The 57671-nt window shown below is 38.0% G+C and carries 44 protein-coding genes and 2 tRNA genes (1 of these 46 only partly in view); 10 read left to right on the top strand and 36 right to left on the bottom strand.

Annotation, left to right across the window (positions count from 1 at the left end; all coding sequences use genetic code 11):
- From EA772_RS06835 to EA772_RS06780, 11 genes are all read right to left on the bottom strand, one after another.
- Positions 1-254: the start of an NADH-quinone oxidoreductase subunit B gene (locus EA772_RS06835; RefSeq protein ID WP_039472971.1), read on the bottom strand. 289 nt of this gene lie to the left of the window's left edge; only the first 254 of its 543 coding nucleotides appear in the window; the start codon lies at positions 252-254; its stop codon lies beyond the left edge, outside the window.
- Positions 255-402: 148 nt separating this feature from the next.
- Entirely contained in the window at positions 403-774 is a 372-nt protein-coding gene (locus EA772_RS06830; protein ID WP_010601907.1) for an NADH-quinone oxidoreductase subunit A, read from the bottom strand.
- Positions 775-857: 83 nt separating this feature from the next.
- Positions 858-2573: a hypothetical protein gene (locus EA772_RS06825; RefSeq protein ID WP_124912034.1), complete on the bottom strand. Its 1716-nt coding sequence runs from the start codon at positions 2571-2573 to the stop codon at positions 858-860.
- Positions 2574-2651: 78 nt separating this feature from the next.
- Positions 2652-3551: a PstS family phosphate ABC transporter substrate-binding protein gene (locus EA772_RS06820; protein ID WP_124912032.1), complete on the bottom strand. Its 900-nt coding sequence runs from the start codon at positions 3549-3551 to the stop codon at positions 2652-2654.
- A gap of 243 nt (positions 3552-3794) precedes the next feature.
- Positions 3795-4616: an energy transducer TonB gene (locus EA772_RS06810; protein WP_010601911.1), complete on the bottom strand. Its 822-nt coding sequence runs from the start codon at positions 4614-4616 to the stop codon at positions 3795-3797.
- Positions 4617-4634: 18 nt separating this feature from the next.
- Positions 4635-5141 carry a biopolymer transporter ExbD gene (locus EA772_RS06805; RefSeq protein ID WP_010601912.1) on the bottom strand — a complete coding sequence of 169 codons (507 nt, stop codon included), beginning with the start codon at positions 5139-5141 and terminating at the stop codon, positions 4635-4637.
- A 3-nt stretch (positions 5142-5144) separates the two neighbouring features.
- Entirely contained in the window at positions 5145-5759 is a 615-nt protein-coding gene (locus tag EA772_RS06800) for a biopolymer transporter ExbD (RefSeq protein ID WP_010601913.1), read from the bottom strand.
- A gap of 74 nt (positions 5760-5833) precedes the next feature.
- Complete coding sequence (locus tag EA772_RS06795; protein ID WP_010601914.1) at positions 5834-6664, bottom strand: MotA/TolQ/ExbB proton channel family protein; 831 nt, start codon at positions 6662-6664, stop codon at positions 5834-5836.
- Positions 6665-6961: 297 nt separating this feature from the next.
- Positions 6962-8557, bottom strand: coding sequence for a phosphoenolpyruvate carboxykinase (ATP) (gene pckA, locus EA772_RS06790; RefSeq protein ID WP_124912030.1), 1596 nt, complete (start codon positions 8555-8557; stop codon positions 6962-6964).
- A gap of 231 nt (positions 8558-8788) precedes the next feature.
- The gene (locus tag EA772_RS06785; RefSeq protein ID WP_124912028.1) at positions 8789-9139 is read right to left on the bottom strand and encodes a translation initiation factor; all 351 of its coding nucleotides are present in this window, start codon (positions 9137-9139) and stop codon (positions 8789-8791) included.
- A 36-nt stretch (positions 9140-9175) separates the two neighbouring features.
- The gene (locus EA772_RS06780; RefSeq protein WP_246834059.1) at positions 9176-10057 is read right to left on the bottom strand and encodes a diacylglycerol kinase family protein; all 882 of its coding nucleotides are present in this window, start codon (positions 10055-10057) and stop codon (positions 9176-9178) included.
- Positions 10058-10275: 218 nt separating this feature from the next.
- Between EA772_RS06780 and metK the strand changes: the two genes are divergently transcribed.
- Complete coding sequence (gene metK / locus EA772_RS06775; RefSeq protein ID WP_124912024.1) at positions 10276-11562, top strand: methionine adenosyltransferase; 1287 nt, start codon at positions 10276-10278, stop codon at positions 11560-11562.
- Positions 11563-11631: 69 nt separating this feature from the next.
- Here the strand turns inward: metK and EA772_RS06770 are convergent, their stop codons facing one another.
- Complete coding sequence (locus tag EA772_RS06770; RefSeq protein WP_124912022.1) at positions 11632-12162, bottom strand: biopolymer transporter ExbD; 531 nt, start codon at positions 12160-12162, stop codon at positions 11632-11634.
- 96 nt (positions 12163-12258) lie between these two features.
- Complete coding sequence (locus EA772_RS06765) at positions 12259-12792, bottom strand: superoxide dismutase family protein (RefSeq protein WP_124912020.1); 534 nt, start codon at positions 12790-12792, stop codon at positions 12259-12261.
- 114 nt (positions 12793-12906) lie between these two features.
- Between EA772_RS06765 and EA772_RS06760 the strand changes: the two genes are divergently transcribed.
- Positions 12907-13254, top strand: a complete 348-nt coding sequence (locus tag EA772_RS06760) for a hypothetical protein (RefSeq protein ID WP_010602098.1) — start codon at positions 12907-12909, stop codon at positions 13252-13254.
- A 116-nt stretch (positions 13255-13370) separates the two neighbouring features.
- A complete protein-coding gene (locus EA772_RS06755; protein WP_124912018.1) occupies positions 13371-14222 on the top strand; it encodes a DMT family transporter in 852 nt (283 codons plus the stop codon).
- 82 nt (positions 14223-14304) lie between these two features.
- Here the strand turns inward: EA772_RS06755 and EA772_RS06750 are convergent.
- The 4 genes from EA772_RS06750 to EA772_RS06735 form a co-directional block, all read right to left on the bottom strand.
- Positions 14305-14378, bottom strand: a tRNA-Asp gene (locus EA772_RS06750).
- Between the two features lie 227 nt (positions 14379-14605).
- A tRNA-Asp gene (locus EA772_RS06745) sits at positions 14606-14679 on the bottom strand.
- A 102-nt stretch (positions 14680-14781) separates the two neighbouring features.
- Positions 14782-15855, bottom strand: a complete 1074-nt coding sequence (prfA, locus tag EA772_RS06740; RefSeq protein ID WP_010599269.1) for a peptide chain release factor 1 — start codon at positions 15853-15855, stop codon at positions 14782-14784.
- A gap of 435 nt (positions 15856-16290) precedes the next feature.
- Positions 16291-17031: a UDP-2,3-diacylglucosamine diphosphatase gene (locus EA772_RS06735; protein WP_124912016.1), complete on the bottom strand. Its 741-nt coding sequence runs from the start codon at positions 17029-17031 to the stop codon at positions 16291-16293.
- Positions 17032-17179: 148 nt separating this feature from the next.
- On the opposite strand from EA772_RS06735, the gene EA772_RS06730 reads away from it, so the two are divergent.
- Positions 17180-19306, top strand: coding sequence for a prolyl oligopeptidase family protein (locus EA772_RS06730; protein WP_124912014.1), 2127 nt, complete (start codon positions 17180-17182; stop codon positions 19304-19306).
- A gap of 41 nt (positions 19307-19347) precedes the next feature.
- Here EA772_RS06730 and EA772_RS06725 read toward each other — a convergent pair whose 3' ends face one another.
- Positions 19348-20040, bottom strand: coding sequence for a hypothetical protein (locus EA772_RS06725; RefSeq protein ID WP_148093293.1), 693 nt, complete (start codon positions 20038-20040; stop codon positions 19348-19350).
- Between the two features lie 246 nt (positions 20041-20286).
- On the opposite strand from EA772_RS06725, the gene EA772_RS06720 reads away from it, so the two are divergent.
- Both EA772_RS06720 and EA772_RS06715 read left to right on the top strand, forming a co-directional pair.
- Entirely contained in the window at positions 20287-21297 is a 1011-nt protein-coding gene (locus EA772_RS06720) for an NAD(P)/FAD-dependent oxidoreductase (protein ID WP_124912010.1), read from the top strand.
- A gap of 90 nt (positions 21298-21387) precedes the next feature.
- Entirely contained in the window at positions 21388-21690 is a 303-nt protein-coding gene (locus EA772_RS06715) for a 2Fe-2S iron-sulfur cluster-binding protein (RefSeq protein WP_010599274.1), read from the top strand.
- A gap of 161 nt (positions 21691-21851) precedes the next feature.
- Here EA772_RS06715 and EA772_RS06710 read toward each other — a convergent pair whose 3' ends face one another.
- The 4 genes from EA772_RS06710 to EA772_RS06695 all read right to left on the bottom strand — a co-directional run bounded on the left by EA772_RS06710 (position 21852) and on the right by EA772_RS06695 (position 28897).
- Entirely contained in the window at positions 21852-24455 is a 2604-nt protein-coding gene (locus tag EA772_RS06710) for a glycoside hydrolase family 2 TIM barrel-domain containing protein (protein ID WP_124912008.1), read from the bottom strand.
- Positions 24456-24495: 40 nt separating this feature from the next.
- Positions 24496-26754 carry a GH92 family glycosyl hydrolase gene (locus EA772_RS06705; RefSeq protein ID WP_124912006.1) on the bottom strand — a complete coding sequence of 753 codons (2259 nt, stop codon included), beginning with the start codon at positions 26752-26754 and terminating at the stop codon, positions 24496-24498.
- 91 nt (positions 26755-26845) lie between these two features.
- Positions 26846-28537 carry a S41 family peptidase gene (locus EA772_RS06700; RefSeq protein ID WP_124912004.1) on the bottom strand — a complete coding sequence of 564 codons (1692 nt, stop codon included), beginning with the start codon at positions 28535-28537 and terminating at the stop codon, positions 26846-26848.
- Positions 28538-28681: 144 nt separating this feature from the next.
- Complete coding sequence (locus tag EA772_RS06695) at positions 28682-28897, bottom strand: hypothetical protein (RefSeq protein WP_010599278.1); 216 nt, start codon at positions 28895-28897, stop codon at positions 28682-28684.
- 171 nt (positions 28898-29068) lie between these two features.
- Between EA772_RS06695 and EA772_RS06690 the strand changes: the two genes are divergently transcribed.
- Positions 29069-29671: a porin family protein gene (locus EA772_RS06690; protein ID WP_116168663.1), complete on the top strand. Its 603-nt coding sequence runs from the start codon at positions 29069-29071 to the stop codon at positions 29669-29671.
- Positions 29672-29744: 73 nt separating this feature from the next.
- Here the strand turns inward: EA772_RS06690 and EA772_RS06685 are convergent, their stop codons facing one another.
- The 4 genes from EA772_RS06685 to EA772_RS06670 all read right to left on the bottom strand — a co-directional run bounded on the left by EA772_RS06685 (position 29745) and on the right by EA772_RS06670 (position 37874).
- Positions 29745-32369 (bottom strand): gliding motility-associated C-terminal domain-containing protein, encoded by a 2625-nt coding sequence (locus EA772_RS06685; RefSeq protein WP_124912002.1) that lies wholly within the window; start codon positions 32367-32369, stop codon positions 29745-29747.
- 65 nt (positions 32370-32434) lie between these two features.
- Entirely contained in the window at positions 32435-33220 is a 786-nt protein-coding gene (locus EA772_RS06680) for a DUF4397 domain-containing protein (protein ID WP_124912000.1), read from the bottom strand.
- 11 nt (positions 33221-33231) lie between these two features.
- Entirely contained in the window at positions 33232-34782 is a 1551-nt protein-coding gene (locus EA772_RS06675; RefSeq protein WP_124911998.1) for a SusD/RagB family nutrient-binding outer membrane lipoprotein, read from the bottom strand.
- A gap of 11 nt (positions 34783-34793) precedes the next feature.
- Positions 34794-37874: a SusC/RagA family TonB-linked outer membrane protein gene (locus tag EA772_RS06670; protein WP_210405081.1), complete on the bottom strand. Its 3081-nt coding sequence runs from the start codon at positions 37872-37874 to the stop codon at positions 34794-34796.
- Between the two features lie 237 nt (positions 37875-38111).
- Between EA772_RS06670 and EA772_RS06665 the strand changes: the two genes are divergently transcribed.
- Positions 38112-38858 (top strand): DeoR/GlpR family DNA-binding transcription regulator, encoded by a 747-nt coding sequence (locus tag EA772_RS06665; RefSeq protein ID WP_010599286.1) that lies wholly within the window; start codon positions 38112-38114, stop codon positions 38856-38858.
- A 42-nt stretch (positions 38859-38900) separates the two neighbouring features.
- On the opposite strand, the gene EA772_RS06660 is transcribed toward EA772_RS06665, so the two are convergent.
- The 3 genes from EA772_RS06660 to EA772_RS06650 form a co-directional block, all read right to left on the bottom strand.
- Entirely contained in the window at positions 38901-40196 is a 1296-nt protein-coding gene (locus EA772_RS06660; protein WP_210405080.1) for a RagB/SusD family nutrient uptake outer membrane protein, read from the bottom strand.
- A gap of 15 nt (positions 40197-40211) precedes the next feature.
- Positions 40212-43331, bottom strand: a complete 3120-nt coding sequence (locus EA772_RS06655) for a SusC/RagA family TonB-linked outer membrane protein (RefSeq protein WP_124911994.1) — start codon at positions 43329-43331, stop codon at positions 40212-40214.
- Between the two features lie 109 nt (positions 43332-43440).
- Positions 43441-44637 carry an anhydro-N-acetylmuramic acid kinase gene (locus tag EA772_RS06650; protein ID WP_124911992.1) on the bottom strand — a complete coding sequence of 399 codons (1197 nt, stop codon included), beginning with the start codon at positions 44635-44637 and terminating at the stop codon, positions 43441-43443.
- A gap of 146 nt (positions 44638-44783) precedes the next feature.
- Here EA772_RS06650 and nagB point away from each other — a divergent pair, with 146 nt between their 5' ends.
- Positions 44784-46709, top strand: coding sequence for a glucosamine-6-phosphate deaminase (gene nagB / locus EA772_RS06645; protein WP_124911990.1), 1926 nt, complete (start codon positions 44784-44786; stop codon positions 46707-46709).
- A gap of 65 nt (positions 46710-46774) precedes the next feature.
- Here the strand turns inward: nagB and EA772_RS06640 are convergent, their stop codons facing one another.
- From EA772_RS06640 to EA772_RS06630, 3 genes are all read right to left on the bottom strand, one after another.
- Positions 46775-47791: a LacI family DNA-binding transcriptional regulator gene (locus EA772_RS06640; RefSeq protein ID WP_124911988.1), complete on the bottom strand. Its 1017-nt coding sequence runs from the start codon at positions 47789-47791 to the stop codon at positions 46775-46777.
- 57 nt (positions 47792-47848) lie between these two features.
- The gene (locus EA772_RS06635; protein WP_124911986.1) at positions 47849-49009 is read right to left on the bottom strand and encodes an acyltransferase family protein; all 1161 of its coding nucleotides are present in this window, start codon (positions 49007-49009) and stop codon (positions 47849-47851) included.
- A gap of 80 nt (positions 49010-49089) precedes the next feature.
- Complete coding sequence (locus EA772_RS06630) at positions 49090-50634, bottom strand: glycoside hydrolase family 10 protein (RefSeq protein WP_124911984.1); 1545 nt, start codon at positions 50632-50634, stop codon at positions 49090-49092.
- A 205-nt stretch (positions 50635-50839) separates the two neighbouring features.
- Here EA772_RS06630 and EA772_RS06625 point away from each other — a divergent pair, with 205 nt between their 5' ends.
- Complete coding sequence (locus EA772_RS06625) at positions 50840-51742, top strand: hypothetical protein (protein ID WP_116168674.1); 903 nt, start codon at positions 50840-50842, stop codon at positions 51740-51742.
- An 18-nt stretch (positions 51743-51760) separates the two neighbouring features.
- Here the strand turns inward: EA772_RS06625 and EA772_RS06620 are convergent, their stop codons facing one another.
- The 4 genes from EA772_RS06620 to EA772_RS06605 form a co-directional block, all read right to left on the bottom strand.
- Positions 51761-55489: a HAMP domain-containing sensor histidine kinase gene (locus EA772_RS06620; protein WP_124911982.1), complete on the bottom strand. Its 3729-nt coding sequence runs from the start codon at positions 55487-55489 to the stop codon at positions 51761-51763.
- 91 nt (positions 55490-55580) lie between these two features.
- Positions 55581-56462: an ACP S-malonyltransferase gene (fabD, locus tag EA772_RS06615; protein ID WP_010602520.1), complete on the bottom strand. Its 882-nt coding sequence runs from the start codon at positions 56460-56462 to the stop codon at positions 55581-55583.
- A gap of 85 nt (positions 56463-56547) precedes the next feature.
- A complete protein-coding gene (gene folE, locus EA772_RS06610; protein ID WP_116168676.1) occupies positions 56548-57183 on the bottom strand; it encodes a GTP cyclohydrolase I FolE in 636 nt (211 codons plus the stop codon).
- A gap of 15 nt (positions 57184-57198) precedes the next feature.
- Entirely contained in the window at positions 57199-57609 is a 411-nt protein-coding gene (locus EA772_RS06605; protein ID WP_010601668.1) for a 6-carboxytetrahydropterin synthase, read from the bottom strand.
- Positions 57610-57671 lie beyond the last annotated feature (62 nt).

Here is a 57671-nt window from a genome sequence, read left to right as displayed (position 1 = left end):
TTAGCGATGGTACCCATAACCATTAAAACATCAGCCTGACGGGGAGAAAAACTTAAGCGCTCTGCACCAAATCGACCTAAATCGTAGTGAGAACCCATGGTTGCCATAAACTCAATTCCACAACAAGATGTTGCAAATGGTAGCGGCCATAATGAATTTGAACGAGCCAAACCTATCACCTTATCCAACGAAGTGGCAAAGTACCCAGGCCCTTCTGTTCCTGGAGGCGCATCAACTATATTAATTTCACTCATGTTTATAAACAAAAAATGCTCATCCCTTTGCAGAATGAGCAACAAATTTACAATATTTTAAAGGCAATTAAACTAGCTTAACTCGATTTAGAACCTTTCTAAATAAATAAAACAGCTTAACTAAGTGTAGATGGTACACGCTACGCTTTTAGTTCCAATCTAAAACTTTTTTCTTGATTACATAAATGAAACCTAGCAACAATGTTCCCATAAAAATGAACATTTCAATCATTCCATCCATTTTAAGCGCTCTAAAGTTAACAGCCCATGGATACATGAAAATTACCTCGATATCAAATAGCACAAAAAGAATGGCTACAACGAAATATTTAATTGAAAATGGCTGACGGGCATTACCAACACTTTTAACACCAGCCTCGAAAACCTCAAGCTTATCACTTGTTTTACGTTTCGGCCCTAAAAAGTGTGTTGCAACCAAAGTGGTTACTACAAAACCTAAGGCAACAATTACTTGAAATATTATTGGTAAAAAATCTATTGAGGTACTTTGCGCTTGCATAATTTTAATTTTCTGATGCAAAAGTAAAAGAAAAAGGCAGAGTAACCAAACTCTGCCTTTTCTAAATTATTTAACTGTGATCACTATTTACCTTTTCCTTTTGGAGCTGGCGCTGATAATTCTTTTAATTTAGCTGCAGCGAAAGTTCCGGTTGGATAAACTGCTACACTTTTATCAAAATATTCTTTAGCCTTTGCCTTATCAGTATTGAAATAATATCCACCTAAATTATCATATGCTTCAGATAACTTTTTAGCGTTTGGTGTTACCAATTCAGGTTTTGCTGTTACTTTTTCAATAAATGTTTCGAAGTGAGGAACCATCAAACCTTTTGGTGCTTTCTCATCGTCAAGCAAGCTGTTTACACGAGCTCTGTATAGGTAAGCATCTGTAGTTTCTGGAGCAAGCTGAGCTACCTTTGCGATAGCAGAATCTGCTTTCACCAAAAGATCTTTCGAAGGATTTTTCTTAGCTGAATACTGTGTTGCATAATCAAAGTAATAAGCTAATCCATCATAAAAGTAACTGTATAAAACACCTTTTGCATTTGGATTTGCTGCAATTACTTTATCGTAGATTTTTGCTGATTGAGCATATTTCTTAGCGTCAAAGTAGGTTTTAGCAACCTCTGCTAAAGCATCAGTATTAGTTGAATCTTTTTCAACAGCTTTAGTTATATTGGTTAAAGCTAAACTATCTTGTCCTGATTTTAATTGCGCTTTACCTAAATATAAATAATCTAATGCAATAATTCTATTTGGATCTTTTTCTTTAGCAAAGAACTCGTTCATGCTTGATAGCGCTACCGGATAGTTTTTATTTTCATAAGCAGCCCAGCCTTTCATTCTAGACACTACTGCATTTTTTGGATCATTTGCAGGCGCTTGAATACTTGATGCTACTTGCTCTAAGCTTGGATAATCTTTAGCGTAGAATAAAAATTGAGCGTAGCGTAATTGAGATTCTAACGACTTGTCAGTCAAATCCATATATTTTTTATAGTTCTCAATTGCTTTTTTCGCTTTTGCCTGGTCGGTACCAAAACTACTCCATTGTAAATAAAGCTCGCCTAGCTCACGATAAGCCGGACCGTAGTTTGCATCAGCAGCAATTACGTCTAGCAACTCTTTTTCACCTTCAGCAAAAGCTCTAGATTCTTTGTACATTTTACCAATTTGCGTTTTTGCTCTGCGATTGTTTGGATCAACATCATTTACACGCATATATGGGCCTAATGCTTCAGAATTTTTTTTCTGTAATGCATAAGCATCTCCTAAAGCTAAAAATACTTCTGCGTCTTTATCTTTAGAATCTAATTCATCAGCTTTATTAATATTGGCTAAAGCATTAGTGAAATCTGGTTTCGAAACATCATCACTTGGTTTATCTTGAGCTAAATATGCCTTACCGATTTCCAGATAAGTTTTGTAATTCTTTTTATCCATCTCGATAGCCTTATCGAAATTAGTTTTTGCTGAAGTTGGATTGTTAGACAACATATCAGCCTCACCTAAACCAATTAAGTTAAGATTATTTTTAGCATCAGCAGCTATACCGCGGGTGAACACAGCACGAGCTGAATCGATATAACCCGTTTTTAAATAAACCAAACCAAGATTATAAAAATTATCGCCATTTGAAGCTTGTGAGCTTACCAATGATTTAAGCATTGATGATGCTTTTTGATACTGTTCAGCGTCAATGGCTTTTTTCGCGTCATTTAAATTTTGAGCAAAAACTGCAGAACCCATCAACACCAAACCTACATTTAAGGTTATTGCTTTCTTTGAAATTTTCATCGGATATTCTGTTTTTTTTTAATTAAAATGAAGTGTCTTTTAGATTACTTCGTGGTTCAATTTATAATTTGTTATTTATTACTCTTTTGTCAGGTTAATTTGCCTTGGCATCAACTTGTGTGGACCTAGTCCAGATTTAAGTACAATCAATTGCCCTCGCTGACTCCTTAACCATGTTGCAAATCCTGTGCCTAAACCGTCTCTACCCTCGCAATCAATAATATTTACGTTTCTTAAGAACGGATAGACTCCATTGATTAAATTATCTTGAGTCGGAAGATAAAATTTATCATCGCCAACTTTACCTTTCAAGTTTTTTACGCCTAGCATTTTAACCTTCGAGAGGTATTCAACTAGTTTTGTATTTCTGTCAGAAACCCAATCTACGCCCAAAATACCAATAAAATTTTTATCTTCTGCTATAAATTTAATAACTTCTGAACTCGAATTTTTTGAATAAACACCTTGAGCTGGGAACTGACTGATATTTGCCAATTGCTTAAGATATTGGAAAGTACTTGAATAAGCGTTATCAAAAACCAATTTCTTTCCTGAGTTTTTCCCTTGTAATATATCGATAACTTCTTTAACGGTAATCGTGCTATCAATATTGTCTTTATTGGTAATTAATGCAATTCCATCAACAGCAAAACGGGTTGAGTTTATTCTGATTCCTCTTTGCGTATAATATTTTTCTTCTGCTTTAGTTAAAAGGCGTGGCATTATAATCACACGAACGCTATCATTTAAAAATGCAGGTGTAATTTTTTCTTCAGGCTTAACTGTAGTTTCAAACTTTGCTTTAGGATAATCCAGACTAAAGATATCTATCTGCTCCTGAACAATGGGGCTTACGCTTTCATCGATCAAAATCTTCAGAGTACCGCTCGTACGTGTTTCTTCTACTTTACCGGATTTCTCTTTTCTTTTGCAAGCAACAAAGGCGATTAGAATGAATATATAAAGAAAGTTTCTCATTATAAGTTTTTAGTCTCGCCTTCCAAGACTGAGTAATCTGATGAAAGCATAAAAAATTAAAAAGATTCCGATTGCAATGCGGCCCCATGCCGGAATGAAATTAAACCTGGAAGCTAATGGTGCCCAGAAGATGAATGCAAGACCCATTGCCACATAAAGCACAAACATGACTAGGCCTAAAATGAGCAAAAACCGCTGTTTAGGCGATTTTTGCTTAAAAATATCAAAATTTAACATTTACGATTAGTTCAATGTAAAGTTAACGTTGATGTTATATTTTACCCTTACTGGCTTACCATTTTGGATACCTGGGTTCCAACGTGGACTAGCCTTCAATACACGGATTGCTTCTTCATCAGTTCCGCTACCCAAACCGCGGGTAACCTGGATATCTGTTAATTTACCGTCCTTTTCAACAACGAAAGATAAAAATACTTTACCCTGAACGTTATTTTCCTGTGCCATTGGCGGGTATTTAATTGCTCCACCTAGATACTTGTAGAACTTTGCAATACCACCTGGGTATTCAGGTTGCTTTTCAATACTAACGAAGTCATAAACTTTGTTATCATCTACAGCAACAACTGCTTCTTGCTTAGGCCCTTCGCCAACCGGCTCTGCAATTCTGATATCAGCAGTTGGATCACCTTTGATATCACGCTGACCTGGATCAGCTTCTTTCAGCTTTTCAACGGTTGGTGGCTCCTCATCACGTACCTGCTCATCTGGCTTTACGATTGGAGGCGGCATTTTTACCTGGTCCACTTTTGGTGGCGGTGGCTCCACTGGTGGTGGAGGTGGTGTTTCTGGATTAACTGGGGGCGGTGGAGCGATCACAACCTCTTTTGCCTTTTCTACTACTTCTTCTGTATCCATTGATCCTTTAATAAGGCCATAGATTTTAGGAGCAAAGAAAAATGCAAGAAAGACGATCGAACCAATAATTAATGCCCGAGAGGTATTGGCCCCGTTGGTTTTACGCAACTGGTAGGCACCGTAGTTTTTGTTTTTACCTTCAAAAACCACTTCAATCCACTGTCTTCTTAATATATCTAACTTTGACATGGTTACTGATTTAACATTTTATAAAATACCTTGTGATTTCATTGATTCCTTTTCGCTATCAAGGATATTGTCATCATCAATCTGACGAACTTTAACCTTTAATATCTCCAATTCATCCATAATATCAACAAAGTTTTTGAAGTTAGAACCGCTTGTTGGCTTCACCAACACCACGAACTCGCCCTTCACACCAGATGCATCTGCAACTTTTCTATTTTCGATGATCGATTTTTCAACTTGTGATAAATTTTCATAAGTTGGAGCTGTTGCACCAGCTTCTCCCATGTACCATGCTACCTTATCGTTTTTACCTAATAAAATAGTCATCGTTTTAGAAGCTTTCAGTTCCAATCTATTGTCTTTATTGTTATCATCCTTATCTGGCTTCACAATATCCATTGCCTGAGGCGTTGAAATTGATGTAGTTAAGATAAAGAATGTTACCAAAAGGAACATTAAATCTACCATCGGCGTCATATCGACTCTTGGCGTGGCTTTCTTCCCGCCTGTGTTTAATTCTGCCATTTCTTATTTTCTTCTAGCTTCTGCATTAGTAACCAATAAAAATTTGTTTACTTTTTGCTTCTGCAATACATCAATAATTTTTTTCACTACCGGATATTCTTCTTTTGAATCTCCTTTAATACTTACACGCATTGGCTGTGAATTAACCTCAGCTGTAGCGGTACGAGCTTGTAAAACCCATGAGTTCAACTGATTGTCAGTAGAATCGGTAGGAATTCCAGTTTGAACTCCTGGTTTCATACGCTCACCTCCATCTAATGCTAAGAACGATTTTAAGCCTGAAACAGGAACACCAAACGAAGCCACTAATGAGAATTTTTTAACTTCCTCTGGCGTAAAGCTGATGTTATACTGCTGTCCGATTAACTCTAAGGTTCTAGCCTTTACTTTCTGGCCTGCCACTTCGAAAAAAACTTTACCCTGACCAATGGTTAAAATTGCATTGTTTTCTACCGGCACCTTAAATTCATACGTTGATGAAGGAGTAGATACCGCCAGAGGCTCAGGTTGTTTCGCCGTAGCAGTTAATATGAAGAACGTCAGTAACAGTGCAGCTACGTCGCACATGGCGGTCATATCTGTTACGGTACTGGTTCTTTTAACTTTAATTCTAGGCATAATATTTTAACTTTTTAATAATGATGATCTTTTTTCCGGTTTTCCATAAAGCCGGTAAAAATATTTTCAAAATATTATTTATGCGAACTAGCGTAAGTTTGAACGATGCTGAATCCAGCCTCATCAATTGCGTAAGTTAACTTGTCGATTTTAGAAGTTAACACGTTATACATGATAATTGCTAAAGTAGATACACCGATACCAGTCATCGTGTTGATCAAGGCCTCAGAGATACCTACTGCTAATGCTGATTGATCTGGAGCACCAGAGTTTGCTAAACCGGCGAATGCACGGATCATACCTGTTACTGTACCTAATAAACCGATCAAAGTACCGATTGATACTAATGTTGCAATGATTGTTAAATTTTGCTCTAACATTGGCATTTCTAAAGCAGTAGCTTCTTCAACTTCTTTTTGAATGGCAACGATTGATTGCTCTACGTCTAAGTTAGTATCAGCTTCAACTTCGCTATATTTTTTCAAACCAGATTTGATTACGTTAGCAACAGATCCTTGTTGTTTGTCACACTCCGCTTTAGCAGCTTCGATGTTACCAGCGTTTAATAAACCTTTTACTTTAATGATAAAAGTATCTAAGCTTGATTTACCACTTGCTTTACCAATAACGATTAAACGCTCAATAGAGAATACAATTGTAGTTAATAACAACCCGATCAAAATCGCAACAATTGGACCTCCTTTGTAAGCTGTACCTGGATAGTTGTTTGGTAATGGTAAATTTTCGTTGTTGTTGTCGATAAAGTTTGCTGGATCTCCTAATACAAATCTCCAAATGATAAAGCCGATTACAATACAAATAGGAATTACTAATGTTGCAAAAACATTTGAAGCACTTGAAGAGCTCTCTTTTTTAACAGTTGTTGGTTTTGGTGCGTTTGCCATTTTTTTTAATTTTTAGTTTTAGTTCTTGTTTTTAATTTTTAGCTGTTTTTACTTTTGTACTACACACAACGATTGTTATCTGATTTTGTTGCGAAAAACAAATTTATAAATTGATTTTAAATTACAAATTAATAAATCAATAAACAATCAAATCGTTACTTAAGATTTAGTTTACGGTAACCATAAAGGGTGTATAACAAAAGAATTGCCTCAGCAGGAGGCAATTCTTTCACAATAAAAACTAAAAAAAAATCTAATTGCAAATTTTTTGCTCAAAAAATGCATTTTAAACCTGATTTAACACAATTTTAACTCTTCTTGGTGTATTTTTGACACTTTCGGTTGTTCGAATTGTTTAAAGTTTTCTGCAAAGGCATTGGCTAACTCATACGCCTTAATAAAATACTCTTCCTGGTTGCTCCATGTTTTTGAAGGGTCTAGAATTTCATCCGGTACGTTAGGGCAATGTAAAGGAATCATTAACTTAAATACATGGTGCATTTTATAGTGATTATGATCTAAATCGCCATTTAAAGCTGCAGTAATCATGGCTCTGGTATAACTCAATTTCATGCGTTTTCCAACACCATAGGGGCCTCCGCTCCAACCGGTATTTACCAGCCAAACGTTAACCTGATGCACTTTCATCTTTTCACCTAATAATTCTGCGTATTTGGAGGGATGCAATGGCAAGAAGGCTTTTCCAAAACAAGCCGAAAAGGTGAGTTGTGGTTCAGTGATGCCCGCCTCGGTACCCGCAACTTTGGCTGTATAGCCACTCATGAAATGAAACATGGCCTGTTCTACATTTAATTTCGAAATTGGAGGAAGTACGCCAAAAGCATCAGCAGTTAAAAAGAAAATATTTTTCGGAACTGAAGCTACAGAAGGTATTATGGCATTATCAATATACTCTAACGGATAAGCAACTCTTGTATTTTCTGTCTTTTGAATATTGGAGTAATCTACATCTTTAGTTCCTTTATGAAAGTTGATATTCTCCAAAAGTGCACCAAATTTAATTGCTTTATGTATTTGTGGTTCTTTTTCTGCCGTTAGATCAACACATTTTGCATAACATCCTCCTTCAAAATTAAAAACTGAATCTTTTCCCCAGCCATGCTCATCATCACCAATTAAACTCCGGTTAGGGTCTGCTGATAATGTTGTTTTGCCCGTTCCTGACAAACCAAAAAATATGGCTGTATCCCCGTCTTTACCAACATTGGCAGCGCAATGCATTGAAAGTGTATTTCTGTAAGTAGGTAGAATAAAGTTAAGCACAGAAAAAATTCCTTTCTTAATTTCGCCTGTATAACCTGTTCCACCAACTAAAATCATTTTTTTTGTGAAATTGAGGATCGAAAAGTTTTCCTGACGGGTACCGTCTATCAAAGGGTCTGCTAAAAAGCCAGGTGCAGCAATAATGGTCCATTCGGGCGTAGCACCCAGGCTATCGCTATCTTTTCGGATAAAAAGGTTATTGGCAAAAAGGTTTTGATAGGCGGTTTCAGTAACTACTCTTATCGAAATGGAATAGTCAGGATCTGCACAGGCAGTGGCATCACGAACATAAATTTTTTTATCCTTAAGATAGTTTGTCATCTTCGTAAATAACTGATCGAAATGGGCAGGACTTATTTTGATGTTCACATCGCCCCACCAAACGGTTCGCTCAGTTACTTCATCGTTAACGATAAATCTGTCTTTTGGAGAACGCCCTGTAAATTTACCAGTATCTACAGCTAAAGCGCCTGAAGATGCCAATGTGCCTTCTTTATTTAATAAGGCTTCATCAATTAACTCCATTGGAGACAATTGGTACATTACGGCATTGTTTTCACCCAGATTCAGATAGCCCAAATCTGGTACATGCAGTTTTTTTTTGCTCATAACAATAAGTTAGTTAGTAAAGCAAAGGTAAAGAGATCTAAACGAAAAAAACTAGCATTAAGACGTAATAATTTACATATTGTAGCAATTACACTAATATGTAAATTATTTATTTACAGATATTTACAAGGTTTTTTACAGGGTAAAAAAAATTAAAAAATTACACTAAGATAAAATCTGAATCATGGCGTAATGTGATATTATTAGCCATAACAGCATACCTCAATCTCATTAACCCCCAGCCTTTTTTACTTTGTAACCGTCTTTTTGAAGGATGCCCAATATTTTGTCTCTCACATCGCCCTGAATCATAATTTCTCCATCTTTAACTGATCCACCAACGCCACATTTCGTTTTTAGCATTTTACCCAGAATATCAAGGTCATCTTGTTTTCCTTTAAAACCTGTTATGAGTGTAACGGCTTTACCTCCCCTGTTTTTTTTATCGAGCATTACCCTTAGATCTTGCTGATTATTTGGGGGCGTTGTAGTATCATCAACCTCTTCATGATATTCAAATTCCGGATTTGTAGAATACATGATTCCACCCAAATCGCTAAGGCTGTTTTTCTTCGGCTTCATATTACAAAGTTATTGAGGTAAACTGAGGAAACGAAATTAAGGAACAATAACTTTAAGTGAAAGCGGACTGATATTGATTTCAATTTCTGCGCCCATTTGAAGGGGTTCACCGTCAACATGAACCGGACCAGCGTGTTCCCTCTGGATTTTTATATTTTTACCCCTTATGATTTCGATCATATCAGAGGTTTCTGCTGTGCCCTTTAACATGATGTAACTCAAAACGGGCAATTTCAAAATGGAAAACGGCTTAATAATACAAACATCGAGCAAACCATCTTTTACAGAAGCATTAGGTGAGATATAAACATCATTGCCATACTGCGAAGAGTTTGCAACACTAACTGCAAAAGCTTTTCTTTTATAGTCTATACCATCAATATGAATCAGATATTGCTCTGCTTTGTAATTGAAAACTTCCTGAAAACCCAATTTAACATAACCGGCCAACCCACGCTTTTTATCTTTTGAAAATGCGGAACTTAGATGCGCATCGAAACCCATACCAGCCAGGTTAAAAAAGCATTTGTTGTTAAATTCAGCAGTATCTATGCGGTCAACTTTGAAGGCATTGATCGCTAATATGGCGTGACGAAGGTTTTTAGGTATATTCAAAAATCTCGCCAATCCATTCCCAGAGCCAAGCGGTAACACACCCAATACAATGTTGTGCTTTAAAACTTTTGTAGCCACTTCATTGATGGTTCCATCGCCACCAGCCGCCACAATTACATCAAAGTTTTTTGATGCAGCCTCATCTGCTAATTCGGAAGCGTGCCCCACATATTCGGTGAAAACAAAATTGGCATTGAACTTTTCCTTATCTAAATATTTATCGATAAAATCGGGAATACGCAATTTACCCCTACCGCCTGAAATGGGGTTAATAATGAAGAGAATATTAGTCTTTGTGTGCAAAGTGTAAGAATGAAAGCACAAAATAATCTATAATTTTTGAAATAAAGAAAATATGCTAATTTTGCAAGCATTAAAAGTGGATTGATTTGCTATCCCGATCATCGGGACCGGATTGCAACCACTTAAAAAAATTGCTAATACCTCTTTCCATCAAATTAAAACCTGTTCAAAGGGTTTGGCAATGATTACCTTATTTATTTATCACTAATATTTAATAAATGTCGTATTTATTTACATCAGAATCTGTATCTGAAGGCCATCCAGATAAAATTGCCGATCAAATCTCGGATGCATTAATTGATAACTTTTTAGCTTTTGACGCAGACTCCAAAGTAGCTTGTGAAACTTTAGTAACCACCGGACAAGTAATTTTGGCTGGAGAAGTAAAGTCAAAAACTTACTTAGATGTTCAACAAATTGCTCGTGATGTAATCAAGAAAATTGGTTACACCAAAAGCGAATATATGTTTGAAGCAAATTCTTGTGGTATATTATCAGCCATTCATGAGCAATCTCAAGATATTAACCAAGGTGTAGATAAAAGTAATAAAGAGGAGCAAGGTGCCGGCGACCAGGGTATGATGTTTGGCTATGCAACAAACGAAACTGAAAATTATATGCCACTGGCGCTTGATTTATCTCATGCTTTGCTTAGAGAACTGGCTACTTTAAGAAGAGAGAATGCAGAAATCGGCTACTTACGTCCGGATGCAAAATCTCAGGTTACTCTGGAATATTCTGATGATAATCAGCCACAACGCATTGATGCAATTGTAATTTCAACGCAACACGATGATTTTATAAAGCCTGCATCTGATTCGAGAGCAGATAAAGACGCTGCAAATGATGAAATGTTAACCAAAATTAAAAGTGATTTAGTTTCAATTTTAATTCCAAGAGTTAAAGCAAAATACCCGCAGTATGCACATTTATTTAACGATGACATCACTTATCACATCAATCCAACTGGAGTATTTGTGATCGGTGGTCCGCATGGCGATACTGGTTTAACCGGAAGAAAAATTATTGTTGATACCTATGGCGGTAAAGGCGCACATGGTGGTGGCGCTTTTTCTGGTAAAGATCCAAGTAAGGTAGATAGAAGTGCTGCTTATGCAACACGTCATATTGCTAAAAACCTGGTTGCAGCTGGCTTATGCGATGAAGTTTTGGTCCAGGTTTCTTATGCAATTGGGGTTGCTAAACCAACATCAATTAATGTTGTAACTTATGGAACTTCGAAAGTAAATCTAACAGACGGCGAAATCAGTAAAAAAGTTGAATCAATTTTTGATATGCGCCCTTACTTCATCGAACAGAGATTAAAGTTAAGAAACCCAATTTATAGCGAAACTGCGGCTTATGGCCACATGGGCAGAACACCTGAAACTGTAAACAAAACTTTCAAAAACCCTTACGGTGAAGAAAAAACAGTTAGTGTTGAGCTGTTTACCTGGGAGAAACTGGATTATGTAGATCAGGTAAAATCTGCTTTCGGAATTTAATTTTTTCTATGTAAGTAAAAAGCTTCCTGATTATAAACAGGAAGCTTTTTTAGTTTGCGATTAAAACAGTTATAAACCTCTTGCCTTCATAAAATCTTTTTCTGATGATGAAATATTTTGATCATCAATACTATATGATTTTATGCCAGCAATTTTCATTTCATCAATTACATCCACAAAGTTTTGAAATTTAGCTGTTTCTGTTGGTTTGATAATTACGATCATGTATTTTGAAGGATTGTTTCCGTGTGCCTTTTCTACACGGATTTTATTAGCTGCGATTTCTGCTGGAAGATTTGTAATGGTAGTAGTCTGCATTTCGGCATCCTCAGTTGTACCCAGATAACATACCGCCTTATTATTCTTTCCAAGTAAAACCGTCATTGTTCTGGAGGCAGGGTAATTCATGGTACAATGATCACATTGATCGGGTTTGGCAATGTCTGCTGCATTTAAGGTACCAAGCGATGTGGTGAGCATGAAAAATGTGGTAAGCAAGAACATCAGATCAACCATTGCGGTTAAATCTACCCGAGGAGCGGTTTTGCTCATTCTTCCTTTTGTGGCCTTGCCACGCTGCGATTCATTTAAAGTTGCCATATGATTTAGGTTTTTTAATCATGATGAAAGCATTAAATAAATTGCATAAAAAAAGGCGATTAAAATTTAATCGCCTGACTTAATAGGTTAAAAAATCTATTTTACAGCTTCAATCACACCACAACCAACTCTCGGACCAGAATTTCCTGTAGGTTGTGTTTTATAGTCATCGGTACCTCCATGTACAATAATTCCTCTTCCAATTATATTTTTAACATCACCATCCTGTACACTCCATCGATCTGTAGTAATTGAAATTTTTGCTTCACCTTTGGAATCTAATTTAATATTACCGATATCACCGCTGTGGTATGCCCCAGAATCCCATTTGCCATGGTTTTCATTTGTTGGATTCCAATGGCCATGTGTATTTTCACCCATATCGCCACAGTCGCCATGTTCATGAAAATGAACTGCAACATTACTATCTGCTCTTGATGCAAATTTTAATTCGAGATCCATTTTAATTTTTCCATCACTTAATCCATAAAATGTAGCGGTTCCAACGCTTTTCGATTGATCCGCAGTTTCGGCCAAGTTTGCCGTAGCAAGTTTACTTTCCTTTTGACCACAAGCACTTAAAAATGCAACACTAGCAATAGCTAATCCTAAAAAATATTTTTTCATCATCTTAAATTTAGTTTAACAAGAAACACATTGACAATCATTTGGTTTGATTTTATAATCGCCACATTAAAACCATTTAAGAAACAGCTTGTTTAAATAGTATAAAATCATATAACTATGGAACAGCCAATTGCAATGAACACTTTGAGTCAAATTTTGGAGAAATTGAGGCTGAAAGGAAAAGATAATGAATTAAAGATGTCAGATCACGGCAAAATGCAAAGTAAATCTTTAGGCAACATTTACAAACCTGAAGATTTAACAATTGTAAAAACTTATAGATTTGAGGGTGATTCTGATCCTGCAGACAACTCGGTTCTTTACCTGGTAGAAGATAAAGATAAAAATATAGGATACATTCTGGATGCTTACGGCATTTATTCTGACAATCTAGGTTCGGGATTTGATGATTTTCTTAAAAAAATCCCAACTGAAAATAGGGATGAACAAGAGCTATTTTGCTAAGAAATCTTAAATACATTTAAAGAGGCCCGGGAAAATTCCGGGCCTCTTTTACTTTAATAATTTAGTAACATTTTCCCGCTTCAGAATATGTAGTTTTGTGATCATCTCCCAACTGCATGAAGATCAAAATAAACTTACCACCTGTTCCAGCCGTTTTATTATCTATTATAAGTGTGCAGTGTGGAGCCGCGATTGCAAAAGGTCTTTTCCCCGAAATAGGTGCTGCTGCTACCGCATCACTAAGAATAGGTTTATCTGCAATCATACTGTTGGCGGCCTTTCGCCCTAACTTAACCAAGCTTAATGCTAAGCAGTGGAAATATGTAATACTTTACGGCTTATCACTAGGCGCCATGAACATGGTTTTCTACATGGCAATCGAACGAATTCCGATCGGGCTTGGCGTAACACTGGAGTTTGTAGGCCCCCTGCTATTGGCCATCTTCAGTTCTAAAAAAGCGATTGATTTTATCTGGATAGTTTTGGCTGCAATAGGTATCGCCCTTATTGCACCCTGGACAAGCAATGGATTAAACCTGACGGGTGTTTTGCTGGCTTTGTTGGCCGGAGGTTTTTGGGCTGCTTATATCATTTTAGGTGGGAGAATATCTAAAATTATGAAGGGTGGTGAAGCAGTAGCTGTGGGTATGTTATTTGCTACGCTTCTGATTCTTCCCTTCGGGATCTTCAGCGGAGGATTAAATCAGTTGTCTCCGAAACTCTTAGGTTTAGGTGCATCGCTTGCCCTTTTATCAAGCGCCATCCCTTTTACTTTGGAAATAAATGCACTGAAACAACTTCCAGCCAGAACATTTAGCATCCTGATGAGTCTCGAACCTGCCATGGCTGCATTGGCTGCATTTGTATTTTTGCAAGAGTACTTATCATTAACCGAGTGCATTGCTGTTGCCTGTGTTGTAATTGCCTCAGCTGGCTCAGCAATAACAGCAAAGAGATCTAAGGTGTAGTCTTCAAGAAAGGGCAATATTTAAACCTATAGTTCCCGAAAAACAAAAAAGCCTTAACTTTTCTAAGTCAAGGCTTCGTTTGCGGAATGGACGGGACTCGAACCCGCGACCTCCTGCGTGACAGGCAGGCATTCTAACCAGCTGAACTACCACTCCCTTTGTTCCCTTTAAAGTTTGAACCTCTTTCCTCTTTCGAGGTTGCAAATATAGCCACTATATTTAGTTTATCCTTATCTAAAGCGAGTATTTCTTTTTCAAACACGTAACTACCTGAATACCATTTAAAATATTTTTTACTCGAAGGATTTGAATGATTAAGCACGATGACATCAATCGGTAGAAAACAAAAAAGCCTTAACTTCTACAAGTTAAGGCTTCGTTTGCGGAATGGACGGGACTCGAACCCGCGACCTCCTGCGTGACAGGCAGGCATTCTAACCAGCTGAACTACCACTCCTTTTGTTCACTTTAAAGTTTGAACCTCTTTCCTCTTTCGAGGTTGCAAATATAGAGACAATATCTTTATTTGCAAATTTTATTTTAAAATAATTGTAACCAATTAATTACCAGCGCCTTCTTGCATCTTCTCCGCATTTTCCGCAAACTGAAGTGCATCTATAATTTCCTGAATCTCTCCATCCATGATGGTTGGAAGATTATACATCGTTAATCCAATACGATGTTCGGTAACACGCCCTTGCGGATAATTGTAGGTTCTGATTTTTGCCGAACGATCTCCTGTAGACACCATTGTTTTACGTTTAGCAGCAATATCGCCATTTTTTTTCTGCAACTCAATATCGTATAACTTACTGCGCAACATTTCCATTGCAATTACACGGTTACCCAATTGCGAACGCTCTTGCTGACAAACCACTACTATTCCGGATGGTTTGTGGGTTAACTGTACTTTGGTTTCTACCTTATTTACGTTCTGTCCACCTGCACCACCAGACCGTGAAGTCTGCAATTCAATATCAGCTGGGTTGATATACAAATCAATCTCTTCAGCTTCTGGTAAAACCGCAACTGAAGCTGCCGAGGTATGTACACGACCCTGCGTTTCGGTATCAGGAACACGTTGAACACGGTGCACACCACTTTCATATTTCAACTGACCATAAACATCATCGCCGCTAACTTTCAAAATCACCTCTTTGTAACCACCAGCAGTTCCTTCCGTAACATCAACCGTTTCTACTCTCCAGCCTTTGGTTTCAAAATAGCGGGTATACATGCGGTATAAATCGCCTGCAAACAGAGCAGCCTCATCTCCACCTGTACCGCCACGGATTTCAAACACAGCGTTTTTAGCGTCTTCAGGATCTTTTGGAATTAACATTAAACGGATATTGCTTTCCATTTCTTCCTGTTGCTTCAGCAATAAATCCAGTTCTTCTTTTGCCATCTCACGCATTTCAGGATCTTTTTCAACCGCTAAAATTTCTTTGTTGGCGTCAATATTACTCATCACATTTTTGTAGATTTTATATTCGTCTACAATTTTGCCCAAGTCTTTATATTCTTTGTTTAAAGCCGCGAAACGCTTCATATCCTGAATTACATCCGGATTACTCAACGATTCTTCTACATCTTCCCAGCGCAGTTTTATAGCTTCTAATTTATCTAACATATTATTTTTTGTATTGAACTTCCCTGCATCCAGCGTTAGCTAAAATTTAAGGAAATGCGAAAATAAGGAAAAAAGCTGAATTTGTTTGAAACAGGCTTGTACAGATTAAAAGGTTTTGGAAATGAAAGGTGCTGAAATATGGCAGCCGACAGCCCCGCTAACGTTTCAAGTCCCGAAGAAAAATCGGGCGCTTTACACTTATATCGGGTTTAGGAACAAAGGTTAAATCCATGTTGAAACATTATAAGCATGGCAAACTAAAATAGCAGCAATAAACCGAGTGAATAAACGGGATTGAAATGGCAGCTCCCGATTTTTCATCGGGACTATAATGCAAAGCCCGACTTGCATTAACCTTGACCCCAGATTTGCTTTCCAAACGATCAACATACAAAGATGTCTACACTACAGGCGAGAGGACGACTTTCAAAAATTTTATTGAAAGTATTCCAACTTCAAATCAACTCCATCAAAAACACCATACGAATTGTAATTTAACCACTCACCGATGTTTACATAACGGCTTCCATTGCCCAAATCAATATCCAATGGCAAATGCCTGTGGCCAAAAATGAAGTAATCAAAATGCTGTTTTTGCAACTGCTCTTTGGCATAAATGGAGAGCCATTCTTTATCTTCCCCCAAAAAAACTTCTTTTTCGGTTTGCGCTGCCCTACTCCCCTGGCTCCATGCATTTGCAATGCCAATTCCGAAATTTGGATGCAAACGGGCAAATAACCACTGGCAAAGTTTACTTCTGAAAATCTTTCGTAAAAATTTGTACTTCGTATCCCCCGGCCCTAAACCATCGCCATGATGAAGGTAAAACCTCTTACCGTTTCGCTCAATTATCTTTTCATCGCTAATGATTTCCATCCCAATTTCTTGCGTAAAGTAATCGCGAACCCACATATCATGATTTCCTTTGAAGAAATAAATTTTGATTCCAGCATCGGCCATGGTGGCCAGTTTACCTTGCAAACGGATAAACCCTTTCGGAATTACTTTAGCATATTCAAACCAAAAATCGAAAATATCGCCCATTAAAAACAATTCGCTGCAAGTAGGCTCTATAAAATTTAACCAATTTACAATACGCTCTTCGCGGCCGCGACTTTCGTTGTAATTCGGCGTACCTAAGTGGAAATCAGAAGCGAAATAGATGTTTTTTGACATGTTCGGCTTCAAAGGTAGGGGAAAAAGTCCGAAGTCGGAAGTTAGAAGCCTGAAGTAAAATCAACAAAATTTTAATGGCTGCAAAATCAAATCAATGAAAAATTGAAACGGGGAAAAAACATATATTAGTAAACAAATCTTTATGAGCATGAAAAAACAAATTGCTTTAGGCTTATTTGCGATAAGTCTTTTTGCCTGTAATGAAGGTAAAAAACCAGCTGAAAAAATTACAATAATGAAATATCCGGAAACTAAAAAAGACAGCACGACAGATAACTATTTTGGCACCAGCATCGCTGATCCTTATCGCTGGCTGGAAAACGATACTTCGGCAGAAACCGCGGCCTGGGTAAATGCTGAAAATAAAGTAACGCAAAATTACCTATCGCAGATTCCTTACCGGGATGATATTAAGCGAAGATTAACCGAAATCTGGAACTATCCAAAAGACGGCACACCTTTTAAAGTTGGAGAATATTACTTTTTCACCAAAAATAATGGTTTGCAAAATCAAAGTGTATGGTTTATTAAAAAGGGTTTAAATGGCATTGAAGAAATTTTTCTTGATCCCAATAAGCTTACAGCAGATGGAACGGCTGCCGTTTCACTGATCGGTTTTTCTCATAACAAAAAGTACGTAGCTTACTCTGTTGCTCAGGCAGGCTCAGACTGGAGCAATATTTATGTGATGGATATCGCCACGAAAATGAAATTGGGTGACGAACTGAAATGGACAAAGTTTTCGGGTGCAGCCTGGAAAGGCGACGGTTTTTATTACAGCAAATTTGATGAACCTGCCAAAGGCATGGATTTATCAGCAGCGAATAAATTTCAAAAAATCTATTACCACAAACTGGGCGATCAACAAAAAGAAGATCAATTGATTTTCGAGGATAAAACGAATCCGAATCTTTATTTTGGCGCTGGTGTAACTGAAGACGAACGGTTTTTAATTATCTATGCAAGTGCCGGAACTTCAGGCAATGCGCTTCACTATCAGGATTTAAAGGAACCTGGCAGCAAAATTTCGTTTCTGGTGAAAGGATATGACCATAATCACAGTGTAATTGAAAACATTAACGACAAACTGCTAGTAAATACAGATTTGGGTGCAGAAAACAAAAAGGTAGTCCTGGTTGATCCTAAAAATGCCGATCCAGCCCAATGGCAAACCATTATACCAGAATCGCAACTCGCATTAGAAGGCGTTTCAACAGGTGGCGGCTATTTGTGGGCTTCCTATTTGAAAGATGCCAGCACCAATATCGTTCAATTTGACTTAACCGGAAAAAAACTTAGAGCAGTTAAATTACCTGCTTTAGGTACAGCTGATGGTTTTAGTGCTTTTAAAGAGGACAAAGAATTTTTCTACAGTTTTTCAAATTTCACCACTCCAGGAACAATTTATCGATACGATATTGCAAAAGCTGAATCTACACTTTACAAAAAATCTGAATTAAAATTTAATACCGACAATTACGAAACCAAGCAGGTATTTTATACTTCTAAGGATGGAACTAAGGTACCCATGTTTATTGTTCACAAAAAGGGAATAAAACTGGACGGCAACAATCCCGTATATTTATATGCATACGGTGGTTTTCAGGTAAGTCTAACACCAAGCTTTAGCTTATCGAGGATGTTATTTTTAGAAAAAGGTGGCATTTATGTACAGCCAAGTTTGCGTGGCGGCAGTGAATATGGAGAAGCCTGGCATAAAGGTGGAATGCTGAATAAAAAGCAAAATGTATTTGATGATTTTATCGCCGCTGCAGAATATTTAATTCAGGAGAAATATACTAACGCGTCAAAAATCGCTATCTCTGGTGGATCAAATGGTGGCTTGTTAGTGGGCGCATGCATGACGCAAAGACCAGAGCTTTTCAAAGTTGCTTTGCCTGCAGTTGGTGTCTTAGACATGTTGCGCTATCATAAATTTACAGTTGGTTGGGGATGGGCGGTAGAATACGGCACCAGTGATAAAAAAGAGGACTTTGATTACCTGATCAAATATTCGCCACTTCACAATATCAAAGCGGGTGTAAATTATCCTGCAACACTAATTACAACAGCAGATCATGATGACCGCGTGGTGCCGGCGCATTCTTTTAAGTTCGCGGCGACCTTGCAGGAAAAGTATAAAGGTGAAAATCCCATCTTAATCCGCATTGAGACGAAAGCTGGCCACGGCGCAGGAAAGCCAACTACTAAAATGATTGAAGAGGCAAGCGATGTTTGGAGTTTTGTATTTCAGAACTTAGGAATGAGCTGGTAAGAAACCGTTAATCTGATGAGCCACAAACCTCATCAGATTACTTATTGGTACTTATCGACAATGGTGCCTCTGGAAACCAATTTTGGGAAACCCGATATATAGGTTGTACCCAGGCACCCGGTTTTTAATTTTATCATTACTTTATCGTGAGGATTAATTTTTTTAAAACCAATATACCAATAGAAAAATCCTGAGGTTTCAATTGCACCTAACCTTGTGATGGTAACGTGAAATGTTCTCGTTTTGCCGGTACCCTTAATAAATCGGTGCGTAACCTCTGTTTCTAAATTATCAATTTTACGACTGTAAAACTTATTTACCAATAACAATATTACATCCGAAAGCCAAAATTTTGAGACATATATCAACATGAAGAGGAGAAATATACCACAGAGAATGGTCCTCAACAGGCTATCATCTGCAAAGATTCTGCGAAAGTTTAAAAAGTATATGACAACAACTGGCAATATCAGGAAATAATTGAGGTAGCTAACCCATCCACTAAATTTTGGATTACTTAACACGGCACTAACATTAAAAACGAAGATCGAAAATAAAGGCATCAGCAATATCCAATTCCACAGCTGAGCACCAAAATAAATGTATGCACCAAGCCCTAATGGCATAAATGCACTTGGAAGTTGCCATGTTTCGCCATAAATGATAAATATCGCGGCCCAAATCACAAATGCTAATCCCAAAATTGGCAAAAGAATACTTAGATCCATAATCATCTATTATTGTTTAAGGCTCTAAACATAGAAATTATTCACAAGCCAGACAACATTCATTGAACTCTATTAAATCCCTAGACAAATTATAGTTTGTTTAGCATTCTTAAAATTCATGATCTTTTGTTTTAAGGCCATTTAGAACACACAAAATACTGACTAAAAACACATTGCAAAATTATCTAGAATATTTCTAAATAGAGAAATTGATAAAAGTTTATTTTGTAACTTTGCAACAAATTTTTTTGAATGATCTCTACTGATATAGCCGTAATAGGCGCTGGTCCGGTTGGTTTGTTTGCCATTTTTGAAGCCGGTTTATTAAAAATGCGTTGCCACTTAATTGATTACCTTCCTCAGGTTGGTGGTCAGCTATCTGAAATTTACCCTAAGAAACCGATCTATGATATTCCTGGTTATCCATCGGTATTGGCGCAAGAACTTATTGATAATTTGATGGAACAGGCAAAACCTTTCCATCCAACCTTTACGCTAGGCGAACGTATCGAAGGGTTAGAAAAACGCGGCGAAGCTGATTTTGTACTTACAACAAACATGGGTACGGTAATTGAAGCCAAAGTGGTAGTAATTGCTGGTGGTTTGGGTTGTTTCGAACCTCGTAAACCTGCTGTGGAAAACCTTGAAAATTTCGAGAACGGAAAAGGTGTTAACTACATGATCCTTGATCCGGAGAAATACCGTGATCAAAAGATGGTTATTGCTGGTGGTGGCGACTCTGCTTTGGACTGGACCATTTATTTGGCAGATGTTTGTTCTGAGCTGACTTTAGTGCACAGAAGCGAAAGTTTCCGTGGTGCTCCTGATTCTGTTGCCAAAGTAATGGCACTGGCTGAAAGCGGAAAAATCAATCTTGTTTTAAACAGCAATTTACAGGCCGTTCATGGTAATGATAAATTAGAGCAGGTTGAAATTGTACAAAACCGTACAATGGAAAAAACGGTTGTAGCTGCAGATCATTTAATTCCTTTATTTGGGCTGAGCCCGAAATTAGGCCCAATTGAAGCCTGGAATTTAAACATCAGCAAAAGTGCTATCGAAGTAAATACTGACGATTACTCTACCAACATTCCGGGTATTTATGCAATTGGCGATATCAATACTTACACAAATAAATTGAAGTTAATTCTTTGTGGTTTTCACGAGGCGGCGTTAATGAGTCATAGCGCTTATTCTTACATGAATCCTGGAGTTAAATACACCATGAAGTACACAACAGTAAACGGCGTTTCAGAATTTTAAGCTTTGCGTTAATATTGTTTCAATAAAAAACTATTTTAGTTAAGTTTGCGCTTATAAGCGAGCAAAATGGAAAACAACATTACAATATATATGCAGGAACCGGATGGTTCTGTTACACCACATGAAGCCCCAACTGATATGGGACTAAGTTTGATGGAGTTTTTGAAAGCATCTGAGTATGATATATTAGCTACTTGCGGCGGAATGGCACTATGTGCTACTTGTTGCGTAGATGTTTTAGAAGGCGAAGAAAAGCTAAATGAAATGACCGATGATGAGTACGCCATGTTAGATACTTTGCCTGACTTATTGCCAAATTCTCGTTTGGCATGCCAGCTGCAGTTAAATAATAACATGGATGGTTTAAAAGTGAAACTTCACGGTGTAAGCTAAGCTGAAAATATAAAATATTAAAAAGGCGATACTGAAAACAGTGTCGCCTTTTTTTATCTCTTATTGGCCATTGCAAGGCGTGAAACAATTTTATGCTACACTAGTTTGCTTCATACCTTGCAATAACGAAACTGAGCGTGAGTGCCCTCGCAGCAAAAACACTATTGAATGTTTATCTTCTGACGCTCCACATTCCAACCATATACTTCAACAGCCAGGTTACTTTCTCCATCAGGAAATTCTACGGTAACAACTCTGGTTTCGCCAGGGAGCACACTTAAATAATTATCATCGTAGAAAGCCGGAAGGACTCGTTTTCCAGTTTCACGGTTAATTAACGCTATCCGGTTAAAAAATGCTACCGGATTACCGATAGAATTGCTCAAAGTTATGGCTATTTTATTTTTTGATGTTCGGTTTGCTGAAACCCTTAAATTTGCTGACTTGAGTTCCTGTAACCCTTTATAGCTTCCATTTTTATCGGCTAACCAATAAATGTTTTCACTCAAAACCTCCTGCTTTTCATTCAATAATTTTAAGGAAACAAACACGCCATCTTTCTGATCCATTTTCTTCAGGAAATCATTCAGTGGAAAAAACCGGCGAACCGATGATGCTCCAATAGAATTGAAAACCTGGGAGTAGAAATAATCCTTTCCAGCCATATCATATACTTTAGCCTGAACCATTAAATTATTACGATCTGTTAGGCCATTGTTAACCACTGTTACCATGCTGTCTAAGGGATTCATCATGATATGCAACGGCTCGCTTCCTTTCCTTAAGCCATATAAACAGGCGTTTGGATCTAAATAATAATCGTACATCTGCCCACGCAGCGCTGTCCATGGGTTTTGTGTTTTCCAGATAATTGAGCCGGTATACCAGTCCCACATTTTATTGGAAAAACCTTCCATTAACGCCCGGTATTGATCGTAATTTACCAACTGTGCCTTCATGGCAAAATCTTTGGCATCTTTAGCTTTCCCGTATGGATTAATGTATTGATCGTAGCCGATATATTTATGATAATCCCAAACGGAATCGGGTTTGCTTTTAAATTGTGGTGCAATCATGTTTTCCTTCGGAATAAAACGCTCCAGCGATTCATAATCGCCCACCCCGACAGAACCTACTTCAGAGTTATACGGAAAAGTTTTTACGGCCCAAAAACTTATCGGATCCTGAATACCATATGGTCCATCACCATTGCCGCCAATTGCATTGTACGACATTTCATCGCTATTGGAAAAATCAAAGAATTTTCTCGTACCATCTAACCGAGGCAGAATGTCGTTTTTAATGGGATTCAAAATATCTTCCGGAGGAGTAATCTCATTTCCACCACACCAAAAAGCTAATGAAGGATGGTTGCGAATCATTTTCACCTGATCTTCAATAGCCGTTAACACTAATGGATGATTATCAGGGTAGTTCCTTCTGGTCCATTGATCTTCTTTTTTCAATGGATCAACCCAACGGCCATTACAATCGCCGCTAAACCAAAAATCCTGAAAAACCAACAGGCCATATTTATCGCAGGCATTGTAAAACTCAGGGCGCTCTAAAATCGCACCACCCCAAATTCTAATCAGATTCAGATTCATATCTTTATGATACCTTACTTCAGCGTCATAACGGGCATCACTAAAACGTAACATCGCATCAGATATGATCCAGTTTCCACCTTTTATAAAAATCTTTTGCCCGTTTACATAAGCACCCATACTTTTAGTATGCTCATTCCATATGTTGTCAATCTGCCTGATTCCTACAGTTAAATTTTCCTGATCTAAAACCTGGTTGGCGCTGATAAACCGAATATTCACAGGATATAAGTCTTGCTTGCCGTAACCGCTTGGCCACCACAGTCTAGGGTTTTCCAGGGTTAAATCCGGAAACTTAATTTCTGATGATGCAGCGGAAACAGTAACATTTTTTTTAACCAGCTTACCGGCTATTTCATATTGTAAAATTCCTGAAATGGCTTTCCCTGTCGGATTTTCGACCTCTACAGATACTTTGATAGTTGCGGGCGCTTGTTTAACACCTGGCAATCTTTTTCCAGGAACCAAGGTGACAACATGAGGATTTTGAATATTGATACCTTTGGTTTTTTCAATGGTAACTTTATCCCAGATACCTGTATTGCGATCGCGGGTAGGTTGAATCCAATCCCAACCGGCAGTGTATTGTGTAGTCAAACCTTTTGCTATAGTTCCATCCCCACCCTGGCCGCCATTCGGGTTACCCGGAAAATCAGGAGGATAAACGATTACTGCCAGGCGATTTTTACCAGTTGAGGAAAGGAGTTTGGTAATATTGTACTTCGCCCTTAAGTGCATACCCTCATGGGTTTTCTGATTAACCTTTTTTCCGTTTAAGAAAATCTCAGCTTTGTAATTGATCCCCCGAAACTGTAACCAAACCTGGTCATTTCCAGCTGCACTTTCATTAAAATCCTTTACAAACCAATAGGTATAATGTTCTTTCCCGACATTGTAGATATCTGCAATTTTCTCATTGTTCATCCCATAAAAAGGATCAGGAACTTTTTTATTGTTTAGCAAAGTAGTTAAAACCGTTCCGGGAACAGTGGCAGGCATCCAGCCACTGGTATTAAAGCCTAAAGTTGAGATCTGAGATCCGCTGGCGCTGGCATCCTTCACATTTACACACAACCAACCTGAGTTTAGTTCATAACGCTGTTGCGAAAAGGCTTTCAGATTTAAAAGCAGCACACAAAACAAAAATATTTTTTTCATTGATTTTTAAAAGTTTGGTTTTAAAGGTTGCTATCAATTCCTATTTAGTAGAAACAGGTCGATCTGCCGGATTCACACCCCATGTTTTTGAAGGCTGATCGCCCATATAAATCTGCATTGTACCACCATCGGAAATGGTTTTATGCAAAATGAATCCTTTATTATATGGTTTGCCATTGATCGAAATTTTTTGAATGTACTTATTTGCAACGCTGTTTCCAATTACCCTGATATCGAACTTTTTATTTTCAGGCAAAGCAATCGTAGCTGAATTAACCAGAGGCGTCCCGAAGACATAAGCCCCGTTGGCAGGATTAACCGGGTAGAAGCCCATCGCCGTAAAAACATACCAGGCACTCATTTGACCCACATCCTCATTGCCACACAAACCATCAGGTTTAGCAGTGAAGAAATCATTATCAATCTTTCTGATTAAATCGGCCGTTTTCCAGGGTTGGCCGGCGTAGGCATAAAGATATGGAATATGATGACCTGGCTCATTTCCCTGAGCATAATTGCCAATCAATCCGGAAATATCAGGTGAGCTGTTTTCGCCTAAATCTGCAGGAACGATAAATAATGAATCCAGTTTATTCACAAATGGTTTATCGCCACCAAAAAGATTTATTAGGCCCTCCACATCCTGAGGAACGAGCCAGGTATATTGCCAGGCATTTCCTTCCGTATAATCATCTTCGCGATGTTTAGCTTTAACCGGACTAAACGGTGTACGCCATTTCCCATCAGCCATTTTACCACGCATAAACTGAACATCCTGATCAAAATATTCCCTGTACAGCTGTGCCCTTTTACTGAAGTATTGATAATCTTCAGTTTTATTCAACGCCTTTGCAAACATGGCGATACAGTAATCATCAATGGCATATTCCAGGGCTTTTGCTACTGATTCATTTACTTTTTCTGCCGGGATATACTTTAGTTGTTGAATATACCCTATGCCATCGGTTTTCTGCATGGCAGATTGTTTTACGGCTTGGTAAGCTAGATTAACATCATAACCACGATAACCTTTTAAATAAGCATCTACTACGACAGGTACGGCATGATAACCTACCATGGTGTTGGTTTCATTACCCATTAAATGCCATACCGGCAGCTTGCCTTGTTCTTTATAAATAGCCAACATCGTATTTACCACATCGTTTACGCGATCCTGATGGATGATGGTATATAATGGATTTGCTGCCCGATAGGTATCCCATAAAGAAAAGGTAGTATAATTAGTGAAGTTTGCTCCCCTGTAAACCTTTTTATCTGTACCCAGATAATCTTTATTCACATCATTAAATATTGACGGCGCAACCATAGTGTGATATAAAGCCGTATAAAATATTGTTTTGGTATTAACGCTTGCATCGATTTTAACCTTTGATAACTCCCGCTCCCATTTCGCATCCGCATTTTTTACTGTCGATGCGAAATCCCAACCCGGCAATTCAGTTTGAAGGTTAAGAATTGCATTTTCTATGCTAACGGGAGATAAAGCCACTTTGATTTGAAGCTTATTGTTATTGATTGATGAGAAATTGGCTATTGCCTTTAACTTTTTACCACTAATTTCTTTACCTTTTTTCAGCTGATCATCATCATAAATATCGAAACTGTTTATAGGTTGAGAAAACTTAATAACGAAATATAAACGCTGATCATTTGCCCAGCCTTTTGAATTTCTGTTGCCAACTACGGTCGTTGCGTCAACCTGCTTAAAAGACACATTGGTGGGCGCATCCCAGCCAATGCCTTCTACCAAATCAATCACAATGTGTGGCGTTGCCGATTTTTTTGGAAAGCTGTACTGATGAAAGCCAACCCGATCAGTTGTAGTGAGCTCAGCTCTGATTTTATATTTATCCAGCAAAACACTGTAGTACCCGGCCTTTGCAATTTCATTTTCGTGGGTGAATGTTGAAAGATAACCTTTTTCTTCAGCTCCCTTTTTACCCTTTTCTAAAACGGTTGCTCCGGTAACGGGCATAATTGAAATATCCCCTAAATCACCGATGCCCGTTCCGCTTAAATGTGTATGCGAAAACCCGGTGATGGTGTTGCTCACATAATTGTAACCACTGCACCAATCCCAGCCTTCCATTATATTATTAGGCCCCAGTTGCACCGCACCAAATGGAACATTGGCACCTACAAAAACATGCCCATGTTTAGCCGAACCAATTATAGGATCAACAAAAGAAGTTAGCTTAGCACTTTTCTGTGCCTGAACGTGAAGAGATAAAAAAAGTGAGGCGCAAAAAAAGAATGGTTTAAAGCTTTTTAATTTCATCGATATAATAGGAGATATGAATTTGTTAAATCGTTTTACCTGAGTAAATGATTTTGTTATTAAATATTATTTGGGTTGACTGAATTTAGGGTTAATCTATACTGGCGACTTCTTTAACAGGCTTACCGATTACTTTGTAGTTTCCATCGCCTTTTAAAATAGCTAACATTTGTGGTTGATTGGTAAAAAGCGACTTCGCAGCAGCTAGTTCTTTATCGTACTGAAAACTTTGCTCAATCCGACCTTTTTCAAAAAAATATCTGCTGATGATTTGCGTTTCCAATACACGTTTGATTTCTGATTTGTGTGTTGCTAAATCGTTCTTTTTTGAGGAGGTCAATTTATATTTCAAGTTCTCCAAATCCGCCTTTACCTCAGCAGATTTGTTTTCTTTTTCAGCTTCTGCCCGCAGGTCGGAAAGTAAGCGTTCTGTCCGGCTTTGATAGGTTAAATCTTTATCGGCCAAGGTATTTACAAAAGCTGTATAGTCTGCATCCGATATTTGAAAAACTTTAGCCGATTCCAGTTTTGGGTTTTTCTTCCAATAGGCATTGGCATAATTAAAAAACAAACTTTTATTTATCATCGTGATGGTTACCGGGCTTAACTTGGCCGCATTTACCACTACATCTGGGTAAACACCGTTACCACTATACACATTTCTACCTGCTTTGGTTTGGAACATTGCGATTGTTGAATCTGCGAAGCGCTCTGCAATTCCATTGGCATCTTTGTGAGCATAATCGAGCTTTTGAATGCATCTGCCTGATGGTGTATAGTATTTGGCTACCGTAACTTTTACCAGGCTATTATAGGGCAGATTAAAGGTTTGTTGTACTAAACCTTTGCCATAACTGCGCTGTCCGATAACAATTGCCCGGTCTAAATCCTGTAGTGATCCGGCAACAATTTCTGAAGCTGAAGCGGAATTTGCATTAACTAAAACCACCAGCGGAACAGAGGTAGAAACCGGCACAGCCATCGTTTTATAAGTAATGGTTTTTTCTGCATTTTTCCCTTTCTGAATTACCACCAACTGATCTTTATCTACAAAAAGGTTTACAATTTTAACGGCTTCCTGTAAAATGCCGCCACCATTATTCCTTAAATCCAAAACAATTCCTTTAGGATTTTCTTTGTTGATGCCCAGCAATGCGTCTTTTACCTCTTGCCCGGAATTTTCCAAAAATTTATCCAACTTGATATAGCCGATACCATCGCCGACCATACCGGAGTAAGAAACATTGGGTTGTTTAATTTCTTCGCGGTTTAATTTCTTAAGGATTTCCTTACCATCTCTAACTAAGGTTAAATCAACAACGGTTCCTTTTGGGCCGCGTAACAACTGACTGATCTGGCTTCTTTCTTTTCCCTTAACTTCAATACCATTTATCTTCAAAACCTGATCACCAGGTTTCACATCGCTTTTATTGGCCGGATAGCCTTCGCTCACATCGTTTATAAATAGTTGACCGTCTATTAACACGGTGGCAGCACCAATTCCACCATATTGCGTACTTACATATTTTAACTTATAGTCTTCTATTTCTGATTCAGGAACATATTCCGTGTAAGGATCGAGGCTCTCGAGCATGGCATCAATCCCGGTTTTCATTAGTTGTGGTGCATTGGTATCATCCACATAATTAATGTTAATCTCCTTGTATAGTGATGCGAAAATGTCGAGGTTTTTTGATACAAGAAATAAATCTTCTTTGAAAGAAAAAGAGATCACAGCCAGGCAAACACCTGCCGCTAAAACATAATATTTTAGTTTCTTCATACCTTTTTATTTATAATCCAGCACAGCCTGAACTGTTGGGATGATTATTTTCTATAAAGGTAAATGTACGAAAAGGTGCAAATATTAAAAGAAGATATTTGGCAGATAAGAGAATGTATATGTTACCGGGAGGGTGTTAGGCTTTTAAAGTCTGTTGCCTTTGGTATCGGCCAGAGCTTTCTGGATAGTAAATTCGATGTATGTACGATCGCGTTTTACCAAGCGCATTAAATCTTCAACCAATTGATCTTCTTTACCTGGAGTAAATTCCAAAGGCTCATTAGCCAAATCACGGTATTTCCTTAAGAACTTTGTTTTTACCTTAAATGCAGTTTCTGAAGTAAGTTGAAAATTAGCCATAGCAGATTTTATTTGAGGCAAAAGTAAAAAATATTTGCTCAGGTTATTACTTTTTTGTTTCGGGTGTTAAAAAAATAGAGTTTTAGGGAATATCTTTACACCATAATAGTGTTAAAACACCGTTATACAATCTAATTAAAACAAACACGCAAAAATTTAAAACTTTAAAACATGAAAAAAATCATCCTTTCTATTGTTTTCCTAACGATCGGTTGGGCGACATCTCAAGCGCAAACTTTTAACCTGGGGGTTAAGGCAGGTGTAAACTTATCTAAACTAAATGCCGATTTTGCCAGCGAAGAAAATCGTTTAGGTTACCAGGTTGGTGCCTGGGCCCGCATCGGCGGCGCTAGCTTCTATGTGCAGCCTGAGGCTTATATCGGAAGCAAAGGAAATAAGTTCATCAGCTTCACCAACAACAACAATACTGAAATAGCCGCGGAAGGAAAGGTGAAATTTACCACTTTAGATATTCCGGTTTTACTCGGAACCAAGTTTGGAGCCAATAATCTTAACTTCAGATTAATGGCCGGGCCAGTTGTTTCCTTCGTGTTAGATGAAAACTCCAGCTTTAGCAGTGCTTATGATCAGGCCACTGATTTTAAAAACTACAAAGACCAGGCATTCGGCATCCAGGCTGGAGCAGGTGTAGATGTTGGCGCAATCTCAGTTGATTTGCGTTATGAGGCTGGCCTTTCAAACATCAGCAAAAGTGAAAAATATACCCAAAAGCCTAACTTATTTCAGTTGAGTTTAGGATTTAAAATTTTATAAGAAATTCAGGCGCCAGAAATTAGTTTTTTGGCGCTTGATTTTGGTTACCAATGAGGTGAATATCTCACCGATGTTATCTGATGATAGTTAAACTGCCTGTCAGTTTTCCGCAATCAGATTTTAAATCGACCACATAATAATATACCCCTACACTAAGTGGTTTGCCTCTAAAAGTTCCATCGAATTCTTTTGTATATCCTTTGGAATAGAATATCTGATCACCAATTCTATTATAAACAAAAAATTCGGCTTCAGGATAATTTTCTGCTCCACTTAACCGCCAGGTATCATTAATTCCATCACCATTTGGCGTAATCGAATTCGGGATTTGAAGTATTTTGTTTTCAGGGCGATTAAGATCTATTAATTCTGTAATGATTTCACACCCATACTGATCTAAAACCCTTAATGAATATTTTCCCATCTTTGCTTTTAGATTGAGTTCATTGTAAATGATGTTGTTATCTGCATCAAGCCATTGAACGGCGTATGGAGCCGTATTGCCTATAATCTCTATTCCCGAGACGGTAACCAAATTGCCATCGCAGCTTACGAAAGACTGTAATTTAGTCAGATCGATTACCGGAACTACAGTTGCTTCGACAGTGAAAAGACCAACAACATTTTCGCAGCTTTGTCCATCAGAAGCTGTTAAAGTATAAGTTCCTGCAAATACACCGCTAAGTTTCTCGGTACGGCTGATTATTCTTCCTTCGGCATCCGTCCAGCTAAAAACTGTTGGGATTTCAGATTGATAAGTCTGAATGGTGACACTTCCATTGGCATTACCGCAGCTTGCCATAACAATTGAAACCGACTTTGCAGCATAACTTTTAGTCGTATTTTTTACCTCATAATTAGGTGATGTTATTTCGCAAGAACCACTCCCTGCCTTGAAATAATAATTACCTGCCGGAATATTTTCCAGATCACCACCATTTCCGACAACATTACCTTGCTGATTGTACCACGTTTTTGCCAGGTTGTTGGCCACACCAATATTTTTGATACTTCCATTTGAGGCACCACAAATTTCATCTGTAATTCTTTTATTAGCATCATCTATACCATTGCCAATTGAACCAACGGTATAAGAAGCAGAGGTAACATCACAAGCACCAAGCTGCCCGGCTTTCAAATAATAAGTTCCTGCCGGCACATTCTCCAAATCTTTCTGATTACCAACAATCTGGCCTGACGCATTATACCACTGATAAACACTTGCATTAAAAACATGTAAATTTTTAATACTACCAGTTGCTAAACCACAATAAGGATCAATAATTTGTTTGTCTGCATCATCAATTAGAGGTTTAGAAAAATTTGAGGTTGCGCCATTAGCATCGGTTCCCAGGCTTGTCAATTTTCCTGTAACAGTCCCGGTATATTTCCACGCTCCTGTAGCGTCGGTATTTACAGTAGCAAACCAAGTTTTACCCTGACAATCACTACAATCATCAGTGTAAAATAGTTCAACAATTGAATTTGGCGAATAGACCCCACTAACTACAGCTGGTGTGATGACATCGATTTTTGCAGAATTAAGTGTTTGATTTTTAAAAGTGATTGCAGCATTGCTGTTGCAATAAATACTATTTTTAAAAATAGATATTGGATAGGAATTTTCAATGAGGATTGCTGTTTTGTTATACGCGATAAAATTTTGATCAGTTACACTGGGACCGCCAATGAGGCCCTTTGTGTTTGAAAAATTAATATGAATGCCTAAAGTGTTAGAGAAGTTCTCTGTTCCGACTTTGCCTGTTCCAATTCGGTTACGGGCGATTACGAAACCATCATTAACGTAATCTACATGAATAGCTATCGATTGAACACCTATAATGTTATCGGTGATTAGCGGTGCGCTCGTTCCTCCATTTACGTACATTCCTTTTGCGGCTAGCGTAGGCTTCGGATTCAGATTTTTATCCAAACCAATGATGTTATTGGTAAGTTTATTCTGGCCTTCGGCACCACCAAGGGCAATCCCTGTTCGCGTATTTCCCGTAATTAAATTGCCCTCTTCTATTGTTTCACCACCGATAATGCCATTTTTCATAAAACTGATGTCAATACCTGTTTCATTCGGTGAAACTGTTAGTCCATTCTCTGCTAAGCCAAAAATGTTAGATGATATTTTAACGTTTTCTATAAAAAATTTCGGGATAACGAAGGGTGATAATACCCCGGCATAACAGTTTATAAAACAGTTAGGCTTATTTGGTGCGCCGATTACAATGTCTTTAGCATTATAAAGATAAATCCCACCTTTTTTATCTTCAATTGCACCTAATGGATCAGACTGAAAATTACTAAAAAGCAAACCATATACTTCAATATTATTTGCATTGTCCATTCTTAAGCCATTAAAATAAGTGGCAATAACTTTAGTTAAACTAATTTTGATATTTGGGTTACCGAGGGCGGAAAACGGTTGACTAGTTCCATCGATAATGATATTCGATGTGAGTATGGGCAGTTCTGTTTCTAAGGGGATGGTGACATCTGCTAAAGATGAGCCTGGTAAATTGAAATAAATATAATCTATGTCTGTGGTACCGTTAGTATTAGCTTTTTCTATGGCATCTCGGAGAGATCCGGCTCCAGCGTTTAAATTGTTTGTGACTGTAAATGTATCAGCATATAAAAATGCAGTATTGAAAAACAACAAACCAAGAAACAGAATGAGGTATCGCATGGCTTTGATAGTCAAAAAAAAAGACAAGGCTAAATAACCTTGTCTTTTCTAATATAATAACTTTTTTAATAAAAGGATGCGTAGAAATTTATCCCAAATGGAGTTGTGGTTGAACCGGCAACTCCTCTCAAGACAAATGTATAAGCTTGTCCTTTGGTGAGTGTTGCTGTAATCAAAGTTGGTGAAGTTTGCGTAGTAGTACCAGTATTGTTAAACTGATATATATTTGCTTGTCCAGGCAAAGGAATTTCTACAAACCCAGATGCGGAATTAAATGCAACATTTGGAATTATAATCTGTCCTGTAGTTCTCTGAACCATATCTATATTGGCCGTACCACCGTTATAAAGATTCACCAATCTTACAAAGATTTTAGTTGTATCTAAAGCTGGCTTAACTTCTTCTAACAGCAACGAACTAGTAATTTTCTTGTCTGCTGTGTTGTAAGAGCCTGTGGTAAACATTGTATAATATTTACCTCCTCCAGTAGTAATAGTTGAATTAAATACGTTTAAGCTTTTATCGGTGGCTGCTGAAGAAACAATTTTTGCATCAATTTTATTTGTTCCAGGTGTAATCGGTAAAAATTGACCCCCGATTAACGGAAATATGTTAAGATAACTGAAGCCCGTTTCTCCGGTTAGGGCGTTATATGCACCAGAAATTCTGGTATCATTCAAATAAAAGTTAATGCTTGGACTACCAGGAGTTACATTGATAAATCTCAGGAAAGAATAAGCAGGGTCACCAACATTGATCTTGGTATAAGGCGTACTTTCTACCAACTCCCCTTTTTTACAAGCGGCAAATGTGGTAGCAATAGCAATTAAAATATATAATGTCTTTTTCATAATAATATTAATTAAGGTTGAGAGAACCACATTTTGTAAGTATGATAGTCTGGCAAATCAGCGCCAATAACTTTTAATGCAGCTACGTTCCATAAATATTCAGAGTTGTAACGCGGGCGATAGCGTTGTGCCGGTTTACCACCATTATCTGGATAAAAACTAGGTGGAAAAAAGAAAACACCTAAATATGGGTTATTTCCCTTTACATCGCCAGCATTGTAATTGTATTTACGTAAATCACACCAGGTTTCTACGAAACCGTAGCCATATAATGCCAGATATTTTTGCAACATAATATCTCTTAAAGTTAGCGTAGCTGCACTTTGTTTTACCGCGGCACTAGTCATGTAAGCAGTTTTTTGTGCTGTTGTAATCGCTGTTCCAAGTCCACTTACAAAATCGATACTAGCTGAGATACCATTTAAATAAGCGGTATATGCCAGTGTTGGATTTTCGCCTCTAAAAGCTGCCTCAGCTTTAATAAATTGCATTTCAGCGTAAGTCATGACAGGAAACGTAGCGTTATCTCTAAACAAATATTTTCCTAAACCAGGGCCTGGATTGGCTGAAGCTAAAACACCCCAAGGATTTGGTATTTGGTTTCTTAGCGCTGCAGTTCCCGGATCAAGCGAACCTGGGTTTGTTCCTCTGTAGATACCATCTGCTGAAGGTGTAATCATATTTGTAATTCTTGGATCGATAACAGCCCCTTGAGTACCAGCAAAATAAGTTCCATCCAATAAACCTACAATCATTCTGGTTTGGCGATAAGCGGCTAAGTTTGCTCTTAAAGGCCCAAAGAAATTTCCATTTGCAGCTGTAGCACCCGTGTTCGGAACAAGAAAGTTATCTGCATTACTTGCTAATGCTTTATCTACATATTCGATCACTTTAGTTGGATTATAGCTGGCCTTATTGATTAAATTGTTTGCATTTCTTGCCAAAACACCATAGTTAAACTTAATCCATTTGGCATTATCTCCATTGTAAATTAAATCTGCACCAGCCATTTTAGCCACACTACCGGTTCCATCTGTACGGGAGAAATTGGCAATGGATTCATTTGCTAATCTTACTACTTCAGCATAAACATCTTCTTGTTTATCGTAATCGAAAATATAACGATTCGGCTCGTAGGCTTGCTTCAAAATAATTTCTCCATGATAATCGGTGGTAACTTGCCAGCTCCAAGCTTTTAACGCCTGAGCTAATCCTATGTAGTTATATTCCTGTTTTGCTTGAGAATCCTCAATAATTAGATTTAGGTTAGCTCCAAGACCATAATAATTGGTTCGCCAAATCTCACCCATTACATCACTGCCAGGCGACCAACCATGTGTTTCACCAACATTCACATTCCCCCCGAAATACTGAATTAAGCCACCTAAATACCTAGAATCAAACTGAATACCTCTTTCCATTTGTGCAAATAATGGAGGAGTTAAAGTTCTATTTTCTGGAACTTGAGGTGTTGCCGGATCTGTATTAACATCCAGATATTTCTTACAACCTGCAGATAAAAATACCGCTAATGCTGTGATTACTATATAAATTTTTTTCATCTCTCTAATAATTAAAAGCCTACTCTTAAACCAAAGTTATACCCTCTTGGTAAGCCAACAGAACCGAAATCAATCCCTGTTCCGCCTAAACCACCAGATGCCGCACTCAATCCATTCACTGCAGGATCAACACCTTTGTAGTTTGTAACTAACAATAAATCTGTTCCTGTAAAAAATACATTAGCACTTTTGAATACGGTACTTTTCGCAAATAAACTTTTTGGCAAGTTATAAGACAAGGTGATATCCTTTAATCTAATCCAGTTTACATCTTCTTGCAAGAAATCTCTGGTATTATAAAATGTACCATAATATGAAGTGGTAATGTAAGGTGTAACCAATATATTGTTAGCAGTTGGGTTCCCAGAATTTTCTAAACCATCTTTTAAAACACCTGTGATTACACGCGGTACTTCACGATCTAAAGTAAGTTTTGACATACCTCGGGCATACAGGTAAAATTCTGTAGCGTTATAGATATCACCACCTTTTCTCATGTCGAGCAAAAATGATAAGTTAAAGTTTTTGTAGGTAAAGCTGTTGGTCAAACCCACTGAAATGTCTGGAGCTCTATCTCCAATTGGAGTAAAGTTGGTCCCTTTTATAGGCATACCATTTTGAGGATTGATCAAAATATCGCCGGCATTGTTTCTTAGATAATCGATACCCGCAAAAGCAGAAATAGAAGATCCAACTGTATATTGTGCTCTAACATTATCATATAACCATGAATCAGAAACATAAAATACATCCTGATCAGCCGGCAATGCTAAAATATTACCTCTATCTCTAGCAAAATTGGCTGAAATATCCCAAGTGAAGTTGGCTGTTTTTATTGGATTACCTTTCACTAATAGTTCGAATCCACGTTTACGAATTTTTCCACTATTGATATATCCTAAAATTGCACCTGTGGCATAACTTAATCGTGGTGCTGTAATTTGTTTGTTCGATAATGTATTATAAACAGAAAAATCAAATGATAGACGGTTGTTAAATAAACCAAGCTCTAAACCTGCCTCAGCCATGGTGCTAAATTCCGCTTCCAAATCTGGATTTCCTGCAGTCACATCTGCTGCAAAACCACCACCCGTTGTAGTTTGAGCAACTAATTTGGTTTTAGTTACATACGCATTTCTAGCATCTTTTCCTGATTGACCATAAGAAGCTCTTAATTTACCAAATGATAACCAATTCAATTTTTTTAATGGAGCCAAATCAGAGAACACAAAACTTAATGAACTTGCCGGATAAAAGAAGCTATAGTTTTTGATTGGAAGTGTAGAAGAAAAATCTTGTCTCCCTGTTAATGTTAAATACAATAAATCATCATAACCAAGTTCAGCTACCGCCAATGCACCAACCTTTCTTTTCAACTCATCGGCAAAAGCCACACGCTGAGTGGTTGGATCAGTATTATTCATGCTGTAAAAATTTTGTTGATAAAACCTTGTCCCAAATTGAGCATTAGTCTGGTAAGAAGCATCAGTTAAATCTCCTCCTATACGAATAACAGGTTTAAATTTTCCAAAATCTTTTTTGATGGTTGCGATTAAAGTTGCATTATATAAACGCTCGTTGGTATTGTAAGTATTGATACCACCTCCAGAATATACGGTACCTGCAACATTTGATCCATATGACTGAGGATGATACGCAGATAAACCTTGCCCTGCATTGATATCAGCTCCTCCCCTTGCAGTAATACTTAACCATTTTGTTGGCACATAGTCCATTCCAAAGTTTGCCAGCATTCTATTACTTTTTTCCCAGTTTGGATTCTTTTCGACCGCCCAATATGGATTATCAAGTTCTGCACTTAAACTTCCAGTAATGGTTCTTCTATCTCCTGTACTGGTTAAGTAGTTCCTCATATCATCAACCAATGGCCAGGTTAAAGAACTTAACATCGGGCTACTTGCACCCTTGTAAGTTTTATTGGTTTTAGAGTTGATGAAATTAATTGATCCATTCATCTTCAACTTATCGCTAATGGTAGAAGTTACGCTTAATTTACCATTCAAGGTATTGAAATCAGTACCAGGAACAATACCCGTTTGGTTAGTATAACCTAACGAAGTTCTAACAGAAAGTTTTTCACTTCCACCCTCAATGGAGGCATTGTGCTTTTGTGTGAAACCTGTTTTGTAAAAGTTACCTACGTTATCGTAAATGGTCCTATTGCCTGGAATCTTCGCACCAAAGTAAGTTCTGGTACGAACTTCTTCATCAAAAAAGCCCCCTGCACCACCACCATAAACAGATTGAACATCAGGAAAACGATAAGCGTTTTCTACCCTGAATGAATTATTATAGGTAACCCGGGCAGTTCCTGACTTCGCTTTTTTAGTAGTGATAACCACAGCACCAGAGGCACCTTGTGTACCATAAAGTGCTGAAGCTTCTGGACCTTTCAAAATGGTAATGGTTTCTATTTCCTCTGGATTAATATCCATTGCTCTATTACCATAATCATTCTGGCGATTAAAAGTACCTTGACCCACAAGATTGTATTCACTAAAAGTACGGTTTGAAATCGGCAAACCATCAATTACAAATAAAGGTTGGTTATCACCATCAAGAGAAACTCCACCACGAATAATCATTGTTGATGATGCGCCTGGTGTTCCATTTGTAGGGGTAATTGTTGCGCCAGCAACTCTACCTTGTAGTGCATTTAAAAAATTATCACGCTGAGTTTGCGCCACCTCACCACCTTTAATCGTTTGTGTGGAGTAACCTAAAGATCGTGAAGACCTCTCAATACCCTGAGCAGTTACAATTACATCATCAAGATTACTTGCATCAGTAGCCATTACTACATTCATGGATGTATTGTTTCCAACTGTTTTCTCTTGTGTTCTAAAACCAATGTAGGTGAACTGAAGCACGTCTGTTTTTAGCGCTTTAACCGAGTAATTTCCATCGCCGTTAGTTTGTGCAACTACGGTAGTACCTTTTACTCGAATGGAAACACCTGGTATAGGTCCATCAGTTGATGTAACCTTACCGGTAACTGTTATTTGTTGCGCAAAGGCATGAGCCAGCAACAAAAACGTACCAAGAAAAATTAATAGTAGCTTTTTTTTCATAAACTGCCAATAAAGGATTAGTAAGAATTTGTTTAGTTGTAGTTAGTTTGTTGTTTTACCAAAACACGCATAATAACGCATTTCATTTAATATGAAGTAAATATGATAATTGTTTTTCATATTAAAAACAAATATGTGAACTATTTAATAGCATCCAGTGATATTTAATTGCACAAAAACGCATAAACACGCAAATTATTGAAAAGTATTTTTATTTTCGTGTAAACCAGACCTAAAATGCTTAAGAAAGAACGCCATGATTTTATTATGCGCCAAATCAATTTGCACAATCGTGTGCTCACTTCCGATTTGGTTCAGTTGTTAAATGTTTCAGAGGATACCATCAGGCGAGACCTCCAGGAGCTTGTGGATGAAGGAAAATTATTTAAAGTTCATGGCGGTGCACTGTCTAAATCTTATCATAGTTCGTTCGATGATAGCACCGTTTATGCCAGAGATAGCAAAATTGGTATTGCTAAAAAAGCTATTTCATTAATCAAAGATGGGATGGTTGTACTAACGGGCGGCGGAACGACAATTTTAGAATTTGTTAAACAGTTGCCTCAAAATATTGAAGCTACCTTTTTTACCATAAGCCCGCTGGTAGCAGTTGAATTGGCAAAGTATGACAACATTGAGGTTGTGCTCATCGGAGGGTTGTTCTCTAAAAATTCACAAGTAACTTACGGAGGACATGTGATTACACAATTATCGGAAATAAAGGCCGACTTATGTTTGATGGGAACAAGTGCCATACATCCTACAGATGGGCTTACGGATACTTACTGGGAAATTAACCAATTGAAAAAGGCAATGATTGCTTGTTCCAAAAAGACTGCGGTACTTTGCATCTCTGAAAAATTAGATATTTCTTTAAGATTAAAAGTTTGCCCCATAGAAAGCATTAGCTATTTAGTAACTGAACTAGATGAGCAGAATGATGCGCTTGCCAATTATCGGGTAAAACACCTTAATATTTTATAAAACGAACAGGGTTCCGGAATTTCGGAACCCTGTTCGTTTATTTTAAAAAGCAGGATCTGCAGGGGTATTTGTGTTATTGTCTCTCTCCTGAAAAGGATAAGGAAAGAAATTACGTTTTCGATCCGCTAGCGGCTGATTAAATCTTCTCATATCTTCGAGTTTCAAGCCCGACATAAAAAGTTCAATACTACGGTGTTTGTAAATTAAATCCAGCAGCTGTTGTTGCGTGTAAGTTCCAGTTAAGGCAGGCAAGTTCGCTCCTAGTCCGAAAGCATCAGTAGCTGCAGTTTTCGTTACCACTTTATTGAGTTCCGTTAAAGCACTTGATAAATTCGGTGTAGCCTGACGTGCATATGCTTCTGCTTTGATCAGGGTAATCTCTCCTGGTAAATAGACCGGAATTTGTGTAAAGGTACCTGCTCCAAAACCGTTAATGCGAACTGTAGTGTTTACAACTGTATAAAACGGAATTCGTTGATCGGCAGCATCAGGTACGTTTGTACCTGTTTGACCTAGGCTTAAATTTTTCGGTTGGATAACATTATTTGTTGAGGTAGCAATCTCAAAAATCGGGTTTAAGTTCAACGCATCATAAGTAAAGGCAGATCTCTTAGTCAAATCAACAGCGTTAGCTGCAGTTAATGCCAAGGTATAATTACCGGCAAATAAAGCATAACGTGCTTTCAAAGCATTTAAGGTATTTGGAATATCTATACCTGCCGGGATGTTTCCGCTAAAAGAACTGCTGATTGGATTCGCAGCAATTACCGCCAACGCATTGTCAATAGTGGCAATAGCTTTATTAAATCCATCAACCCTGCTTATAAAAGCAACATTCTGTCCGGTAGAAGCTGGAACTTTTTCCCAATACTCAGATAAATTCCCTAACGCCAAAGCTTTAAAAATACTGGCGTGTGCGATTAAACCAGCAGCATAATTTTTATCAGGCAGATTAACTGCATTGTTGATCACATTATCAGCATCGAAAATAATTTTATTCGACCCTGCCCAAACACTCAACAAAACCGAATTGGTCCCATCCACCTGAACACCTCCGGCAACCAGTCGTTCTTCATTTGTATTACCGGTGTTAATAGAGATCAATTCATTGGTTGTTAATCCATTCAAAGTAATTGAGGCATATAAAACTCCTGCTCTGGTAGTGGAAAAAGTTTTTTGCAACCCTACTGTAACGCCTGTTAATCCCTTAGCAGAGGTTAGTACATCATCAGCGGTTGCTGCATTGGGGTTTAAGTATTCTTTCTTACAAGCACTTGAAAAAGCAACAGTTGTAAGCAGAAATGCATAACCTATATATCTTGATTTTAAATTTTTCATAATAAGTTTTTTTATTTAGAACCTCGCTTGTAAACCTAATGAGTAAGTACGTGGAATCGGCACAGAACCGAAATCGATATTTCTTAAAATTGTAGATTGACCACCAGAATTCAACTCCGGATCGTAACCTTTGTAATTATCCCACGAAATCAGGTTTCTGCCACTTAAGTTAACGGTTAAGCTTTTAATAAATTTAACCTGGCCAATATTATAGCTTAAGGAAATTTCTCTTAGTTTAACAAATGATCCATCATCAATACGCCATTCTTCAACATTGTAAGCGCCAGCAACGTAACCTCTTGGTAATTGACCAGTTTGTTCCGCTTCTGCAACTTTTCCATTTCCTACACCCTGACGAGTTCTCCAATCGGCATTCCAAACATCACCACCTTGAACAGCATCCAATTGAATGTGTAGGCTTAATTTTTTATACGTAAAGTCGTTTACAAATGATCCTGTATAATCTGGATTTGGATCACCAATCACCTTACGCAGAACGGTTCCTGTAGGTTGGCCTCCAGCTCTTGAAGTTTCATAAGTTGTAGCTGATGTTTGAGTTCCCCTTTCTGTTTGCGGAATACCCTGAGCATTTAACAACAAACTTCCGTCAGGATTACGGGCGAAAAATGTTCCGTAGAATACGCCTACCGGATAACCATCTGTAATAGATACCGGTGCCCCTGCGTTAGTCGCAATTAACCTTTGCGCACCTGAACCCACAATTTTATTTCTGTTTCTGTTGAAAATCACTGTTGAAGTCCATGAGAAATCATCACTTTTCAATGGAACACCTGTTAGCATCAATTCGAAACCTTTATTTTTTAACTTACCTCCAATGTTATCCAGCAAACTTGAGTAACCAGTTGTTGGCGCAATTACCACGCCTAATAATAAATCTTTAACTGTTTTATCATAATAGCTAAAGGTTAAACCTAATCTGTTATTAAAAAACGACATATCTGTACCCACCTCAAGCTCTTGCTGACGCTCTGGTTTTACATTAGTATTTGCCAATGTAGTTAAAGATGTTAATGATGTTTTGCTATTTAACGCACTTGGCGAATACACATTAAAGCGATCGTAAGCGCCAATACCGGTTAAGTTACCTGATTGACCGTAAGCTGCTCTTAATTTAAACGCATTCCACCAGGAAGAAACACCAAAATCTTTCCAATAATCTGCAGATGAAAGTACATAACTCACATTTGCTTTTGGATAGTATTGTGTTCTGTTTGCCTCGCCAAACACAGTAGATTGATCGACTCTGATTGCTCCAGTCACGAATAAATGATCTTTATACTTAAAATTTTGTTGCAAATAAGCACCGCTGATTGAAAACTCTGAACGACTATCGCTATTTGGCAAAATGGTACTCGCACCATTTACCACCTGAACAAAAGGTGCTAAACCGCGTCCGTTAAGTAAGCTGAAAAGATCTTTTTGATACTGATAAGAACCGCCCAATTGTGTGGTTGAACTCAACAATTCTGTGATCTTTGTATCATAGGTAAAATTCAACTCGTTGTTAAATAAAGTAGTGGTTGCATTCGCTGCACTTGCATAACCGTTTAATGATGGGTCAAGTGTTGGTCCACCGCCATAAAAACCTGTACTTACGTTGTAAGCAAATGGTGGTATATACGTTGTTCCATTTTGGATCGAATTATCAACACCCATGGTGTAATCGATGGTCAAATTTTTAACCGGTGTTAATTTTAAACCTGTATTTGCGATAATGCGATTGGTAAACTGACGTTGCTTAATATCCTCGATTACAGAAACAGGATTAACACGACCACGTTCGCCTACAGCTTTTAGATTACCCAAAGCATCTCTTGCGAAAATATCATGGAAATTTCCGATAATGGTTACAGAGTTCATTGGTGAAAAGAATGAGTTACCATCTGGTTTTTCATTAGCATCACTATGTACATAATTAAAACCAGCAGTTAATTTTGCCCATTTGTTTATGGTTTGATCCAGGTTTGCCCTAAAATTCATTCTTCTGAAATCAGTATTTTTAATAATCCCCTGATTAGAGAAGTAACCGGCTGAAGTGTAAAATTTCGTATTATCATTCCCTCCAGAAACTGATACTGAATTATCTGTTCCAATACCGGTTCTAAAAATATAATCCTGATAATTATATCGGGTAACAGGCGTGGTAGTTGTTAACGTCGGCGTTAAAACATCTTGGGTAACTAAATCAACCGAGCCACCAAATTTTGTCGGCGATTGATTCACCTCAATTTGTTTACGCAGTTCACTTATGGTCAAACTCGTATTAAAACTTACCTGTGGCACGCCGGTTTTACCTCTTTTGGTAAAAATCTGAATTACACCGGCATTAGCTCTTGAGCCATAAATGGCCGCTGCAGCTGCACCATTTAAAACCTCAATTCGATCAATATCTGCAGGACTAATATCCACCATTCTGTTTTGGCCAATACTTCCCACAAAGTTTCCACCATCATAATTGGCTGAAGTATTAGTTACCCTGGTGGTAGAGTTATTTACAATTACGCCATCAATAATATACAAAGGTTCAGATGATGAATTTACCGAACTTACCCCTCTTAATCTTACTGAAATTCCACCTGCAGGATCTCCGGAGTTTTGGCTGATTTGTGCACCTGGCGTTTTCCCTTGAAGTGAGGCTAAAGCATTTCCACTTGGTGCCTTATTCAAATCATCTCCTTTTACAGTACTTACGTAACTACCTAATTGTTTTCTTGTAGTACCTTGCGAAGTTCCGGTTACGATCACTTCATCAAGTCCTACTGCATCAGCACTTAAGGTTGCACTCGATTGTACCTGATCACTTGTGCCTAATGTAATTGGTTGCGTTTTACTTTTATAACCCACAAACGAGAACTGAAGCTGATAATTGCCGGCGCTTAAATCAACAGAAAATGAATAGGCGCCGTTTGCATTTGTACTGGTTGCTAAGTTTGTATTTAAGATTTTAACCACAACGCCAGGAATCGGATCGTTGTTCGTGGCATCGGTAACTTTACCGCCAATGGTATAGCGCTTGGTTTGTGCCTGGGCCATCCCTGTAAATAAAAGCAGCAGAAATGGGATCATCAAAATTGCAAAAAATCTTGTTGACCATTTTAGGTAACTTTTTTCCATAAAATTTGGTTTTGTTAATTAATATTAGAATTTCAACAAATTTAGTAAAATACCCAACAAAGCAAATTTTAATTCGCAGCAAAGCACTTTACAAAATAATAACAAAGTATTAAGCCGGTAAACTTATTTTCCCCATGCAAACTGATGGCACACCTTGTCGGTTACCAAAATCAATGGGTTGTCCACACAGGGTTTCATTGGCTAAAACGGCAAATAAAACAGCTTCTTTCGCATCAGGGTTGATGGCTAAATCATCTGTAGTAAAGAAATTTGAATGTGGCAGGTTCTTTTTCAACAACTGTACCAGCAGCGGATTATGCATGCCGCCGCCGCTCATAAAAATTTGAGCTTTTGCCTTATCACCAAAACATTTTTTTATGGCCGCTGAAATGGTTTCTGCCGAAAAGTGGCAAAGCGTGGTCATTACATCAGCTGTGCTTATATTTTGAGTAGATGATTGGTTTTGAGCGCTTTTTAAATAATCCAGGTTAAAAAGCTCTGGTCCAGTGGTTTTTGGAAAAGCAATGTCAAAAAAATCGCATTTTAATAATTCATTCAGCAATGCCTCGTTCATATTTCCAGATTTTGCAACTGCTCCGTCTTTATCGTAAAACTGGTTATAATGCTGTTGCATAAACTGATCCATCAAAGTATTTCCTGGCCCCACATCAGTTGAAAAAATTTCGGATGCTTGAAGGTTTCCTGGCAGATAGGTAAAGTTTGCGATGCCCCCAATATTGAGCATTACCCGATCTTCATCCTTTTTAGAAAAGATTAAATAATCGCCATAAACCGCTAATGGAGCCCCCTCACCACCTGCGGCTAAATGTTTCTGCCTGAAATCAGACAAAGTTATAATTCCGGTTTTAACCGCAATATGATCGCCATCACCAATTTGCAATGTTCCATTTGGATAATCAATTAATTGATGAAGTGATTTTGGCGCATGGAAAATGGTTTGCCCATGGCTTGCAATAAAATCAATCTCCTCATTTTTATAGCCCCATTCCGCTAGAGCCTGGTTAATCAAATCGGCATGGATACTGGCAATGTGTTCATTCATCAGGCAAACCAACTCCAAATCAACCTGTTTTTTGGAAAAAATTGCTTTGATTTTAGCCCTGAAATCATCTGTATAACCCCCGGTTTTAAATTCCAGGATTTTAATGATGGTTTCGGCACCACTTCCGCTTACCGCACAAAGTGCTATATCTAAACCATCCATTGATGTTCCACTCATTAGCCCAATAATTAATCGCTGCTCCTTTTGAGCTTTAGTATAAAAATTTTGTATCTGGATATTCATAATTATTTGAAAAAATGATCAAACGTTTGTTTGCCGCTTCAGGTGAATTTTACATATATAATCGCAATAAAAGTAAATAACCTTTGATGAAATACGAGCATAACTCTCTATATTTACTGCTCCGTACATTAAAATCCATAAATAAAATGGCTAGATTAAATCTACTGGAGGAGACACGTTTCGAGAAACTCCCTGTGAGCGTGTTCGAAAATCCAAAAATTGCTTCCATTAATGTGGCGCATAGAATTGCCAACCTCATTAAATCAAAACAAGCAAACAACGCACCTGCAGTACTGGGCTTAGCAACAGGTGTTACCCCAATTGCAGTTTATGCCGAACTGGTAAGACTGCACAAAGAAGAGGGTTTAAGTTTCAAAAATGTGATTACTTTTAATTTGGATGAATATTATCCAATGCAGCCAACAGCAGCGCAAAGTTATGTTACGTTTATGAACGAAAACCTTTTCGATCACATTGATATCGATAAGAACAACGTTCACATTCCGGATGGAATGCTTCCTTTAGAGGATATTCCGGCTTTCTGTTTAGATTATGAGAAAAAAATAGGAGATCTTGGCGGCCTGGATATTCAAATTTTGGGTATTGGTCGTACAGGTCACATTGGCTTCAATGAGCCGGGCTCTGCACCAAATTCAGGAACACGTTTGGTTACGCTTGATGATTTAACCCGCCGTGATGCGGCCCGTGACTTCGGTGGAAAAGCTTTTGTACCAACCAAAGCCATCACGATGGGTATCGGTACCATCTTTAAAGCAAGGGAAATCATTTTGATGGCCTGGAGCCGTAAAAAAGCTTCTATCATCAAAAAAGCTGTGGAAGGCGAGATTTCAGGCGATGTTCCGGCAACTTACCTGCAACTTTCAGAACATGTTGAATTTATTTTAGATACCCCAGCCGCTGCAGAACTGACCCGTTTTGATACGCCCTGGCTGGTTAAAGATTGTATTTGGACCGATGACTTAATTCGCAAAGCAGTAATCTGGCTGGCAAACACGCTCAAAAAACCGATACTAAAATTAACGGAAGACGATTATAACAATAATGGTATGGCGCAACTGGCTACCGAAAAAGGTCCAGTTTATAACATCAATATTCATATCTTCAATAAATTACAACACACCATTACCGGCTGGCCGGGAGGAAAACCAAATGCTGATGATTCTCAGCGCCCTGAAAGAGCTGAACCTGCTAAAAAAAGGGTAATTATTTTCTCCCCACACCCGGATGATGATGTGATTTCGATGGGTGGTACATTCATCCGTCTGGTTGATCAAAAACATGATGTTCACGTAGCTTATCAAACCTCAGGCAACACTGCAGTTTGGGATGATGATGCATTACGCTTTGTAGAGTTCAATGTAGATTTCACGGAAAAGATGGGCATGGATAATGCTAACTTGAAGGACATATACGATAAAATGAGAACTTTTATTGAGCAGAAGAAACCTAATCAGGTAGATACGCCAGAGATTCAAACTGTCAAAGGTCTAATCAGAAAAGGAGAGGCAATTGCAGGAGCCCGCTATTGCGGCCTGGAAGATGATCATATTCACTTTCAAGCATTGCCATTTTACGAAAGTGGAAAAAACCAAAAAAATCCGGTTACTGATGCCGATATTGAACTGACCATGGAGCTTTTACAACAAGTAAAACCTGAACAGGTTTTTGCAGCTGGTGATTTTGAAGACCCGCATGGAACGCATATTGTTTGCTTTAACATCATACTGGCTGCTTTAACGCGTTTGCGTAAAACCGACGCATGGGCGCAGGATTGCTGGTTGTGGATGTACCGTGGTGCATGGCATGAATTTGAAACTCATGAAATCGAGATGGCTGTTCCAATTTCTCCTCAGGAATTAGAGCGCAAGAGGAATGCAATTTTCAAGCACCAGAGCCAGAAAGACAGGGCAGTATTTCCTGGCGATGATTCGAGAGAATTTTGGCAACGTGCTGAAGACCGTAACCGTGAAACAGCAAAAGCTTATGACGATTTAGGGTTAGCAGAATATGAAGCAATGGAAGCTTTCGTTCGGTGGAAATTCCAGGATTAAATCGTAACAATACAATCCCCGTCTTACAAAAAAGCGGGGATTTTTTTTTACACAAACTTAGCGCTCTAGATCTTTCTCGTTGACTGCCTTCCGATAACAGTTGGATTCAAAACAATGTGTTCAACGTCCTGGTAAAAGTTTTCCTGTTTAATCATATTTAAAAACATTTTTGCGCACTCCTTTCCCATTTGCGCCGGGTGTTGATCTATTGTAGACAAATTTGGTGTAATGTATTCTGAGAAAACTTCGTTAGCAAAACCAATCACACCAACTTCTGGCGGTGTTTTATCAGCTTCTTTCAGTTTGTTAATTACACCTAACGCTGTAAAATCATCACCTGCAACGATTGCGTCTGGCCGATTATCCATCTGAAGCAATTTCTCAGCCCCCAGTTCACCATCTACAACAGATAATCCCCCATAGATGATATGTTCTTCCAAAACCGGCAACTGACCATCAGCTAATGCCGCCTTGTATCCCTTCAACCGATTATTGAAGATTTTGATTTGATGAACGGTCGTAATAAAAGCAATCTTCTTATAGCCCATCTCCATTAAATGTTGTGTGGCTGCATATCCCGCTTCAAAGTCATTTAATGTGATTGTCGGAACATTCAATGCATCATGAATACGATCGAAAAGTATCAGTGGTTTGTTTTGATTAATGACTTCTTCAAAGTGATCAACATTAACGGTTTCCAACGACATTGAAGCAATAATTCCATCAACTTGTGCTTCGAGCAATGTTCTAACACCATTAATTTCATTATCAACTGATTCGTTTGACTGGTAAATAATTACGCGATACCCATATTCTTTTAAACCATCTTCGATACAATGAATAATGGAAGCAAAGAATTGAGCCTGTACACTTGGTACGATTACGCCAACGGTATGTGTTTTCCCTGATTTTAATGCCGAAGCAACTTTGTTTGGACTGTAGTTAAGCCTTTTCGCTGTTTCAGTTACCGCTTTTTTAGTTGCTTCGCTTATTGCAGGAAAACCGCTTAAAGCCCTTGATACCGTTGATACCGTAATATTAAGTGCTTGAGCAATATCGTATATGGTTGTCTTTTTATTCAATTATTAAAGTATTTAAGTACCCGTTTACCATATGAAACCGGCCAAGTAATGTAGGAATTATACTTTAATGATGATGTTCTTTTTATACATAATGTACAACAGCACATAAAAACCAAGCACATAAGTAATGGCCCAAACTAACGAAGCATTGACAGGTGAAAAATATGGCGTGTAAAATGTGGTATAAAACTTTTCTAATAATGCGGTTTTGGTACCATCCGTGTTATTGATTTTTATCAGATTTAAAACGCGGGGCATTAACCCGGCAAGAAAAAAAACAGTTATCGCATTTACCCCGTAAACAACAAATGGAGTCGTAATTTTTTTGTAGCCCTGTACATCTATCAGCCAAAAACAAAGTGCCAGTCCTACGGAAGCCAGTCCTCCTGCATATAGCACGTAAGAACTCGTCCAAAGTGATTTGTTTATAGGAAACTGAAGATCCCAAAGCAAGCCCAAAATAATCGCGGCAATTCCCGCCGTAAATAGCCAGGCTACTTTTGTTGCACTGTCTATATCTTTTCTTCTCATCCACACCCCTACCAATATCCCAAATAAACAGGTTCCAATTGCCGGAAGCGTACTTAAAACACCTTCAGGATCCCACGTTTTCGCAGATGCCCAGGTATGAGATTCTGTTAGGATCGCTCTATCTATCCATGCAGCCAGGTTGGTTTCCTTTTCCATATTGGCATAACCGATTCCAGGAACCGGAACGAAAGTCATTAATGCCCAATAAATTGCTAGAATTGACATAAATATTCTGAAAATTGCTTTGTTTGAAAACTTGAGAAAGATAATACTACTGATGATAAATACAATACCAATACGTTGCAAAACACCTAATAAGCGAACGGTTTGAAAAGCTTCGACTAAACTTTTACCATCGAAAATAACCCCCATAAGCTTTCCAAAAATAGCAAGGAAAAATCCCAGTAAATACAAAATAATTCCACGCTTTAATGCTTTAACAATGGTTTTACTGTGCATGGCCGGATCTGACTTGCTTGTGCTCATTGCAAAAGCAATTGACACGCCTACAATCCAAAGAAAAAATGGAAAAATTAGATCAGTTGGCGTGCAACCATTCCATTCGGCGTGTTCCAGTGGCGCATAAATATGTCCCCAACTGCCCGGGTTGTTGACCAAAATCATTGCAGCGACTGTTAATCCTCTAAAAAAATCAAGAGAGAGTAATCGTTGTTTAGGTTCGGTCATGATTGCTAGTTTGGTTGATCAAACTAAATTAAAGCTTTGTGTTTATAAAGCGAAATTAATCACGATAATTCTAAACCAACCTATTCTTTAGCCAACGGAATTTCTACACCAACAGGACCGCTAGGTTCGCTTTCGTTTTTCAACCGATCAAGGGCCGTAACCAGATAGCTATATCTTTTCCCTGCTTCAACGGTAGTATCTATAAATGACAGATAATCTTCGAAGCTGATTTTTAAGATATTTTTTGGATCAAGAGTAGATATCTTCTCCCCTTCTGCAAAACGGTAAATTACAAACCCTGAAGCTGTTTCACCGTCCTTCGCTTTTAATGGGTTTTGCCATTTCAAATGCACTCCGTCTTTTAATGCATCTACAGTTAAGGCCTGCGGCTCATTCGGTGGAACTTCATCTAACCAAGGCATTTGCGGAGGCAAAGCCTGATATTTATACAAATCATTTCTAAGCGAATCCGCAACCGATCTGGCTACAGTACTTAGTGATTTGGAACTAAAATACACACTTCCCTGAATGCGGTTACTCTCCCGGAGATAGCGTACTTGCCTTGGCACTTCAGATAAATTTTTCCAGGCGGCTTCTGCTCTTGAATTTACTAGGTAAGCACCCTGACCAATGTAAACATGCCTGCCATAACTATTATTGCTCCACCAATCTACCAGGGTTCCAAAAGGCGCAACTCTTCTGGTAAATGTAAAATATATCTGTGGGTTAATGTAATCTACCCAACCTTCTTTGACCCATTTACGGCTATCGGCAAAAAGTTCTGCGTAATTCGATAAACCACTTGTGGCAGATCCCTCCGGGTCTTCATATTTGTTCCGCCAGATACCAAATGGACTCACGCCAAACTTCACCCATTTTTTATAATGGTGAATACTGTCATCCAGCTGTTTGATCAGCATATCTACATTATTTCTGCGCCAATCTCTGATATCAGTAAAATTATTCGAGAACTTGTTAAAGGTAGCAGCATCATTAATGGTTTGTCCTTCAATTTTATACGGATAGAAATAATCATCGAAATGAATTCCATCCACATCATACCCCTTCACAACATCTAAAATTACCTGCACAATATATTCTCGTACATCAGGGATACCCGGATCAAACTGTTTTTTCCCGCCGTAGGTAAAAAACCAGTCCGGATGTTTCCGGAAAGCATGATCTTCATGTAAAATGCTACTGCTGCTCATACTTGCACGGTATGGATTAAACCAGGCATGCAGTTCCATCCCCCTGAAATGTGCTTCCTTAATAGCAAAAGCCAATGGATCATATCCCGCAGCTGGCGCCAAACCTTGCTTGCCCATTAACCATTGGCTCCATGGTTCTCTTGATTTGGCATAAAAAGCATCACCGGCTGGCCGAACCTGTAAAATGATGGCATTCATTCCCTGGGCTTTATGCCTTTCCATAATTCCAATCAGTTCCTGTTTCTGTTGATCAACAGTCAAACCCGGCCGGGATGGCCAATCAATATTGGTCACTGTAGCCACCCAAACGCCTCTAAACTCTCTTTTTGGTGCAATTTTTGTTAAAGGTTGTGCATTTAATATATATGGTATTACAATAAAGGATAAAAGTGCGTATAGGAAATTTTTAAGCATTATTATGTCTTGTTTTTTATTCAGGATGCGTATTTGTTGTTAATTTTAATACAAATCAACATTAGCAATTAAACGATTTTTTTTAAAAACTCTTATAAGTTTATTAAAAATTATAATTTGCGCACTGCTAAAATTAATTGTGTACTCCATTTACCTATGGAACAACAAAAGTATATTAATTTAAGAAGATACAGCATTATTAAAAATGGAACCACAGAAGACTAATAAAGGCGATAGGAACAAAATTTACTTTCTGGTTATTGTAATAGCCGCCCTTATTGGAACAAATGCCTATTTGTTTTTTAAAGATCGACAGCAAAGCGAGAGATTTGTTACGGTAAGTACCGAGAAAGATAAATTACGCTTAGAAGTAGAAAAGATTGAGGTAGAATTGGATAAAGTTGAAGCTTTAAATCTGGATCTAAATGAAAAACTTGTGGAAGAGCAGAAACTGGCGAGAGAAAAAATTGCTGAATTGAAGCTTGCTTTAGAAAAAGGCGAGATTACACAAGGCGAACTCGATAAAGCAAACAGCCAGATCAATGAATTAAAAACTTTCGTAAAAAATTATAATGACCAGATTATCCAGTTACAAAAGGATAATATTTTTCTAAAGAACAGCCGTGACAGTTTAGAAAACACATTAAGAAACCTGAACAGCAAAACTTCAAATCTGGAAACTGAAAACTCAACCTTAAATGCAAAAGTAAAAACAGCATCAGCCTTGAAGCTTCAAAGTGCAGAAATTGTAGCATTCAGAACGAAATCTAGCGGTAAAAAAATAGAAGTCACAAAGTCATCAAGCGCAGAAAAACTAAGTGTTCGGTTTAATATTATTCCGAATGAACTTGCAGAAAAGGGTCATCATAATATTTACTTGAGGGTATTTGATCCGGCCGGGAATTTATTAGCAGATGAAGGCAATCGTTTTGAAGCCGATGGCCAGGAAATGCAATACAGCCATTCAATCTATATCAATTACAATAATGATGACAGCACCTATGTTATCGACTGGAAAAACCCTAAAGCTTTTATTAAAGGTATTTACACGGTGATCCTGTATGCAGATGGAAACACGATGGGCAAGGCCCAGGTTGATCTTCGATAATTTCTCTCAAAAATTGACTTAAGCTAACGGAAACGTTAGATAAAAAGTTGTTCCAAGATCAATAACGGAAGTAAACGTAATCGTTCCACCGGCATTTTCAACAGCTTGCTTAACAAAGGCCAAGCCTAATCCCGTTCCGGAAGATTTAGTAGTAAAGTTTGGCACAAAAATCTTATCATGTAACATTGCCGGGATACCTTTCCCATTATCTTTTATTTCGATGTAAGCATTCTCTTCATCATTATAAATTACCGCAGTAATGCAGCAATGCGATTCATCATCGATAGCTTCAATGGCATTTTTAAACAAGTTATTAAATGTTCTCAGCAATTGGTCATGATCTGCCAGAATGCGAACATACCTGTCAGATTTGTTTAATACATTGATTTCGACATTGTCGCTGTTTTTATAAACCTGACGAGCCTGTTCAATTACCGGCATTACATCTAGTTTTTCCAGGTTTGTATCCGGCATCCGGGCAAAATTTGAAAATTCAGAGGCAATTTTTGAAAGACTTTCAATTTGTTCAATAAAAGATTTGCTGAATTTGTTGAATTTGTTTTCAAAATTCGGATCGTTCTCTTTCCACGATTTTTCCAAAAGCTGAACGCCAAGTTTTAACGGCGTTAAAGGATTTTTAATTTCATGTGCCACTTGTTTTGCCATTTCACGCCAGGCACTTTCACGCTCGGAACGGGCAAGTTTAACGGCACTGGCCTCAAGGGCAGCAATCATGCTGTTATATTCTTTTATTAATGAGCCAATTTCATCATGTCTGCGCCAAATAATGGGCTCGTTTCTTTGTCCGATTCGGGTTCTGCTGATGCTCTCCTGAATAAAAGTAAGCGGACTGGTAATTTGATTGGCCAGAAAAACCGCTAAAACCCCTACAGCAACGAAAACAAGCGCATAGATATTAATCAGATTACTTACGAAAAGGGCAATTTTATCTGAATATTCTTCTTCATTTGAGTAATTGGGTAATCCAATATAGGCGATGGTTTTATTTTGAGCATTTCGGATGGGTGCATAAGCCGCAGCATAGGTTAAACTTCCTATTTTTTCAAAAGGGTTGATATATTCAGATCGTTTTAATTTATCTAGATAAGCATAAGCCAATGGTCCCATCTTTCTCCCGATTACTTTCGAACTGTACAATTTTGGATAAGTTGTCATCAACAAGTTGCCCTGCGTATCGTACAAGTTTAAATCGGCATTGTTGATATCGGCAAAATTATTAAAATCGGCTACGGCATCTTCGTCATTGGTAATCCCGTTACTAAAAACCTGCTTCTCATAGTTCTGCTGAACCTTCCTGATTTTATCTTTTATGGAAGCGGTTTGCTGCCCGCGGTATTCCCGATCCATGTAGTAATAGGTTACCCAACCTACAATTAATAAAGTAGCCACAACCGATAGCACAATAGAAAGTTGAATTCTGGTTTTGTACAAAATCTTGTTTGCGTTAATCATCAGTGACCGGTTGATACTAAACCAGCCGACACGTTCATCATCAAGATTTTTGATTAACCAAATTAATCCATAAAGTACCAGAGAGAAAATGATGAATACTAAAAAGAAGAAAGATAATGCAGCCAATCGCTCCACATAATCAACTTTTTGTTTACTGATTACCACCATTTTGCTATTTGTTGGCTTGTAAACTAAGTGACTGTAATCCTGAACCGCATCGCTACTGGTCACGAAATCATCCTTTTTCCCCTTGAAAATATGTCCGTCGAGCGGATAGGTATAATTCCCTGACTGATTTAATAATTTGTTGTTGCTGTAGAGTGCAATTGAATAACCCCTGAAATCCTCATCTCGGATGAGCTTTTGGTCGCCAAGCAGATCGGGTAAACGGTTGTTGTAGTTATAGGGTTTTGATCTGAGTTCAATAACCAGTGAACCCAGTAAATTGCCCTTGTTTACTACAGAAATAATCCCAAAATAATCCTGGTAGCCAAATGTATTATTTACCTGGTAAAAGTAATTCGCACCATCAATTTTAACCGATCCTGATTCAACTAATCCTTTATATTTTTTGAAAGGTTGCCCATTAGGGTTGCTGATATCTAATCCCGATTTATCATAGGGATAGATTTGATAATCGTATCGGCTCAAGTAACCATCTAAATAGTTTTTAATGTGGTTTTTGAGTACTGCATAATTCGATTTACCATTCTGATTAAAATATCGGATTAAAAATTCATCCTTTAACAACTGTCCTTCCAGACTTCCTAAAGCTACAATTGCATTCGGATCTTCTGACGATTGTACTTTACGGGCTAGAGGCTCTCTTAAGCTACGCTCTGTAATGTCTTTGTACTTTATATATTTAATCGATGTATTAAAGGCCAGGCAAAAGAAAACGATGGCAAACAGTCCAACAGAAAACTTTGCTTTTTCATCGTAAATACTTCTGCAAACAATGAAGAGGATGAGTGCAAAAACAATAAAAAAGGCAGTAAAATCAGTGGCAAGCCTGTAGATAAAAACGGCAGCAAAACCAACCAGAAAAATAACCAATCGCTCTTTGTTGGTTACATTTAATTGTTTACTCACCGTAGCCGTAATTACGGTGATTAGATAAATTTGAAACCATACTAGGCAAAGAATTACGATACTTACCCAACTTGTACCGCTTAACTTTAAAATATTAATAATCTCGAAATTGATTTTGGAGTTATAAATCAACCCGAAAAAAACCTCATCACTGAAATAAGCTATTGTACCTATAAGGCCTAAAAACAGACCATGGATAATAATCCCCAACACTTTACTTTTCCTGATCCAGTTACCAAATTTATATTGCTCCTTATGGTTGTACATAAATAGCAGTAACCATGTTAAGGTAAATACATTCAGTAGAAAATCGCCCAGTGATGGCATGAGGAAACTTTCAGAATAGATCCTGGGGTCAAAAAGATCGAGCGGAAAACGGTGGTTAAACCAGCCGAAGTATAAATCAGAAAGCCTAAACGACAAGAAGAAAACCAGCAGCAATAGTGTTCCCCAAACAATATGTCCCTTCCTTGCAATTAACGAACTTAATGAGTTAAAGAACATGCAAATGCTCAGCATCCCGGCTATAAAGAGCCATAGCTGAATGACAGAGTAATAATCGTCAACATAACCCGGCTTTACCTTTAAACCAAAAAGAAACTTATTTTCAATGCTTTTGATGCTATAAACATCTTTATCTGTGAACGATGCTAAAGTTAAGAGCTGTGAACTTGACAGCAGCGGATCGAGATCATTTTTGAAGTATTTGGTTTCCTTAAACGGGTATTGTGATTGGATAGAAATCAGAAAGATCAAGCTGAAATCTCCCTGTGTACTTTTGATTACCTCATACCAGCCATTGGAGAAAAATAAAACAGAGCTTCCTTCTTTAATGGTACGGGGATCAATATCGGTTACGCGATAGGTACTCCAGAATTTTAACTGATTGTTTTGGAAGGTGAGTAAATTGATTCCCTTAACTTTCCGGTAGACGTCTAAAAATTCGATGGCCTCCTTCGGGTTAACATGGAGCTCCTTCGCTTTGTTAACTTCATTTTTATTGCCTAAAAATGCAGCAACATCTCTTTCTTTAACGAGTAAGTTTTGTTGAACTTCTTTTGCATCACGTTCCAGTAACTCATTTTTGGTGGTAAATCTGCTCAAAGAAATTGAAGTGACAATGAGGCAACAACCCAAAACAAGCAGCAGAAATCTAATTTTTACACCAAAGCTCAGTTTCATCTATTTCGATAAAGATATTAAATATTGATAAAAAACAACGCCATAAACGGTTTGTTTATGGCGTCGAAAAATATTGTTATGTGTGCGAAAGTTAAGCTACAACAGCACTACTGGTTTGTACCTCGCGACTAACTTTTTTCACCAATCCTTGCAATACGTTGCCTGGTCCCACTTCAACAAATTCTGTTGCACCATCTGCAAGCATATTTGATACGGTTTGAGTCCAACGTACAGCGCCTGTTAATTGTTTGATTAGATTTTCTTTAATTTGAGCAGGATCTGTATAAGGTTTTGCATCAACATTCTGATAAACCGGGCAAATTGGAGCCGAGATATTTGTTGCTTCTATAGCAGCCTGTAATTCAATTTTTGCAGGCTCCATCAAAGGAGAATGAAATGCACCACCTACGTTTAGTTTCAAAGCCCGTTTAGCACCAGCTTCTGTTAGTTTAGCGCAAGCCAAATCAATACCTTCAATGCTTCCGGAAATAACCAGTTGCCCTGGGCAATTGTAATTTGCAGGAACAACAACAGCATCAACTTCGGCACAAATTTTCTCAACTACATCATCAGCTAAGCCTAAAATCGCAGCCATGGTAGATGGTTGTGCTTCGCAGGCTTTTTGCATGGCATTTGCACGGGCAATTACCAACCTCAAGCCATCTTCAAAACTCAAAGCATTCGCTGCCACCAGAGAAGAAAATTCGCCTAATGAGTGACCAGCTACCATATCAGGCTTAAAATCATCACCTAAAACCTTCGCTAAAATTACTGAATGTAAAAAGATAGCCGGTTGTGTAACATTGGTTTGTTTTAGTTCTTCATCTGTTCCACCGAACATAATATCGCTAATGCGAAAACCAATAATTTCATTTGCCTTTTCAAATAATTCTGCAGCTTTTGGGTTCTCGTAAAGATCTTTACCCATGCCTACAAATTGCGCTCCCTGTCCAGGAAAAATATATGCTTTCATTTAATGTCTTTTATTTACAGGTTTTCTGAAAACCGTTTTAAAGCGGCTAATCTTGATACCTGATACTTATTACTTGGTTCTAACTTTAATCTAAACTGGCTGTAATTAATCTCAGAAACTCAGCCCTTGTTTTATCGTTACTTAAAAAAGTTCCGGTAAAGGCCGATGTTGTAGTTACTGAATTCTGCTTCTGTACGCCACGCATGGCCATACACAAGTGTCTGCATTCCATCACCACTGCTACACCCATTGGGTTTAAAGTATTTTGAATACAATCTCTGATTTCGTTGGTTAAACGTTCCTGCACCTGTAAACGACGGGCAAAGGCATCTACCACACGAGGGATTTTACTTAAGCCCACGATATGGCCGTTTGGAATGTAAGCAATGTGCGCTTTACCAAAGAAAGGCAGCATATGATGTTCACACATGGAATAGACCTCAATATCTTTAACTACCACCATTTGACTATAATCCTCCTCAAACATTGCCGATTTCAGAATTTCATCCGGTTTCAAATCATAACCATGCGTTAAATACTGCAAGGCTTTTGCTACACGTTCAGGGGTTTTAATTAAACCTTCACGTTCAGGATCTTCGCCCAGCTGACCAAGAATATCTTTGTAATGCGTAGCAACAGCTTCAATTTTTTCATCGTTATAACGATCTATTTTTACATAGCCGTCTCTTGATTCGCCTTTTAATACGTCTTTAGTGCTCATTAATATAGGTAGTTTTTAACCAAAGTATTCAACAAAATTATTTTCGGTTTCGTAGATTTTCACACAATGCAATGTGGCTCCGCCTTCTGCAATAGGGGCTTCAAGCTGTTTCCAAATCTCAATCGCCAGGTTTTCTGTAGAAGCCAGTTTGCCTTTCATAAAATCTACATCCAGATTTAAGTTTTTATGGTCAACTTTATCTACCACGTAATCATTCATGATGTCTTTTAACCATTTCAAATCTACAAGAAATCCTGTTTCAGGATTAACTTCTCCTTTAACCGTTACATAAAGCCAATAATTATGCCCATGCCAGTTTGGATTAGCACATTTGCCGTAAACCTCTGCATTTTTATCATCATCCCAATCGGTTCGGGCCAGCTTGTGGGCTGCGTTAAATGATGCTTTTCTCGTTATATAAATCATTACTTTACAATAAAGGGTCAAATATACGGATAAAGCCTTAAGAGATGATAAGGAAAATGTAA

Source organism: Pedobacter sp. G11, assembly GCF_003860265.1.
In the GTDB taxonomy this organism is placed as follows: Bacteria; Bacteroidota; Bacteroidia; order Sphingobacteriales; family Sphingobacteriaceae; genus Pedobacter; species Pedobacter agri.
This window is presented reverse-complemented; position numbering and strand designations above follow the sequence as displayed.

Excerpts from the sequence above, each read along its gene's own strand:
- EA772_RS06695 (WP_010599278.1), bottom strand. The coding sequence starts at position 28,897 with ATGGCTAATTTTCAACTTACTTCAGAAACTGCATTTAAGGTAAAAACA.
- EA772_RS06655 (WP_124911994.1), bottom strand. The coding sequence starts at position 43,331 with ATGGAAAAAAGTTACCTAAAATGGTCAACAAGATTTTTTGCAATTTTG.
- EA772_RS06665 (WP_010599286.1), top strand. The coding sequence starts at position 38,112 with ATGCTTAAGAAAGAACGCCATGATTTTATTATGCGCCAAATCAATTTG.
- nagB (WP_124911990.1), top strand. The coding sequence starts at position 44,784 with ATGGCTAGATTAAATCTACTGGAGGAGACACGTTTCGAGAAACTCCCT.
- EA772_RS06715 (WP_010599274.1), top strand. The coding sequence starts at position 21,388 with ATGCAGGAACCGGATGGTTCTGTTACACCACATGAAGCCCCAACTGAT.
- EA772_RS06770 (WP_124912022.1), bottom strand. The coding sequence starts at position 12,162 with ATGGCAACTTTAAATGAATCGCAGCGTGGCAAGGCCACAAAAGGAAGA.
- EA772_RS06755 (WP_124912018.1), top strand. The coding sequence starts at position 13,371 with ATGAAGATCAAAATAAACTTACCACCTGTTCCAGCCGTTTTATTATCT.
- EA772_RS06680 (WP_124912000.1), bottom strand. The coding sequence starts at position 33,220 with ATGAAAAAGACATTATATATTTTAATTGCTATTGCTACCACATTTGCC.
- EA772_RS06800 (WP_010601913.1), bottom strand. The coding sequence starts at position 5,759 with ATGCCTAGAATTAAAGTTAAAAGAACCAGTACCGTAACAGATATGACC.
- EA772_RS06735 (WP_124912016.1), bottom strand. The coding sequence starts at position 17,031 with ATGTCAAAAAACATCTATTTCGCTTCTGATTTCCACTTAGGTACGCCG.
- EA772_RS06670 (WP_210405081.1), bottom strand. The coding sequence starts at position 37,874 with ATGAAAAAAAAGCTACTATTAATTTTTCTTGGTACGTTTTTGTTGCTG.
- EA772_RS06630 (WP_124911984.1), bottom strand. The coding sequence starts at position 50,634 with ATGCTTAAAAATTTCCTATACGCACTTTTATCCTTTATTGTAATACCA.
- folE (WP_116168676.1), bottom strand. The coding sequence starts at position 57,183 with ATGAGCACTAAAGACGTATTAAAAGGCGAATCAAGAGACGGCTATGTA.
- EA772_RS06700 (WP_124912004.1), bottom strand. The coding sequence starts at position 28,537 with ATGAAGAAACTAAAATATTATGTTTTAGCGGCAGGTGTTTGCCTGGCT.
- EA772_RS06795 (WP_010601914.1), bottom strand. The coding sequence starts at position 6,664 with ATGGCAAACGCACCAAAACCAACAACTGTTAAAAAAGAGAGCTCTTCA.
- EA772_RS06625 (WP_116168674.1), top strand. The coding sequence starts at position 50,840 with ATGGAACCACAGAAGACTAATAAAGGCGATAGGAACAAAATTTACTTT.
- fabD (WP_010602520.1), bottom strand. The coding sequence starts at position 56,462 with ATGAAAGCATATATTTTTCCTGGACAGGGAGCGCAATTTGTAGGCATG.
- EA772_RS06765 (WP_124912020.1), bottom strand. The coding sequence starts at position 12,792 with ATGATGAAAAAATATTTTTTAGGATTAGCTATTGCTAGTGTTGCATTT.
- EA772_RS06725 (WP_148093293.1), bottom strand. The coding sequence starts at position 20,040 with ATGATTATGGATCTAAGTATTCTTTTGCCAATTTTGGGATTAGCATTT.
- EA772_RS06690 (WP_116168663.1), top strand. The coding sequence starts at position 29,069 with ATGAAAAAAATCATCCTTTCTATTGTTTTCCTAACGATCGGTTGGGCG.
- EA772_RS06705 (WP_124912006.1), bottom strand. The coding sequence starts at position 26,754 with ATGAAATTAAAAAGCTTTAAACCATTCTTTTTTTGCGCCTCACTTTTT.
- EA772_RS06675 (WP_124911998.1), bottom strand. The coding sequence starts at position 34,782 with ATGAAAAAAATTTATATAGTAATCACAGCATTAGCGGTATTTTTATCT.
- EA772_RS06825 (WP_124912034.1), bottom strand. The coding sequence starts at position 2,573 with ATGAAAATTTCAAAGAAAGCAATAACCTTAAATGTAGGTTTGGTGTTG.
- pckA (WP_124912030.1), bottom strand. The coding sequence starts at position 8,557 with ATGAGCAAAAAAAAACTGCATGTACCAGATTTGGGCTATCTGAATCTG.
- EA772_RS06760 (WP_010602098.1), top strand. The coding sequence starts at position 12,907 with ATGGAACAGCCAATTGCAATGAACACTTTGAGTCAAATTTTGGAGAAA.
- EA772_RS06805 (WP_010601912.1), bottom strand. The coding sequence starts at position 5,141 with ATGGCAGAATTAAACACAGGCGGGAAGAAAGCCACGCCAAGAGTCGAT.
- EA772_RS06635 (WP_124911986.1), bottom strand. The coding sequence starts at position 49,009 with ATGACCGAACCTAAACAACGATTACTCTCTCTTGATTTTTTTAGAGGA.
- EA772_RS06785 (WP_124912028.1), bottom strand. The coding sequence starts at position 9,139 with ATGAAGCCGAAGAAAAACAGCCTTAGCGATTTGGGTGGAATCATGTAT.
- EA772_RS06830 (WP_010601907.1), bottom strand. The coding sequence starts at position 774 with ATGCAAGCGCAAAGTACCTCAATAGATTTTTTACCAATAATATTTCAA.
- EA772_RS06730 (WP_124912014.1), top strand. The coding sequence starts at position 17,180 with ATGAAAAAACAAATTGCTTTAGGCTTATTTGCGATAAGTCTTTTTGCC.
- EA772_RS06685 (WP_124912002.1), bottom strand. The coding sequence starts at position 32,369 with ATGCGATACCTCATTCTGTTTCTTGGTTTGTTGTTTTTCAATACTGCA.
- EA772_RS06620 (WP_124911982.1), bottom strand. The coding sequence starts at position 55,489 with ATGAAACTGAGCTTTGGTGTAAAAATTAGATTTCTGCTGCTTGTTTTG.
- EA772_RS06650 (WP_124911992.1), bottom strand. The coding sequence starts at position 44,637 with ATGAATATCCAGATACAAAATTTTTATACTAAAGCTCAAAAGGAGCAG.
- EA772_RS06810 (WP_010601911.1), bottom strand. The coding sequence starts at position 4,616 with ATGTCAAAGTTAGATATATTAAGAAGACAGTGGATTGAAGTGGTTTTT.
- EA772_RS06710 (WP_124912008.1), bottom strand. The coding sequence starts at position 24,455 with ATGAAAAAAATATTTTTGTTTTGTGTGCTGCTTTTAAATCTGAAAGCC.
- EA772_RS06605 (WP_010601668.1), bottom strand. The coding sequence starts at position 57,609 with ATGATTTATATAACGAGAAAAGCATCATTTAACGCAGCCCACAAGCTG.
- EA772_RS06660 (WP_210405080.1), bottom strand. The coding sequence starts at position 40,196 with ATGAAAAATTTAAAATCAAGATATATAGGTTATGCATTTCTGCTTACA.
- EA772_RS06820 (WP_124912032.1), bottom strand. The coding sequence starts at position 3,551 with ATGAGAAACTTTCTTTATATATTCATTCTAATCGCCTTTGTTGCTTGC.
- metK (WP_124912024.1), top strand. The coding sequence starts at position 10,276 with ATGTCGTATTTATTTACATCAGAATCTGTATCTGAAGGCCATCCAGAT.
- prfA (WP_010599269.1), bottom strand. The coding sequence starts at position 15,855 with ATGTTAGATAAATTAGAAGCTATAAAACTGCGCTGGGAAGATGTAGAA.
- EA772_RS06720 (WP_124912010.1), top strand. The coding sequence starts at position 20,287 with ATGATCTCTACTGATATAGCCGTAATAGGCGCTGGTCCGGTTGGTTTG.